At 54.2% G+C, this 57,671-nt stretch carries 49 protein-coding genes and 1 riboswitch (1 of these 50 running past the window's edge); of the genes, 17 read left to right on the forward strand and 32 right to left on the reverse strand.

The genetic code is table 11. The annotated features are described in order from the left end of the window. Window positions 1-300 precede the first annotated feature (300 nt). The 10 genes from QW71_RS40620 to QW71_RS25585 form a co-directional block, all read right to left on the reverse strand. Complete coding sequence (locus tag QW71_RS40620; RefSeq protein ID WP_039305805.1) at window positions 301-624, reverse strand: hypothetical protein; 324 nt, start codon at window positions 622-624, stop codon at window positions 301-303. Between the two features lie 922 nt (window positions 625-1,546). Further along, complete coding sequence (locus QW71_RS38240) at window positions 1,547-3,727, reverse strand: S-layer homology domain-containing protein (protein WP_052770208.1); 2,181 nt, start codon at window positions 3,725-3,727, stop codon at window positions 1,547-1,549. A gap of 192 nt (window positions 3,728-3,919) precedes the next feature. Next, a riboswitch (cobalamin riboswitch) is annotated at window positions 3,920-4,109 on the reverse strand. Window positions 4,110-4,625: 516 nt separating this feature from the next. After that, complete coding sequence (locus tag QW71_RS25545; RefSeq protein WP_039305809.1) at window positions 4,626-4,943, reverse strand: hypothetical protein; 318 nt, start codon at window positions 4,941-4,943, stop codon at window positions 4,626-4,628. Then, complete coding sequence (locus tag QW71_RS41870) at window positions 4,888-7,908, reverse strand: hypothetical protein (protein WP_052770211.1); 3,021 nt, start codon at window positions 7,906-7,908, stop codon at window positions 4,888-4,890. The genes QW71_RS25545 and QW71_RS41870 overlap by 56 nt, the downstream gene beginning before the upstream one ends. Next, window positions 7,905-9,167: a hypothetical protein gene (locus QW71_RS25555; RefSeq protein ID WP_039305811.1), complete on the reverse strand. Its 1,263-nt coding sequence runs from the start codon at window positions 9,165-9,167 to the stop codon at window positions 7,905-7,907. Before QW71_RS25555 ends, QW71_RS41870 begins: the two co-directional genes overlap by 4 nt. Window positions 9,168-9,676: 509 nt before the next feature. Beyond that, window positions 9,677-10,312, reverse strand: a complete 636-nt coding sequence (locus tag QW71_RS25565; protein WP_039305816.1) for a hypothetical protein — start codon at window positions 10,310-10,312, stop codon at window positions 9,677-9,679. Window positions 10,313-10,347: 35 nt separating this feature from the next. Further along, the gene (locus tag QW71_RS25570; RefSeq protein WP_039305819.1) at window positions 10,348-11,619 is read right to left on the reverse strand and encodes a VWA domain-containing protein; all 1,272 of its coding nucleotides are present in this window, start codon (window positions 11,617-11,619) and stop codon (window positions 10,348-10,350) included. A gap of 346 nt (window positions 11,620-11,965) precedes the next feature. Next, window positions 11,966-14,389: a transcription initiation factor TFIID gene (locus QW71_RS25575; protein ID WP_052770214.1), complete on the reverse strand. Its 2,424-nt coding sequence runs from the start codon at window positions 14,387-14,389 to the stop codon at window positions 11,966-11,968. A gap of 4 nt (window positions 14,390-14,393) precedes the next feature. After that, window positions 14,394-17,783, reverse strand: a complete 3,390-nt coding sequence (locus tag QW71_RS25580) for a tubulin-like doman-containing protein (RefSeq protein WP_039305822.1) — start codon at window positions 17,781-17,783, stop codon at window positions 14,394-14,396. 89 nt (window positions 17,784-17,872) lie between these two features. Next, window positions 17,873-19,696, reverse strand: a complete 1,824-nt coding sequence (locus QW71_RS25585) for a VWA domain-containing protein (protein ID WP_083442722.1) — start codon at window positions 19,694-19,696, stop codon at window positions 17,873-17,875. A 242-nt stretch (window positions 19,697-19,938) separates the two neighbouring features. On the opposite strand from QW71_RS25585, the gene QW71_RS40625 reads away from it, so the two are divergent. Genes QW71_RS40625 through QW71_RS25595 form a run of 3 tightly spaced genes read left to right on the forward strand, consistent with a single transcriptional unit; the run spans window position 19,939 to window position 22,866 of the window. Then, on the forward strand, window positions 19,939-20,091 hold the full coding sequence (locus QW71_RS40625; RefSeq protein ID WP_160311844.1) for a hypothetical protein: 153 nt from the start codon (window positions 19,939-19,941) through the stop codon (window positions 20,089-20,091). Next, window positions 20,084-21,007, forward strand: a complete 924-nt coding sequence (locus QW71_RS25590) for a hypothetical protein (RefSeq protein WP_039305825.1) — start codon at window positions 20,084-20,086, stop codon at window positions 21,005-21,007. Before QW71_RS40625 ends, QW71_RS25590 begins: the two co-directional genes overlap by 8 nt. A gap of 56 nt (window positions 21,008-21,063) precedes the next feature. Beyond that, on the forward strand, window positions 21,064-22,866 hold the full coding sequence (locus tag QW71_RS25595; protein WP_039305828.1) for a hypothetical protein: 1,803 nt from the start codon (window positions 21,064-21,066) through the stop codon (window positions 22,864-22,866). Window positions 22,867-22,981: 115 nt separating this feature from the next. On the opposite strand, the gene QW71_RS25600 is transcribed toward QW71_RS25595, so the two are convergent. The 10 genes from QW71_RS25600 to QW71_RS25645 all read right to left on the reverse strand — a co-directional run bounded on the left by QW71_RS25600 (window position 22,982) and on the right by QW71_RS25645 (window position 31,287). Then, on the reverse strand, window positions 22,982-23,314 hold the full coding sequence (locus tag QW71_RS25600; RefSeq protein WP_039305831.1) for a hypothetical protein: 333 nt from the start codon (window positions 23,312-23,314) through the stop codon (window positions 22,982-22,984). A 98-nt stretch (window positions 23,315-23,412) separates the two neighbouring features. Further along, window positions 23,413-24,555: a 3-dehydroquinate synthase gene (gene aroB / locus QW71_RS25605; protein ID WP_039305833.1), complete on the reverse strand. Its 1,143-nt coding sequence runs from the start codon at window positions 24,553-24,555 to the stop codon at window positions 23,413-23,415. A 48-nt stretch (window positions 24,556-24,603) separates the two neighbouring features. Next, window positions 24,604-25,353: a WecB/TagA/CpsF family glycosyltransferase gene (locus tag QW71_RS25610; protein WP_039305838.1), complete on the reverse strand. Its 750-nt coding sequence runs from the start codon at window positions 25,351-25,353 to the stop codon at window positions 24,604-24,606. Then, entirely contained in the window at window positions 25,350-25,556 is a 207-nt protein-coding gene (locus QW71_RS25615) for a hypothetical protein (protein ID WP_039305841.1), read from the reverse strand. The genes QW71_RS25610 and QW71_RS25615 overlap by 4 nt, the downstream gene beginning before the upstream one ends. Before the next feature lie 282 nt (window positions 25,557-25,838). Further along, the gene (locus QW71_RS25620) at window positions 25,839-27,281 is read right to left on the reverse strand and encodes an MFS transporter (RefSeq protein ID WP_047013976.1); all 1,443 of its coding nucleotides are present in this window, start codon (window positions 27,279-27,281) and stop codon (window positions 25,839-25,841) included. Further along, on the reverse strand, window positions 27,278-27,916 hold the full coding sequence (locus QW71_RS25625) for a cysteine hydrolase family protein (RefSeq protein WP_039305844.1): 639 nt from the start codon (window positions 27,914-27,916) through the stop codon (window positions 27,278-27,280). The genes QW71_RS25620 and QW71_RS25625 overlap by 4 nt, the downstream gene beginning before the upstream one ends. A 47-nt stretch (window positions 27,917-27,963) precedes the next feature. After that, the gene (locus tag QW71_RS25630; RefSeq protein ID WP_039305947.1) at window positions 27,964-29,013 is read right to left on the reverse strand and encodes an ABC transporter substrate-binding protein; all 1,050 of its coding nucleotides are present in this window, start codon (window positions 29,011-29,013) and stop codon (window positions 27,964-27,966) included. Window positions 29,014-29,056: 43 nt separating this feature from the next. Continuing rightward, window positions 29,057-29,866, reverse strand: coding sequence for an ABC transporter permease (locus QW71_RS25635; RefSeq protein ID WP_373604790.1), 810 nt, complete (start codon window positions 29,864-29,866; stop codon window positions 29,057-29,059). Window positions 29,867-29,977: 111 nt separating this feature from the next. After that, window positions 29,978-30,763 (reverse strand): ABC transporter ATP-binding protein, encoded by a 786-nt coding sequence (locus QW71_RS25640; RefSeq protein ID WP_039305851.1) that lies wholly within the window; start codon window positions 30,761-30,763, stop codon window positions 29,978-29,980. Between the two features lie 149 nt (window positions 30,764-30,912). Then, window positions 30,913-31,287: a Na-translocating system protein MpsC family protein gene (locus QW71_RS25645; protein ID WP_171720587.1), complete on the reverse strand. Its 375-nt coding sequence runs from the start codon at window positions 31,285-31,287 to the stop codon at window positions 30,913-30,915. A gap of 285 nt (window positions 31,288-31,572) precedes the next feature. Between QW71_RS25645 and QW71_RS25650 the strand changes: the two genes are divergently transcribed. Both QW71_RS25650 and QW71_RS25655 read left to right on the forward strand, forming a co-directional pair. Then, window positions 31,573-32,682, forward strand: a complete 1,110-nt coding sequence (locus QW71_RS25650) for an ATP-binding protein (RefSeq protein WP_039305855.1) — start codon at window positions 31,573-31,575, stop codon at window positions 32,680-32,682. A gap of 35 nt (window positions 32,683-32,717) precedes the next feature. Further along, the gene (locus QW71_RS25655) at window positions 32,718-33,419 is read left to right on the forward strand and encodes a bifunctional 2-polyprenyl-6-hydroxyphenol methylase/3-demethylubiquinol 3-O-methyltransferase UbiG (RefSeq protein ID WP_039305858.1); all 702 of its coding nucleotides are present in this window, start codon (window positions 32,718-32,720) and stop codon (window positions 33,417-33,419) included. A gap of 769 nt (window positions 33,420-34,188) precedes the next feature. Here QW71_RS25655 and QW71_RS25660 read toward each other — a convergent pair. From QW71_RS25660 to QW71_RS25685, 6 genes are all read right to left on the reverse strand, one after another. Continuing rightward, the gene (locus QW71_RS25660) at window positions 34,189-34,695 is read right to left on the reverse strand and encodes a hypothetical protein (protein WP_152679856.1); all 507 of its coding nucleotides are present in this window, start codon (window positions 34,693-34,695) and stop codon (window positions 34,189-34,191) included. 84 nt (window positions 34,696-34,779) lie between these two features. After that, window positions 34,780-35,703, reverse strand: coding sequence for an ADP-ribosylglycohydrolase family protein (locus tag QW71_RS25665; protein WP_039305865.1), 924 nt, complete (start codon window positions 35,701-35,703; stop codon window positions 34,780-34,782). Further along, complete coding sequence (locus tag QW71_RS25670) at window positions 35,700-36,074, reverse strand: hypothetical protein (protein ID WP_039305868.1); 375 nt, start codon at window positions 36,072-36,074, stop codon at window positions 35,700-35,702. Before QW71_RS25670 ends, QW71_RS25665 begins: the two co-directional genes overlap by 4 nt. Next, entirely contained in the window at window positions 36,067-37,065 is a 999-nt protein-coding gene (locus QW71_RS25675; RefSeq protein ID WP_039305871.1) for a Gfo/Idh/MocA family protein, read from the reverse strand. Before QW71_RS25675 ends, QW71_RS25670 begins: the two co-directional genes overlap by 8 nt. A gap of 105 nt (window positions 37,066-37,170) precedes the next feature. Next, window positions 37,171-37,500 (reverse strand): nucleoside triphosphate pyrophosphohydrolase, encoded by a 330-nt coding sequence (locus QW71_RS25680; RefSeq protein WP_152679857.1) that lies wholly within the window; start codon window positions 37,498-37,500, stop codon window positions 37,171-37,173. A 665-nt stretch (window positions 37,501-38,165) separates the two neighbouring features. Next, window positions 38,166-38,882 carry a YceI family protein gene (locus QW71_RS25685; protein ID WP_039305878.1) on the reverse strand — a complete coding sequence of 239 codons (717 nt, stop codon included), beginning with the start codon at window positions 38,880-38,882 and terminating at the stop codon, window positions 38,166-38,168. Between the two features lie 186 nt (window positions 38,883-39,068). On the opposite strand from QW71_RS25685, the gene QW71_RS25690 reads away from it, so the two are divergent. The 4 genes from QW71_RS25690 to QW71_RS25705 all read left to right on the forward strand — a co-directional run bounded on the left by QW71_RS25690 (window position 39,069) and on the right by QW71_RS25705 (window position 42,920). Further along, the gene (locus QW71_RS25690) at window positions 39,069-39,749 is read left to right on the forward strand and encodes a response regulator transcription factor (RefSeq protein ID WP_039305880.1); all 681 of its coding nucleotides are present in this window, start codon (window positions 39,069-39,071) and stop codon (window positions 39,747-39,749) included. Further along, window positions 39,737-41,149, forward strand: a complete 1,413-nt coding sequence (locus tag QW71_RS25695; RefSeq protein ID WP_039305883.1) for an ATP-binding protein — start codon at window positions 39,737-39,739, stop codon at window positions 41,147-41,149. The genes QW71_RS25690 and QW71_RS25695 overlap by 13 nt, the downstream gene beginning before the upstream one ends. Before the next feature lie 97 nt (window positions 41,150-41,246). Continuing rightward, entirely contained in the window at window positions 41,247-41,741 is a 495-nt protein-coding gene (locus QW71_RS25700) for a hypothetical protein (RefSeq protein WP_039305886.1), read from the forward strand. 438 nt (window positions 41,742-42,179) lie between these two features. Continuing rightward, window positions 42,180-42,920, forward strand: coding sequence for a hypothetical protein (locus tag QW71_RS25705; RefSeq protein WP_039305889.1), 741 nt, complete (start codon window positions 42,180-42,182; stop codon window positions 42,918-42,920). An 84-nt stretch (window positions 42,921-43,004) separates the two neighbouring features. On the opposite strand, the gene QW71_RS25710 is transcribed toward QW71_RS25705, so the two are convergent. Beyond that, window positions 43,005-43,907 carry a DUF6612 family protein gene (locus tag QW71_RS25710; protein WP_039305893.1) on the reverse strand — a complete coding sequence of 301 codons (903 nt, stop codon included), beginning with the start codon at window positions 43,905-43,907 and terminating at the stop codon, window positions 43,005-43,007. A gap of 208 nt (window positions 43,908-44,115) precedes the next feature. On the opposite strand from QW71_RS25710, the gene QW71_RS25715 reads away from it, so the two are divergent. Further along, window positions 44,116-45,573, forward strand: coding sequence for an amidase family protein (locus QW71_RS25715; RefSeq protein WP_039305896.1), 1,458 nt, complete (start codon window positions 44,116-44,118; stop codon window positions 45,571-45,573). A gap of 34 nt (window positions 45,574-45,607) precedes the next feature. Here QW71_RS25715 and QW71_RS25720 read toward each other — a convergent pair whose 3' ends face one another. Continuing rightward, on the reverse strand, window positions 45,608-45,976 hold the full coding sequence (locus tag QW71_RS25720) for a YciI family protein (RefSeq protein ID WP_235441551.1): 369 nt from the start codon (window positions 45,974-45,976) through the stop codon (window positions 45,608-45,610). Beyond that, complete coding sequence (locus QW71_RS25725; protein WP_039305899.1) at window positions 45,942-46,499, reverse strand: DUF1273 domain-containing protein; 558 nt, start codon at window positions 46,497-46,499, stop codon at window positions 45,942-45,944. Before QW71_RS25725 ends, QW71_RS25720 begins: the two co-directional genes overlap by 35 nt. A 247-nt stretch (window positions 46,500-46,746) precedes the next feature. Between QW71_RS25725 and QW71_RS25730 the strand changes: the two genes are divergently transcribed. The 5 genes from QW71_RS25730 (at window position 46,747) to QW71_RS42270 (ending at window position 51,921) form a co-directional block, all read left to right on the forward strand. Next, complete coding sequence (locus QW71_RS25730; protein ID WP_039305902.1) at window positions 46,747-47,478, forward strand: hypothetical protein; 732 nt, start codon at window positions 46,747-46,749, stop codon at window positions 47,476-47,478. A 294-nt stretch (window positions 47,479-47,772) separates the two neighbouring features. Then, window positions 47,773-49,437 (forward strand): spore germination protein, encoded by a 1,665-nt coding sequence (locus QW71_RS25735; protein ID WP_039305906.1) that lies wholly within the window; start codon window positions 47,773-47,775, stop codon window positions 49,435-49,437. A gap of 32 nt (window positions 49,438-49,469) precedes the next feature. Further along, window positions 49,470-50,573: a GerAB/ArcD/ProY family transporter gene (locus QW71_RS25740; RefSeq protein WP_039305908.1), complete on the forward strand. Its 1,104-nt coding sequence runs from the start codon at window positions 49,470-49,472 to the stop codon at window positions 50,571-50,573. Next, a complete protein-coding gene (locus tag QW71_RS25745) occupies window positions 50,566-51,768 on the forward strand; it encodes a Ger(x)C family spore germination protein (protein ID WP_039305911.1) in 1,203 nt (400 codons plus the stop codon). Before QW71_RS25740 ends, QW71_RS25745 begins: the two co-directional genes overlap by 8 nt. A 33-nt stretch (window positions 51,769-51,801) precedes the next feature. Further along, window positions 51,802-51,921 carry a Ger(x)C family spore germination C-terminal domain-containing protein gene (locus tag QW71_RS42270; protein WP_373604791.1) on the forward strand — a complete coding sequence of 40 codons (120 nt, stop codon included), beginning with the start codon at window positions 51,802-51,804 and terminating at the stop codon, window positions 51,919-51,921. Between the two features lie 63 nt (window positions 51,922-51,984). On the opposite strand, the gene QW71_RS25750 is transcribed toward QW71_RS42270, so the two are convergent. Beyond that, window positions 51,985-54,015 (reverse strand): beta-galactosidase, encoded by a 2,031-nt coding sequence (locus QW71_RS25750; protein ID WP_039305915.1) that lies wholly within the window; start codon window positions 54,013-54,015, stop codon window positions 51,985-51,987. Window positions 54,016-54,133: 118 nt separating this feature from the next. On the opposite strand from QW71_RS25750, the gene QW71_RS25755 reads away from it, so the two are divergent. Then, window positions 54,134-54,970: a helix-turn-helix transcriptional regulator gene (locus QW71_RS25755; RefSeq protein WP_047013977.1), complete on the forward strand. Its 837-nt coding sequence runs from the start codon at window positions 54,134-54,136 to the stop codon at window positions 54,968-54,970. A 908-nt stretch (window positions 54,971-55,878) separates the two neighbouring features. On the opposite strand, the gene QW71_RS25760 is transcribed toward QW71_RS25755, so the two are convergent. Beyond that, window positions 55,879-56,793 (reverse strand): LysR family transcriptional regulator, encoded by a 915-nt coding sequence (locus QW71_RS25760; protein WP_047013978.1) that lies wholly within the window; start codon window positions 56,791-56,793, stop codon window positions 55,879-55,881. A 153-nt stretch (window positions 56,794-56,946) separates the two neighbouring features. On the opposite strand from QW71_RS25760, the gene QW71_RS25765 reads away from it, so the two are divergent. Beyond that, complete coding sequence (locus QW71_RS25765; RefSeq protein WP_039305919.1) at window positions 56,947-57,180, forward strand: hypothetical protein; 234 nt, start codon at window positions 56,947-56,949, stop codon at window positions 57,178-57,180. Between the two features lie 21 nt (window positions 57,181-57,201). On the opposite strand, the gene QW71_RS37340 is transcribed toward QW71_RS25765, so the two are convergent. Continuing rightward, a protein-coding gene (locus tag QW71_RS37340; protein ID WP_052770224.1) for a beta-galactosidase trimerization domain-containing protein crosses the window boundary here: on the reverse strand, window positions 57,202-57,671 show its final stretch. Its footprint extends 673 nt past the window's final position; the window shows 470 of its 1,143 coding nt (coding positions 674-1,143); its start codon lies off the right edge, out of view — the gene reads right to left on this strand; it ends in the stop codon at window positions 57,202-57,204.

Genomic DNA, 57,671 nt, shown 5'->3' on the forward strand with positions numbered 1-57,671 from the left:
GGCGGCACAGGCCCGCCGCCTGCGGCATCCGGCTGCGCCTTGGAGCAGCCAGTGAGCAGCAGGACGACCAGGAGCAGGAGCAGCGGATAGAGTCTCGCCCTTCCTGATTTCAATAGACTGAACATTACCTCGAGCACCTCCACAAAAGGAAAAAGAACGGGGGCAGTCAGCCTGTTCCCCGTTCCGTCCAAACACCTTATGATTTCTTAGTGTGACTTATACAAACTAATCCTGAGCAAAACACCATCAGCCAGCCCCTTGGCCGCTGAGCATCCAGTCCCGCAACCCGCAGGAGCTTCTCTATCGGCTAAGATCAGCCGCTTTAAATACTGGCTGGCACCACACTCTCAGTTTCATTAGCTCTAGCTTCATTAACTCTAGCTCCACTAGTAATAGCTTCATCAGCTTCATTAGCTCTAACCCCACTAACAATAGCATTATTTGCATCATCAGCTTCATCAGCATTAGCTCTAGCTTCACTAGCAGTAGCTTCATTGGCTCATTAACTCTAGCCTCACTAGTAATAGCTTCATTAGCTTCGTCAGCTCTAGCTTCACTAACAATATCTTCATTAGCTTTATTAGTTCCCACTAGTAATAGCAACATAAGCTTCATTAGCTTCATTGGCTTATTAACTCTAGCTAAACTAGCTCTAGCTTCATCAGCATTTGCTCTAGCCCCACTAACAGTAGCTTCATCAGTAGCATCATCAGTAGTAGCATCAGTAGCATCAGTAGCATCAGTAGCATCAGTAGCGTCAGTAGCATTTTAAATCATCTGCGCATCAGTAGCATCAGTAGCATCAGTAGCATCAGTAGCATCAGTAGCATCAGTAGCATCAGTAGCATCAGTAGCATCAGTAGCATCAGTAGCATCAGTAGCATTTTAAATCATCTGCTCAATCCGGGAAAGCATGCCTTCCCGAGCGAAACTCCGCAAAACATCCCTCCGCCGGAACAGTAATTGGATTTATGACACTTATTTATCCTATGCGGACTTCAATGCCGATCCTAGTTGGATTAATGACACTTAATTCTGCCCCTAGCCGGGTCATTCGCTAACTCAAGCGAGATTAAGTGTTGTTTTTCCAACTACGCCGCCATATCGGGAGATTCACCGGGAATTAAGCGGCATTTATCCACCTGTATATCCCGCCCGCATTTTCGCTTTAGGCTGCTCCATGCAAAATCTTGCAGAAAATACAACTTAACTCCCTTAATCCTTAGGCATTCGGACAGATTGTTGTATGAAATACAACAATCTGTCCCGCTACACCGCTTGTTAGAAGAGAAATGCTGCCTTTTGTACAACAATTTTCGAATATAGGCTATATCCTGGTGAAAATGTTGTATTATGTGCAGGATTTTCAACAAGCCTTCGGATTCCCACCCCAAACGCGGGTTGAAATCGTGAGATTCTTGCCCCAGCAGCCCTACTATTCAAATTTTACTGCTGACTAAGACTAAGTTATATATTCATATTTAAGGTTCAGCTTATCTAGGATCTTTTCTTCATCAAGGCTCTTCTTCCTTGACCCATATCCTTCCTAAGGCAATCTAACCGCTACAGCAGCGGCCATTTCTCTGGTTACAGCTGTGGCAGGGGCGAATTCGCCGCCGGTACCGCTCATAATTCCAAGTCCGGTTACAGTACGTACCGCTGTTAATGCGTAGGCGCTGATCTGGTCTTCATCGGTGAATTTGCCGGTTCCGGCTGCTGCCGAAGCTTCGTCCAGCTTCAAGGCTCTCACGATCATTACAGCCATATCCTGGCGGGTAACGGGGCCGTCCGGTTTGAAGGCTGTACCTGTTACTCCGCTGACAATTCCCAGTTCCTTCGCTTTGTTCACTGCTCCATAATACCACGCATCCGCCTTAACATCACTGAAACTCTGGGCTGACGATGCCGCAGACGGCTCGTTGCCGGTCAATCTAAGCAGCAGTGCCGCAAATTCAGCCCGGCTAATATTCTTCTTCGGCGCGAACACGAGGCTGCTCTCACTGACACCGCCCATCAGCTTGCGGTCATAGGCCGTATACACTGACTCCAGCGCCCAAGGCGAGATTGACTTCACATCAGTAAAAGCAGCACGGTCAGCCGCAGCAGAAGCCACGGTCAGCGGCTGCGAATAGCGGACTACCGCAGGTGTGCTGTCTTTGAGATATCCGGTAACGGTAATCGTATATTTATTCGCTGGCAGGCCGCCGGCAACAACAGCTGAACCCGCAGCATCTGTAACAGCAGTTTTACCGCCGATGGATACCTGAACCCCTGCGGCCGGTGAGGATACCGGGTCGGAAGTGAAGGTCGCTTCATTCCATACCCACTGCTTTTGAGTTACTTTTACAGTGATATCTTGTCCAGGCTGCGGCTGTGCAGGGGAGACCGTCACGGACTCTACCACCTGTGTATTATCCCCGCCATAATAGACAAGCACCCGGTCATTCTCCGCAAGAAGGAAATCACCCATGCCTACACTTGGATAGATCCACGCTCCACCGCGTGCTACAACATACATCCATCCGTCATAGCCGCCAAAAGCACCCGCCGTCACGCCGCCGATTCCCGTCACATAATTGCCAGCTTCATTGACCAGGGCCACCTTCTTCGCCGCTGCTGCCTTCTCCAGTGCTTGAAGTACATTTCCCGCATATACAGTGCCTTCTGCCAGGGTTCCGTTAGGGCCCTCAATGGCAACGGACACACTAACCTGAGGACTCTTCACAGGTGAATTGCTAAGGTCATAGAGCTTGCTGCCTGTGCTGAAAAGCTTGTAAGCCACCAATGCTTCCAGCGCCTGCTCTGTCGAGAGCTGATTGTAGCTTCCCCCCGCTGTATGAGCGAACCCGCCATCTGCTGCACTATAGCTAAGAAGCTTACTGACAAGGTTTACATTGCCTACGGTATACTCCGCCCCTGCCGGGTCAAGGCCAAAGGAGGACAGACCAATAATGGCTTGAGCGACACTCTCGCTGCTGTCACCATAGCCGCCGTTCTTGTCCTGTGCGGTCGCCAGCCAGGCTGCCGCCCGCTGTCCCGCGGTATTGGCTGCCGGATCAGCCTTATGTCCTGCCAGCACAGTAAGCACCATCGCCGTCATGTCCGGGTCACTTGCTCCCGTAGTCAGGGTGAAGCCGCCGTCTGTGTTCTGCTTGGACAGAATCTCAGCCAGCAGTTTCGCCGGTGTCCATTTCGCATTGTCAGGCATAGTATACGTTCCGGAATCAAGCGCCAGCAGTACATAGGCTGCGTTGTTCAGCGTCTGGCCGGTAATTTTATCGTTATTGTAGAGCTTCTCAATCAGGTTGTAGCCGGCGACATCCGCCGGATTCCCGCCAAGCGCCCTAACCGCAAGCGTAATCCGCGCATAATCCGTAGCTCTGGCGTAAACACCCTTTGCTGCGGCTACTTTACTCTCAAGCGCCTTTAAATAACTATCCGGAACCTTGTAGCCCGCCTGCGCGAGGCCGATGGCCTGCCAGTCGGACTGGACTCCGGCCTTCAGCACAAACTCCGAAGTGGCATAGACTGCCTCAGCTACGCTAACTGCTGTGCCTGCCGGTAGAGCCGAGGCCGTATTCGCGGTATTCGCACTCAACTGGGCTGATGCGGTATCACTCTCTGCAAAAGCCTGTCCTGCCGGAGCCACGGATGCTCCCAGAACCGCGAACATCATGACAACGATCAGACCCAGCCGGATAAATTTGGATGATAGATTGTTCTTCATTGCTTGACCTCTTTCTGTGAATAGAATGGTATAGATGAATCCTGCGTCCTCCGCTGATGCGGGTGCAACATAAAGACCGCCCTGTACAGGGCGGCCGGGGAAGGATACAATACATGCGGCTGAAAAGAAGTTTCCCTACACACAGCCCCTGCTTATATTTGCACCTGTTCCGCATTCTTACCCCCGAAGAATAGAAACAACAACGAAAAAGGCAGGTCTCCTGGCTTAAGCTTCATTGCTTCCCCCGCCTTCCCATCCTATTATCAGACAGTGGCTTCTCAGGAGTCGCTCCGCATTTACAGTGGCGGGACCGCACCGGACTTGCACCGGACTTCCCTTTTAAGCAGATTACAATCGTAGAACCGGCATGGCTATCTGCTAAATGACAGCGCCTGTTTCTACGGAAATCCGCACCTTTTTCCAAAGCTTATTAAATTTTAATATTCACAAACAATCATATCTACTATTCCCCTGTATGTCTATAGACAAGCTGTTTCAATTATATGCAGCCCTGCCCCTTCCGCACAAAAAATCCTGAACAACACTCGCCGCATTCTCCCGGCATATCGTGCTGTTCAGGACTTAAATAGTGATTCTTCCGCTTCCGGCAAGAGCCGGCAGCGGGTTGATTGTATTATGTACAACAGAATGGGAATAAAAGGCGACCATAATGCATTCTGCTGTATTTAATACAATTGATTTTGGAATATAGCCCTTATAGGCTCTAAAATCCGGAATCTAATGTACCAAATACAATAGAACACATAATAGTGCTGATTAATCCGGATTTGAGTGTACAAAGTACAATGACCTCTCTGCCAACTTTGGCGGCAGCACCGTTGATGAAATGCCGGACTTCTCTTACATCCGGCTTCGCCCAATTCAGGCTCTCACTCAATCATTCCGCATCCGTGTCCGGGCTGGCGGAAGGAGTGGGGGCGGTGCCGGGTGTAGTCTCCGGAGTAGTGCTCGGAGTAGTGCTCGGGGCACTTCCCAGAATGCTCCCCGGACTAGCCTGTAGCTTCAGCGTATAGATTCCGGCGGTGATCACATCACCCGCGGCCAGCTTCGCGCCCGGCTCCAGCTCCACCGTCACTTCATATAAGCGCGCAGGTGTTCCTGCGCCCGATGAACCCGCCGCCGGGGAGGCTTCGGCTTCATCAGAGCCGTGTTCCTGCGCCCGATGAACCCGCCGCCGGGGAGGCTTCGGCTTCATCAGAGCCGCCGCTATTTCCAGCGGCCGCATCTCCATTCGCGCCGCCGTCAGTCCCCACGGCTCCCTCATCAGAGCCGCCGTCAGTCCCCACGGCTCCCTCATCAGAGCCGCCGTCATTTCCGGCGCCCGCTCCACCAGAGCCGCCGCTATTCCCAGCGGCCGCATCTCCGCCGCCGTCAGTCCCCACGGCTCCCTCACCAGAGCCGCCGTCAGTCCCGGCAGCCAGGCAACTGCTCGCAGTTGCTACAACCTTGTAAGTGTCCGCAACGTTATTACCGGACATCACAATGATCTCCGCCGGCTTGAAGTCGGAGCACTCCGCCGCAGCGGCAAAGCTGAACACCAGCTTGACGCCTGCTTCCCCGCCGCTTTCACCCCCGCCAGCACTCCCGGTGCCTTCCGTTCCGCCGCCTTCAGCTCCGCCAGCGTTCCCGGTACCTTCTGCTCCACCGTTTTCGGTCCCTGTGCCCGTCCCGGCACCTGCCACTCCGCTAGCCAGCCGTACAGAGACAGGGGCTTGCTCTTGCCCATCCGCATTCTTGATATCGCCCCGAATCGGGCTCACAGTCGGCTGCGGCGCAGCGGTATCCGCATCCGGCCGCAGCCAGCTGATAGCGATAATGGCAATGATCAGTACGATCCCAAGCACGCTGCCGGAGATCAGGATCTGAAATCGGCTGCGGCTGACCCACCGCGCCAGCGGCGAAGCCAGCTGGGAGCGGGCTTCATTGTAGACATTCTGCATGGCGGGCGTTGCGGCCGAGCTATAGCTTTTGCGGAAATCGCGGTTCTTGAACGCCTCACGGTCGTTCTTCAGGAAATACTTCAGCACCGCCCGCCGGTAATTCGGCCACAGCTTCTTGCTCGAGATGGTGAACAGCCGGTTATGCTGCGACCAGGCCAGGAAACGGTAGACCGTTTCCTTATCATTGCCCGCTTTGCGCGCCACCAGCTCCAGCAGCGCATCGTAATCAAGCGGACCGCCCTCACGTTCACTGCTGTGGTAGAAGGCCAGCGGCAGCCGTTCGAACGGCTCGATGCTCCGCGGCTCCTTCAGCCAGCGTCCTCCGAGCAGCTGTACATCATCCAGCTCCCGGGGAGACAGACCGGCGAAGATATCCTCGTCCGGCTTCTCCTCCCCGAACCAGCGGTACGCAGCGCGCAGCGCATTCGCTTTACGCTTAGCGATTGCATCCAGCGGCGGCTGCCAGTCCGCCGTATCCCGGTAGCGCAGGAAGGAAATCTCCAGCAGCTGCTCCATCGTCAGCTCGTCCAGCGAGATCCGGTTCAGCAGGAAGCGGTCGGCAACGGTTCCCAGCTCCTGCAGCAGTGACAGCGCTTCAGGATGTACACCGCCGCCTCTGCGGCGTTCTTTCTCCGCCTTCTGTACCGACTCATGAACCGATGCCACCGCCGCCACCGGATCATTGTCCCGCTGCAGCTTCTCCAGCAGATATTCCTTGACGGTATCGCGCACGAAAGCCTGCTGAAGCGCCTCCGGAAGGAAACGGCCCCAATGCGCCACGAACCGCAGAATATCCGCCGATTTCGGCGCGTCTGCCAGCCGGGATTCCATATAAGGCTCCAGCAGCGCTTTGCGGAATATAGGCTGGGCCAGCACTCTTTTGAAGAAGGCCGCACTAAGCTCATCGTTGCCCTCAATAATACCGTAAGCGGCAGCAAGCGCATCCTCACGTCCCGCCGACTGGCAGTTCAGCATCCCGTTGATGAAGTAATCCACAATTTTAACCCGGTAATTATGGCCCGGCAGCGCAAAATACTCCTTGAACCACTCCAGAATCTCCGGCGCCGGTATCCCTTTTTTGCGGATCAGATCATACTCCCGGTCGAACCGCTCCAGGAACATATCATTCAGCCGCATCCGGGATTCCAGCGCCCCCTCCGGCTTCAGATAGGACAGCAGGCCGCCGAGCACAGCGTTCTTGTTCCCTGTATATAAATCTTCATTGCCCTGCTCAATCTCATAAAAGACAGCCAGCTCATTGTAGAGTGCCAGCGACAGCTTGCGGTCCACACTCTCACCAAGCAGCAGGGAGTCGGCGAATCTGGCGAAATCTCTGAGGCTTCCGCCCGCCTGCCCCAGCGTCTTCCAGGCCAGGTCTGCATACGTCTGCCGGGACTCCCCGAAATCGGCATTCAGAATCCGCGCGCCTGCCAGATCAAAAATATAATCCTTCTCAATACTCCGGTCCCCCGGGCGCAGCGAGCCCTTCTCCACAAAGGTCAGGTGAATATATTTGCGGCTCTGCGGCTCTTTGGCATAAGTGATCACTCCCAGCCTGCGGCGGAAGTCATGCGGCAATGAAGCATAGAGGACCTCCGTCAGCTCCACCGCACGCTGCGACAACTCACTGATAGGCACATTCAGCGCCACATAGATCTTCTTCTTGCCGGCTACGGACAGCATGACCGCCTGCAGCAGGGCTTTGAACAGCTCTTCGGTGAACCCGAGGCTGCGAAGCACGGTCAGCGGGTCTGCCGACTCTTCACGGCCCCCCGCTGGAATGAACTCCAGCTCAGGCAGTGTTCCGCCCGGCTCCCCCTCATAACTCCGCGCAAAGCCGGCATGCAGCCATTCCCCGTACCCCTCAACAATCTCCTCCGAGCGGATAGGCGGCACCACGAAATTATGGGCGAAAAAGGCGCTCCGCTGCCCCGTGAAATCCGCCGCCAGATAGCGGCTGAGGCCAATCACTGTCTCATTGCTCTCCGTATGGAACAGGTGCAGCGCGTCAGGATACAGCTCCTCATCCTTCTCACCGCGTGCCGCGAGCTCCGCCGGAGCATCGTAGAGGCAGAAGGGATGCAGAATTTTTTTGACAAAATTATTGTCGAGACTCTCCGATTTCGCTACCGTATCGAATCCCTCTGTCGCCCGGTAAACGCCGCGGCGCTCGCGGGTATACATCTGCTGGGTGATCATGGACCCTGAAAATCTGTTCACGGCCCGTCGCTCCCCTCAATATAGTTCAGCTTGTGCAGCAGCCAGATAAACGGCTCGTCCACACGGATCGGACTGACGACACCCTCCACCTTCTGATTGACCGGATTGCTCCCCAGCGCAGATACCGCGAAGTAACCGGTGTTGGCAAAGTACACATCCATCGTGTCCTTGAACGGACGGTCGACCTTCTCGATAAAGCGGCGGATTTCACCGTCGATGTTGTGGAACTCGTCCAGATTCAGCGTTTTGCGGTGCACATAGTTGTTGAACACGTTGCTGTTGGACTTGATGTAATCGCCGTCCTCATCCTTGAGTGAGTGCAGCATGTCGCTTTTGGCCAGTACAATGGCCGTTGGAATATTGGTTTTGCTCTTCTCCTGATAAGCGATGAAGTCGCCGAACATCGTCAGCACCACATCGCGCGGCTCATCATACTGCGACACCCACTCGCCCGGACGGTCGCCGAAGTTGATGCGGATTTTCTCGCGGATGGAGCGGATCTGCAGCGGATCGACCATGAACAGAATGCCTGCGGAATTCTTGATATGCTGGCCGTGCAGGCCCAGATAGTCCTGATCGACCATCCCTTCACCGGCAACATCGAAGAACACCAGCGTCAGCGGGGGCTTGGATTCATCCTTGAACACGAACTGGAAAATGAACGGCTCCTGCATCTTCTCCTTCTGGGTAGAAGCGAGCAGATCTCCCCGCTCGAACAGCGGCTCTTCGTACAGGGTGCGGAATTTGCGGCTGATCTCGGCATTCAGCGGCATACAGGCCGCGTCAAAATGCCCCGCTGTCGTATGCTGCAGCGTATGGATCAGCGAAGTCATATACACGGACTTCCCTACCTGGGAAGCACCGATAATCGAGATAATATTGCTTGGCACCTTGCCGGCAGTTACAGGCAGCTCGTTATGGCAGGACGGACAGAGCCGTCTGCGGGTCAGCACGCCATAGCGGTCGGTGATTCCGGTCAGCACATGGTCCGTATAATGATGATATTCCTCAGGGATATCCGCCGGATTCAGAATCGCTTCCATATCGTCTACCGTATCCAGGCCGAAGCGCTCACGGTACTTATTCAGCAGATCATCTTCGCCCAGCGCATAATTCTCGTCATCCTCACGGCTGTGCATGGCCCGGAATACCACTTCTTCCGGCTCAAAGCGGGAGAAGCAGTACGGGCAGACGATATCATAATACAGCGGCCTTGCCGGGGGCTGATTCTTCTTCATGAAGCGGCTAAAAAAAGACATTTCTCTTCCTCCTCAACGTTTTGTCCGGCAGCTCAGGTAAATGAGCGGCTGACAAAACTGGCTTCGAAAGCATAATCTCCAAGTTTTGATGCAGCAGCTCAACGAATGAGTCGCTGACAAAACTGGTATCGCACGCAATTGCTTCTATAACTGTGAGCAAACTGTGAGCAGGCTGGCCCAATCGTCCAGCCTGCTTCGTCCTTACATTCTGCAATTCACTAGCATTCCGCCTGTACACGAATCTTGCAGCCCACTATAACTGCACTTTGTACAGCTATATTACCGTTTCCGCCCGCTTGCGTCCAAATAGCTGCAGTTCGTGCAACTATACCGGAGCAGAGAGCATGATTAGAGGCTTTTCCCGGGATATAGATGTACAAAATACAATTAAACATCCCGTACGGCAGAAATCTGCCACTTTAGCTGTATGAAATACAGTTATTCCATATCTGGACGTATCCAGCTGAGCTCCGCGCTCCAACTAATATTCCTTACACCCTGCCAGCCGGTCACTCCGGCACCAGCTCGTAATATAAACCGTACTTGCGGCCGTCCGTGAAAAAGATACGGATGAAGTCGTCTTTGCCGACCTCAATCGGCGGAAGCTGATTTCGTCCGGGGGCGAAATCCTGTACGAACGGGAAAAGCGCCCCGTCCTCCCTGGAGGCCGGATGGCCGTCCCGCTTCTTCACGTAGCAGAGTACTTCCTTCGGTACAGGCACTTCGGCGGTAATTGTCATATGCACAGTTTTCAGCTTGCTGAACAGGCCTTTTTTGTGCTGGACGGAATAATAGATTCTCGCTTTGCCTGCGCTGACCAGTGTCTTGTTGGCACCGTCCCGCTGACGCACCAGCAGCGTCTCCCCGTTCCCGGCCAGCCGGGCATAAATGGTATACGCCACCAGCCCGATCTCATCCAGCCGGTCACGGTAGCCATTATTCGCTTTGTACTCTTCACGTGTGTAGAGCTTCATGCCGGAAGGCGGGTGTTCCCCATCCTCCGGTGCCTCCGCAGAGGCTTTATGAATACATACCGCCTGCACGCCATCCGGCCAGCGCCACCGCAGCGTGCAGAAGCGGTCTTCCACTCTGGATACGACTTCTGTAATAGCCGGTGCTGCAGAATGAACCTCGGCGTACCTCATGGCAATAGGCCCCTTTCATTAGCTAACCATCAGACTCAGAATCCCTTACTGCCGCGGTTCCGGCGCGGCGGAGGGAAGCCGTCCGCAGGTGTGGCCGCAGCTCCGGCGGCTCTCCCCTTGCGGGACAGGCGTCCTTCCCCTACAGGTACTACATACGTAAACAATGTAAGAATAGCAACGAGCACCAGCAGTGCCAGCAGGCGGATCATCGGGTCTGTAACCGTATCCCCGTTTAGACCGAATTCGAGAATCAGTCCGGCAGCGAGCCCGGATAATGCGCCTCCGAAGCTGAAGCTGCGGGCCAGATGGCGGTTATCGAATATAATGCCAAGCCCGAGGCCCAGTGCGGTACCAATCAGGATCAACGCCAGAATCCGCACTACAGCATAATAAGGACTATCTGCTGCCCTATCGCTGCGCTCGGTAAGCAGGGTCCGGTCGCCCAGACGGTCATAGATCTGCTGGAATACCTCGCCCAAACGGTTCGCATCTGTAACATCATAATACTGGCCGCCTGTCACGCTGGCGATATCCTGCAGAAGATTGGAGCCGGACGGATCATCCAGGGCAAGCCCGATGGTATTGACCGCAATGCCGCGGTCCACAAATGCGGTCAGCTCCGTTGAAGTATCAAACTGGCTGAAGCCGTCGGATAACAGAATGACCATCGCTCCGCGGTCCGCCCCGTCTTCATTGATGACATTCATCGCTTCTGTAAGCGCACCGCTGATATTCGTTCCGCCCTCGGTAGTCACCAGGCTGCTGATTACATCCGACACCTTCTGGCGGTTCTCCGCCTTCGAGAGCGGGATCAGCGGCTGGACTACCGAAGCCTCATGGCTGAAGGTGACCACAGCCACCTTGTTGTCTTCATCCAGCTGCTGCACCAGTGCTCTGGCTGCTTCGTAGCGGCTGTTATTGGGGTCGCTTTCCAGCATGCTGCCGGAATCATCGATGACCATGATCACATTCTTGACCGGCTTGATGCCGCCAAAGTTCAGTTCATACACAAACTCGGTCAGCGTACCTATGCCAAACAGCAGCACCACTGCCAGCGGAAGCATTTTCCATGACGTGCCGAGATAACGGAGCTTCCAGGACTGGCCATTCAGCTTGGGCGAGATCGTCTCGGCAAGCACGCTGCCCACCGAGACACAGAGCGCGACAAGGGCAAAATAGATCCCAACCAGTACAATCGGCGGCAGGTCATATGGCCTGCGGTCCAGGAGCAGCTCGCCAAGTACAAAAGCCACACCGCCGCCCAGCAAACTGAAGAGGAGCAGGAGGAGGTTGATTTTACGCTGCATTAATATTCATCCTTTCCGGAAAAACCTTAATAATAATGCGCTTGAAAACCGGCGCTGTGGGGCTGGAGTTTCAACTGCAGAGTGAATAGGCTGCTAATTCTATTCTGATGCATTCTGTACAACAGATTGCCGGAAAAGGAGGCTAAAATTCCATTCTATTGCAGTTCGTGCAGTAGAATGAGAGAACATTATCCTAATTCTCTGAGTTAGCCCGATTCTGTTGCACTAAATACATTAGAACCCTTTTTCCCGACAAATCAGGACCAATCTATTGTACTTTTTGCAGCAGATTAGCTGCAGCGAAGCTGCTGCTGCCCTGTCCCGCCGTATTTCCGCTGTACGAATCTCATCTCATCTCCGGCAATTGCTCCTCAGCAAGACCGTGCAGCGTATAGCCGTTGCCCGCATAAGTCTCATAATATACCTTGCCGTTACGGTAATAGAGCAGGTCCTCCAGATGGAATCCGCCCATCAGATTCAGCTTCTCCACTCCGCTCCTGCGCTGCTCATGCACGAAGCCCAAGCGGTAGATGCGGGTGGTCTCGTCAGCACCGAAGGCGTAGCGCAGGAATTCGGAGGCACTGTCGCCGAAGAAATATTTCTCCTCATGCCGGTGCTCCTGCGTATATTCAAACAGGCGGACATTCATTGCCGCCTCCTCTTCGAGGCTGCGGTAGAGCTGCTTGAACAGCTCCTCCTTGGAGACAATGTCCCGGTTCTCATAGGCCGCCGCGACATTGGCACGCCGCAGCAGCTCTTCCTCGAACGGAAGCGTGAAGGGCCCTGCCGTCAGCAGCTCCCGGCGGCAGATTTCGATCAGCCGCTCAGCCACGGCATCGCGGCCACGGCGCAGCAGCTCCGAGAGGCTGCCCATAAACCGCTCACTGAAGAAGATATCTCCGCCGCGCCGCGTCTCGATATCCTTCATGACCTCTTCCGTCACGCTGCGGTAATATTCCATGATGTTCTGGTCCACGGTGTCCTTGCTGCGGCCAATGCTGGCAAGGGCCAGGCTCTGCAGCTCCTCCTCCAGCGCTTCCATCGCCAGGACCTTGGCTCTGCTGTCCGCATGCAGCTGCTCAAGCGCCGCATCATAGCGCAGGCAGAGGGCAAGCTCGCTTTCGAGCCGCAGAATCTCATATTTCTTACCATATACGGTATCGAATAAATAATGAATGAAATTACGCACAGTCCGTTTATCCAGCAGCGGCACCCGCTGGAACGGCTGACGTTCTACACTCTCCGCATAGAGCCGTTCCAGCTCCTCCTGCGCAGAGAGCAGTGCCGAACGCAGTCCGCCCATATGCTGGCGAAGGGCATGGAGCACACTCCCTCCGCCTTCTGCCAGCTCAGCTGTCCATTCTGCGAGCTGGTAGAAGGTCACCGGCGGAGTTGCCTGCTCCTCGGCGGCCAGAACGCCGGCCCATTCGCGCGCAGGGTCGATCGCCGCAGTCCTTCTTGCGGACACCTCCACAAAGTTGCTGCGGAAATAGGCCTGCCCGCCTTCGCCGAAGAGCAGCTCCTCGGCTTCGCGCAGCGACAGCGCTCTGAGCTCCGAGTAGGACGGGCGTCCATGGCTCATCAGCCCGGTCATCTCCGCGAGGCCGGTGTCATCCGGCAGCAGTTCCGCCGCGCGGGCACGCAGGGAATCCGCTCCAAGGCCCAGCAGCGCCTGCCGCTCCTTAAGGCTCCGGGTAGTGCCTGCACGCATTCTGGCAGCCAGATAATGCAGGGCATGGTAGAGTACCGCCAGCGCAATCTGCCGGTTCGGCCTGCGTACCGCCGAGAAACCGGCCGAAGCATAGCCTTGTCTGCCCGTGCTGCCCCGGATGCCGCTTTTGAAGGTCATATTATTGTAGCCGCCATGCCCGGAAGCATGATCAGCCGCAGGCCGGACACGGTTCTTCAGCAGGCTGATATGGGCAATAATCTCATAATTATCGTCCATCCCGTGAACGGACATCAGTCCGCGCTCGTTCTTGTCGGAGAGCAGATAGACCAGATCGAACAGCGCGGAGGGACCATGGGCCACGGGGATGGACAGCCCTTCCTCCGTAACCAGAAGCGGAGCGCTTAAGGCATAGTCCGCCGCCTGCATCCCGTCCAGCTCACGCAGAAAAGCCAGCCCTACCGAGCTGGAATAGCCAAAGTTATCCCCTTGCTCCCGCTCGTTGATCAGCGCATACAGATCGGTCTGCACCGACTTGAATGACTGGCTGAGGATGGCGCGGGCCAGCAGGGCAACCTCCGGCAGCAGCACATTAAGCGGATCATCGACCCGCGTAACGATGGACAGATGGATGACATCGAACGAAGAATACAGCCGTCCGTAGTCCGCTATGCTGTTGCTTAACTGGCGCAGCGTCCGGTTCATCCCGGCCAGGTACTGGCTGTCCTCATGAAATTCACGGTACAGCTCTCTCCGCACCGTCCGGGGATCACGGCCCGCCGTGTTCGGCAGGGCCATGTGCAACACGCGTTCATGAACGCTGCTGTTACCGCTGCCGATCCATCCCTTGATTCCATCCTTCTCCTGCGTACTGCCGCTGCCGCTGGGAGAACCCGCGTGCAGCGCCATGACACCGCCTGCATTGTCCCATTTGCGCTCGCAGCGTTCCAGCACCGGACCGATGGCCGGGGTCACCTTGTCGCCGAGGAACAGAAACAGAGCAGGGTAATGGATGCTGCTGCGCCCATCCCCCTTGTTATGCTGTGCTTCCTCCTGCGCAGCGTACTGCTCTGCATATTGTAAGGCCTGATCTCTGATCATAGGCTTACTTCAGCTTTCTGCGGATGCTGCCGAGCTTGCCGGTCAGGCTCTTGTAGAAGCCGTACATTTCATCGCCGTTCGCATGCTCTACCCGCTCATATTCCAGGCTGTCGCGCGCCTCCAGGAACGATACATACATCCCTTCCAGCTTATACAGCAGCGGAGTCACGTCCTCCGCCGCCGTCATCTCTCCGGCCCGGCGTGCCGCCTTGCGCAGCAGGACACTGCGGCTTTTCTCATCGAGCGCACGGAAATGGCGGTAGACAGCATACTCCACATAGCTGCGCTCCTTCATCAGGTTCGCGAACGGCTCCCAGGCATCTTCGTCTTCGTCACGGTCATAGACATAGAGCGCACCTTTTTTGGTGATGGTATCGGTGTACAGCGCCTCAATGAACTGGTCGATCCACTTGTCTTCATCCAGATGCTGGTGGACCAGCACTTCGAGTTCCGCTGCCTTGGCCGACAATGCGTCGTATTTCGCCAGCTCTTCACGGACACGGGCAATCAGCTGCGGGGAACGGATCAGGTTCTCCTGGGCCAGCTCACGGTTGATGCTGCCGAAGATGTCCTTAATTCCTTCACGTTCCAGGCCGCCCGCGCGCAGCGCTTTGAGCTCTTCAGCGGCTTTTCTTACTTCGCCCAGATTCGGACGCGACGAGCCAAGCTGCAGATCATAACCGCTTAGCATTTTATCCAGATCAAACGGCTTCGTGAAGATGACCGAGAAGCGGCTGCTCGTATTCTCGTCGATGCCTTTCTCGATAATTACACCAGCCTCCAGGGCACGCAAGAAGTCGGCACGCACTCTGGCATTATAATCACGGACCCGCGCATTCACATAGGTATCGCCCCATGACTTCTCCGGAATCGGGGAAGGCAGGTAGGTCCAGTTATCCTTGTCAGTCATCACCAGATGGCGGCCGATGCCTTCCTTGTCCAGGATGGTCCGTTCATAGTTCTCCTCGAACACCCGCAGCGGCGTATACACAAACAGCGGCACCCCGTTACGTGTATTCAACCAGAAAATCCGGTTCTTAACCTGGCTCTCCTTGATCGTGAACTGCGATTTGCCGAGCGCATTGTTCTGATAATTGCGGATTCCCTTCAGAATACCCGGCGCCTTCACCGGCACGGATACGAAGCCCCAAGACGGGAAGTGCAGACTGCCGGAACTGTTGCTGAGGTGGAAAATCGGCACCGCATCTTCATCCAGACGTCCGGCGATAATCCGCTCAACGAACTTATCCAGCGGCTCCTCGCGCCCGTATTTCATCACCAGGAAATCTTCCATTGAACGGGTAATGAGATCACCGAACTTGTCGCTGAGGAATTCAGAGATCGAACGGACGATATCAATCTCCTGTTCTTTGACCCAGCGTCCGGAATGCTTCAGCATTTCGCGTGTGAAATCACGGATCAGATCGTCGCCGTCCTTCTGGTCCATCACCTTGGAGATGGTTGCCGAAATATCCGGCACATTGACGATATTCCAATAGTAGGTTTTGTTGCCCTTATGATCAGCCTGCTCTTCGCCATTGATCAGAATGTCGCCATTCTTCTCGAAGATTGAGCTGAGCGCTGTCAGAATCTCCGTGAATACGCCGTAGATCCGGCTGTTCTCTTCATTCAGAAGCTCGTACAGATCCTCGTAGAACTGGATCATCTGCTCGGTGCGCTCCACATCGGCATGCAGCCAGTATTCATTGATCTTGGCTTCGATATAGGCGTTCTTCTTCTTCTCCTTGGAGACAAAAGCGCTGCGCGCATCGCCCAGCTTCTCCTCTGCGCTGTCCTGCGCCGTCTCGATATCACGCGGCAGACGGAGCAGGCTCTCCCGCAGCGCTTCAATATACGACTGGATCAGCTTCAGGATACAGAAGCCCTTCTCCGTGTAGAGCAGCCGGGATACATAGAACGGCCCCTGCTCCGGATGCAGGAAGATCCGCTCCAGCTCCTCGCCGAAACGTCCGGTAATTTCGCCCGGCAGCTGCTTCTTCGCTTTGATGTATTCTTCCCGCGCACGGGCGAGGAAGTTCTGTTCCAGCTCCGTATCTATGCTGACCACCTGGTTCTTCACCACATTGGCATGGCTGAGGCGCTCGCTGTTCTGATAGCCGGGCAGCGGCTCCGGCACACGGGACTCGAAGGTCTTGATCATCGTATCGAGATCAATGCCGAGCTTGCGTGCCATCTTCTCCACATCTTCCTGCCCCGGGGCGTGATGGAACATCTTGTCCATCTTGTCGAAGAGGCGGAAGGCCAGATATGTGGTCATTTCCTCAATCGGCAGCACCGCCGAGGAAGCGCCGATAATGTTGTATTCATAATTCGCAGGATACGTCTTGTTCATCTGCGCAATGTTGGTGCGGATGTTGCTGATATAGTCATGGATGGCGAATTCCTCGCCGGAGGCTTTTTCCTCGCTGGCCATGAAGTTGGTAATATTCTCAGCCGTTACATTCATGCAGTAATCATAGGCATTCTCCAGCAGCTTGCCTTCCGTATTCGTCGCCGAGATCAGATGACACAGATTGAACGGCGGCAGCGGCGAATTGACGCTCAGAATATTGCCGTACTGCTGGCGGAACCGTTCTCCCCGGCTGTCCACATTCATCCAGTAATCCAGCTCTTTGAGCGCAGCATAACCGTTCTTGCGGATATACTCGCGGGTGTGCTCGCTGAGGCTCTTGTTCGCCAGATTCACATCCGGGGTGAACAGGTAACCCAGCGTATTCACGCGGTCGATACCGGCAGCGCCATAGTCACGTTCAATAATCCCCCGGACAATGTAGGCAATATCCAGAAAGGCACCGCTGCCTGTTCCGCCGGACAAGCCGGTAAGCAGGAAAACCATCAGCTTCTTGCTGGTGCCAACCGACAGCGTCTTGATCTTCTTATCAATTGCAGCCACGACCTGATTAATCTTGGTGAACAGCAGCAGGCGTCCGGCCTGACGCACCCCGGCGGCTCCGTTCATCCCGTCTGTGATGCTCAGCTCCGGCGACAGCCAGTCTGTAATGTACGAATCGAGAATGCTGCGGTTCTGCAGCAGCCCGCCGATCTCGGCATTGGCCAGCAGCACGAATTCATTCTGCGGGTCGAGGCCGATGCCTTTGTATTTTTTGCCGCGGTCCTGTTCATTGGTCTCGAACGCCAGGAATTCTACATTGTCGGGCTTATCCCGTTTCTTCTTTGACAATGGATCCTCAGGCAGCTTGAAGCGGCGGTTAATCTGGTATTTCAAGCGCAGCAGGGCATCGATGCCCGTGCCGCCAAGTCCGATAATCAGAATCGGGTTGTCTATGGTGTCCACTCTTATTTTGTCGCTGACGATCCCTCCGCCAAGCGATACATCGAGCTGCTGAATATGTTCTCTTACTACCGGTTTCATAGGTTATCCTCCTAAAAGTTATGCGTAGCGCTTCTTCCTGTACGTGCTTCGTTCAAAATTCACTTCGGAAGCTTACACTTAGTCTGATGCTATATTAGGTATTCGAGTAAAATTGTCTTGTCTACCGTCTGCAGGGAGACCGATACGCGGTCACCGCTCTTCATTTCCAGGCCCCGCGAGGTGTCGGCGGCACGCCCTGACCGCTCCACGGAGATTCCTTCTCCTCCGCGCAGCATCAGCCGGTCATTGTTCCCCGGAGTGAAGACCAGCTTCTCGCTCTCCTTCAGTTCAGGCGCCAGCTGCAGCAGCTGATGCAATGTGAATTTACCCCGGAAGCCTGCAAGCTTCTTATACTGCGGATAGGTTTTCTCTCCGGTATTCCCGTCCAGCACTTCCACGACCAGCTGTCCGACAAACCCGCGGTTTGATCTGCCGCGCAGCAGCCAGAATGCGGCGGCCGCAGCCAGCAGGAGTACAATCCCGCCTATAATATAGTAAAGAGTGTTCGAGGACTTCTGATCTGTTACCGGTTCTTCACCAGTGCCTGCCCCCGGAGACGGAGGGCTTGTAGCCACCGTGCCCGTCTTGGCGTTGATTGTCAGCACATCGCTCTCGCGGTAGAAGCTGCTCTCTTCGGCCCGGACCTTAAGTTCATAGGCATGATTGTCTTTTATTTCAAAAGCACCCTTGAACTCAGCGCCAGAATTGTCCATCGGAATCTCCTGCACCGTGCCGGTATCCACATCTGTGGCCAGCAGCACTGCCTTCATCTCCTGGTACAAGCTGCTCTCTGTAACCTCAGCACCGTTGCTGAACAGATGCGAGGAGATATCGACGGTGTCACCTTTGCGGTAGGACTGGGAAGGCAGCGCATCGATCTTAAGCTCCAGATCATAGTTGAATACCAGATTGATATCAATCTTGTCCTTCGCCACACCCTTGACCTGGAGCTTCCAGTCTCCCTGCTCCGGTGAGAGCAGCTTGATCAGCGTGTAGGTAGAAGACTTGGACAGCAGCACAGCATCCGAGGGAATCGCAACTTCCTTCCCGGAAGGATCACTCAGCTTAGCGGTTACAGGCTGCGAGGACATAATTGAAATATTCGCTTCCAGTACACTGCCGTTCGGCACATTGACCGTCACCTCCTGATAGTCGCCGTTTGCCGTAATGGACGGCACCGGCACGACCTTCAGCTTCAAGTGGCTGGCAAAAATCTCGCTGAGAATCTGCGGCAGATCATCCGCGGAATCCGTTGTGAACGCCTTGCCGCCTGTCTGATCGGACAGATTAGACAGAATCTCCTTGTTCAGCTTGCCATCAGCATTCAGCCCGATCGTATACACCGGGTACCCCTTCTGCTTCGCAGTTTCTACAGCGGCCTTCAGTTCCTGATCCGACCGGGCCTGTGTAGCTCCGCTGGCTTCATCTAAGTCATTGTTGCCGTCGGCCAGCATTACGATCATCGGCTCATGGCCAGGATCGCTGCCGTTCTCCAGCACCTTCACAGCTTCTTCCATTCCGACCGCTATATCCGTGTAAGGTCCGCGGTTCAGTCCGTCGATGAAATCCTTCAAGTCCTGTTTGTCCCCGGCAGAGGTGATGCCAAGCAGTGCCTTCTCGCGCTGCACCTTGTCAGTGTAGGCAACGATCCCTACCTTGTCTCCTTGCGTGGACAGCATATCTATAAACATCTTCATCGCTTCATTCGCGATCTTGTTCTTGTCACTCTTGTTCATCGAGTTGCTGACATCAATCAGCAGTACAGCATCAATATGGGACGGCGCGGCAGAAGCAGCACTGGCCGCTGCGCCTCCGAAAGGCAGGACAGCGATGCATAGGATCAGCAGCAATGCAGGCAAAATGCGCTGCAGTCTATTCTTGATCGTTCTGGGGTTACGGTGTGTACGAAGCATAAATAGGGCTCCTCTTGTGTTAAATTCGGCGGATCTGGCAAATCCGGCAGCATAGCTAAATTCTGTAAATAGTATGCCATTATGATATAATTAAACCTTGTAAACATCAACATAGTGACCGCTGGACCGGCACTCCCGTCTGGTAGAATCGCCATCTTGAAGCGGATGGATTATTCTAAGTATACGCCGTGTTCCTGAATATTTGATTAAAAGACCGTAACCAGAGAGAAAGGAAGAGTTCCATGATTACATACGTCATACTCGGAATAACGTTCCTCTATGCCGTTATTCAGATCTCCTTATACGCTTCACGCCAGCGGAAGCCGCTTACCCGTGAGGACATTGACGAGCGGCTCCTTGCTGCACTGAACGGAGGCGCTCCTACCCGTGAGTAAGAAGAAACCTGTTACCTTCCGGCCGTTCAAGGCTCCCCGCTATTCTTATGAGAAGCTCCGCATCTGCCGCCGCTGCGGGCGTTACACCGCCCTGGGCGAGGAACGCTGCACCCGCTGCGGCCGTGCCTCACTGACTCCCGTGGAGAAGCAGGCGGTATCCATTGCCGGGCGCAAGATGCATACCCGGCTGCTGCTTATTCTTCTGCTCACCCTGGCCTCTGTCTATTTCGGCCAAAGCCTGCAGCAGATGGCGCTAAGCGGTGCCGGCGGCATCGTGATAGCCGGACTGGTCTACTATACGCAGCGGAAAGTACGGCAGAACGAAAATTTGTATGCCCTTAATGAGCTGCTGGGCCGTAACATCCTCAGAATTAAGGAAGATCTGGAGCTTAACCGCCAGGAGGCTGTATCCGTCCTCCGCGAGAATGATGTCCTCGCTTATGAGAAGCTCCGCGAGATCTCCATTCTGCTGCGCGGAGACCGGATCTCCCGCCAGCGCGTCGCCCTGCTGCACGGCTTCCAACTGCGCAAGGACATGGTTCTGGAGCTGGAACAGCTGCTGCTGAAGGACTTCGAGCCGCTGCTCGCTGAATATATCGGTGAAATCGCCAAGGTCCGGCCCGATTTGATTAAAGACCGCACCCTTCGCTATGTTAAGAACTACGAAGTGCAGATTCTCGAAATGGACAAAGGGCTGGCTATTCTGACTGTCGTTGCCGGGGCCGCCGTTCGCCTGAAGCGTTATGCGCTGCTCTATTCCGGACTGATCGGAAGATATGTACAGGAGCTGCCCAAAGACCGCTTCCTGCGCTTATCCCGGCTAATTGCTGCGAACCCCTATGAGCCGTGGAACGGCCTGGATGCCAAGGTGGCGGAAATCCGCGAGCTCAAGTACCGGTGGGACCCTGAAGTATAAGGATGATAGCTGGCAGCACGCGCAATCCTTATATCCGAATAAAGGGGCTATACTATATGACGATCAAACAAGCATTAACCCTGCGGAATATTATGATCATTCTGTGTATCTTCATGCTGGTTCTGCTGGGACAGAAGGCTCTGGGGATAAAGGACAAGATTCAGACCGTGCGTGAGGCTGAGCGGCTGTATGCTGCAGGAGAGCTTATCGCTGCCGAGAACCAGTACCGGCTGGCAGCGGCAAACACGGCAATCTTATACAAGGAAGAGCAGATTAACACACGGCTTAAAGAGCTCGCTCCCATAACGGCTATACGCAGCAGCCTAAGGGGACTGGTATTAACCCTGGAAGACCAGTTGACGGTCAAGGATTTCACCGGATATATGGAGAGTTATGCCTCCCTGCTCAGCCTGAAGAGCAAGTATATGGCTACGGGAGGAACTTATGAAGTCTATTATCGCCAGCTGTCCGCTGATTCAGGCATTTCGGAGAAGATGACGGCAGGGTTCCGGCAGTTCAAGGAACAGTTTCTTGCCGGGCTCACGGAGAGCCAGAAGAACGCAGCGAATAACACGACCGGTACCGGAAGCGCAGAGAGCGCCAAATGGAGCCTGCTGCAAATCCCCGATGCCTATTACGGCGGGGCCGGGGCCAAGGAAGAATTACTGGCTGCGAAATTCGAGGCTCATGACACCGCCAGGCTGAAAGCTCTGGCGGCAGCCGGAAGCTTCCAGCCTATGCTGGACAGCGCCTTATCAATGGAAGAGGCTTATCAAAGCCATAGTTATACAGCAGACTGGATTGAGGATCAGGTTCAGGAAAGTACCATACTTATTCTGAGCAAGGACCTGGACGGCGATCGTACCGCCGCCTTCGCCGGACACGCTGTTGCCTACCGCAAGTACGCTGAGTCAGCTGGCCTGAAATCCTCCAAAATGTTGAAGCTAATCGACAGCAACAGCACCAAGCTGCTCCGCGAGGCAGCACGCCAGGTCCGCGGCGGACAATATGCCGAAGCCATCCGGCTCTACGGGGATCTGAATCCGCTGCAGGACACCTCCGAGGCGGTTGCCGCTGCGACACTCGCCTGGAATACCGCTGAACCGGTGCGGCTGCTGCCCGGCGGAGATGTGCAGGGCAGCTATACCCTTACGGCCTCCGTCACCGGACGCTACGGCGCTAAGGTGGCTGTGGCCGGAGTGGACGCCAGCGGCAGGCTGGTCTACGCCGATATGAGCGATGACGGAACACTCTCCACCCGCACCGGCGGCACCGTTCCGGATGCGGCCGCGCTGATAGAGCTTACTTTTGACGAGTCACTGTCTGTCTATTCAGAAGTACCTGTAGTTACAGCTATAGGCAGCCGTGAGGACGGGCGCCGTACGTTTACAGCCTACACCATTAGGCCCGAGGGGATCTCGCAGCTGTTCAGCTTTGCCGGCGGCGGCTATGAGCTGATGGCAGAAGACGGCTCCATCCGCGTATCGGATACAGACCTCGCCGACGGTCAAGACGGGCAGACGGCCATTTTCCGCCAGGTGAACGGCGCGTATGAGTTCTCGGAAATATACCGGGAGGTTACGTATACCCCTATAGACGCTACACAGCTGGAACTTCATCCTTATGAGAAGGTAGTGCTGTCCTGCGATCTTTATATCGACTCTGCTGGAAGAACAGTCGCCAGCTCGAACGGGCGTTATCTGATCCTTCAAGGCGAAACCGGCGGGGTTACCGGATTAGCTGTCGTCAGCGGCCAGTTCGATAACGGCTATGACCATGCGCAGACGGATGCCGGCGAGCAGTATGTACCTGTCTTTATTGTAGATTCGATTGAGAGCTTAAGCATTCAGATGCCCTGATCCGGCGGATGTTCCCGTCATGCCAGAAGACGCAAGAGATGAACGGTGATTCTGCCGTTTGTCTCTTGCGTCTTCTTTTTGGGACCCTAATTCCCAAGTCTAACTGCTGACTGGCTTAAGCACGCCCGGCCTTGGCGGTTTGCAGTTTTCTTTTGCGGCCAAATAAGCGTAAATATCGTTTGCGGGTATACAGCACATCCGCCGATGCCGTCAGGGTATCCTTCACCTCAGTGAGCACCGCCTGCGTTTCCTTCACAGCCTGCTTCATCCGCCCAAGCTCTGACTTCACACCTTCCGATCTCGACTTCGCTTCATCCAGCGTCTCCTGCACATTCGTTTTGAACTCATCCACTGGTGCTTTCAGCCCGTCCACCGATTGCTTCACACCGTCCAGCGACTGTTTCAGCCCGTTAATGCTGTTCTTGAATTCCTTCAGCGGGTTGCCCATATCGATGCCTCCTAAGTTCCCTTTATCTACATTTACCCAGAATGGAGGGGGCAGCTTCCCGATCGGTTAAAATAAAGCACAGCACTCTTTAATATGCATCAGTTGCCGCGCATTTCCTCCAGCATCACCATGATATCCGTCTCTTCAACCGGAACCGAATAGGAGCCGTCCGCGAAACGTTTCATCTCCCCGATGCCGTCCTGGAAGACGAAGCGTATGCGGCCGCCGCGCACTTTTTTGTCCGTGTACATCTTGTCCATCAGTGCCCTGTTAGAAATATAATCCGGGATTTCCGTCGGCAAGCCTGCCTTCTTCAGTAATGAGACTACACGATCAGCCTGTTCAGCGGTCATATATCCATACTTCACACCCAGCTTGGCCTGAATGACAAGCCCGACTGCAACGGCCTCACCATGCAGCAGCTGGTAGCCGCTGAGCGCCTCAAGCGCCCGGCCTGCCGTATGCCCCAGATTCAGAATCTGCCGCAGGTTGCTCTCATGCTCATCCTGTTCCACCACTTCGTATTTGATCCGGCAATTCGTCAGCGCGATATGCCCGCACACGTCCGAGTCCAGGATAAGCCCGCCCTGTTCTGAGATGATCCTGCCGATATTCTCCTCCAGGTAACGGAAGAATGTCTCATCCGCCAGGCAGGCATGCTTGATCGTCTCCGCCAGACCGCTGCGGAACTCACGGGCCGGAAGTGTGCGCCATGCTGCCAGGTCTATGTACACTTTGCGGGGCTGGTGGAACACGCCGATCAGGTTCGTGGCGACAGGTGTATTCACGCCTGTTTTGCCGCCAACGGATGCATCTGCCGCTGCCAGCAGAGTGGTTGCATAATTCAGGGCAGGAACCCCGCGGCCAAAGGTGCCGGCCAGAAATCCAGCCAGATCCGTTACGGCTCCGCCGCCCACGGCAATAATGCAGCAATCCCGCCCGTAGGCCTGGCTTAACAGCTGGTCTTCCAGCAGTGCCTTGGTTTCACGGGTTTTGGAGCTCTCTCCGGCCGGAAAAGAAAACAAATCCGCCTGGAAGCCGCTTCGCCGCAGCAGCTCCAGTAAGGGACGGCCATACAGCGGCTCGACCGTAGAATCGGTAATAATGGCGAACTTGCTTACATCCGGCAGAAGTCCCTGCTGCAGATCGCGGATCAGGGAACCGAACAGACCCTCGCCAATCTCAATAGTGTAAGAATGATCGACTACTTTTTTGAGTACCACTTCAAAGCTCTTAGACATGGACTCTGCCCCTTTCCTGTTCAACACTCTTTAATTGAATCGTCTCCTTCATTTGCGGATCATCGTCCGGTAGACGAATTTGGGCAGGGCGGATTGTCTGCGCCAGCGTGATTTCTGGCCTTTGGCAACGGGTGCGAACAAGAGCCTGTGGGCCCACTCCAGATTCAGTTTTTTCCAGATGGCCGGTGCCGGCTTCACTTTGCCCGAGATTACGTCCAGACTGCCGCCAACGCCAAACACAACCTTAACCCCGCTGAGCGCCTCCTTATGCTTATACAGCCATTTGTCCGAATAAGGAGCGCCCATCGCAAGAATGAGAATATCCGGCTTGGCCTGCTGAATACCGGCGATAACTCCTGGCTCCTCGGCTGCCGTAAAGAATCCGTGATGCCTTCCGGCAATCTTCACCTGCGGATAGCGCAGGGCGATACTCTCCACCGCTTGTCCGCTGGTCACTTCATCCGTTCCGAGGAAATAGAAACTCCAGCCCCGCTCATTCCCCTTCGCAAGCAGGCTCAGCAGCAGATCGTAGCCGGTCACCCGCTCCGGAATGGGATTCCCCTGTCTTCGTGCCGCCATTACAATCCCGATCCCGTCTGGCACGATTAGATCCGCCGAGCAGATGATCTCGCGGAGCTGCCCGTCCGATTGACTGGCCAATGTAATCTCCGGGTTCGCTGTAATCAGGTGAAACAGCCCTCCCTGTCCGCCCCCGATGTGCCTGTCCAATAGCGAGGTTGTCTGTTCAAGCGTCAGCTTGGAGAATGGAACTCCGAGAATAGAAACCTTGTCCTTCATCGTTTCACCTGTCCTTCCCAATCCTGCAGAATGGCCCACTGCACCCGTGGCTCCCCTAGAACCGAATGCATTGAGCCGATATAAACCAGCTTGTTATGTATCCCTGTTGCCAGATAATGAGCTACTACTTCTCTGGTTGAGGCGGTTACCGGACACTGATTGAGCGAGCCGCAGTCCACCCGAACGCCCTCAATATCCGCCATCCTCCAAGCCAATGCCGTTCATTGTTAACTTTTCTGTAAAGTAGGCTATGAATCTCATAAGATATCCATATATTTACACGAACAAGTACACCATACCAACATCGGTATTTCTTTTCAATGCTGAAAATTACTTTAGCCGGTTATGGCTTCTCCGCACCCGCGGACGCAAAGCTCCGGATGCTCCCGCCATGTCATTTGCCGATGGAACAAACCATCTTAAGAAGCTGGGCTTCCTTCTTGTTTCAGCACGAGAGCCTCCGCCCGGCGGGCAGAGGCTCCTTCTTATTTATAGGGTATATGCAGTTGTTCCGCCCCTTTGCGCTTGCTGCTGTGACGGAAGGAATACAGCTGCCAGACTGAAGAAAGGCCTACGGCGGCTGCACAGACTACGAACACAGCCAGATAGCTTCCGTTCGGACTACCTCTGCCGCCAATCATCAATCCGCCTGCCGCCGTGCCGAACATCATGCCAATGTTGCGCGACAAGGCAAGCAGGCTGCTGACCCGGCCAAGCTGCGATTTCGCCGCCAGTCCCATAACAATACTTGTGTTAGGTGAAGTAATCATCCCCATTGCGCAGCCGAGCAACATAACCGGCAGCACCATTGCACTTGTCCTCAGCACAGGTGAGCCGAAGCCCAGCGCCAGCAGCGTGACACTCATCAGCAGCAGTCCGGCCGTAAGGATACCGAGCGGCCCTTTGCGGTCCGCGATGCTCCCGCTGACAGGAGCGGTCACCACCAGCGCCAGCGGGTATCCAATCATGATCAGCCCCACCCAGGCAGGCTCGGCCCCGGATATACGCAGTAGCGAGGGCAAAGCCAGCTGTGCGGCGAAGGCTGCCATATACGTGATAACCGTAATGGCGATGCCGGCGGCAAAGCTCCGGTCAGTGAACAGGCTGACACCGCTGTCCGCTGGCGGGAATTCACCAAGCGGCCCCCTCTTATCCCTGCTGCGGGAGAAGCGGGCATGTGCCGTATAAGCGGCCGCCATTCCCGCTGAAGCCGCAAGCAGCAGCAGCACGGGCAGAGACAGGAATGTGGAGCGGCTGCCAAGATCGAAGGCTATCATCAGCGAGGAGAGACAGGCCGCAAACCAGGCAGCTCCGGCGAGATCCAGCCTGCCTCCGGCCGTTTCCGTATCCCGGGGAATCAGCCTGTGCGCAAGCACGCCTACGCCCGCCGCCACTACGGCCAGCAGCCAGAAGTTGCTCTCCCAGGTGAACCACTGGATCAGGAAGCCGCCAAGACCGGGGCCTGCCATGGAGCCGGCAGCGACGAAGGTGCTCATCAGCCCAAGTGCCCTGCCCCGCTGCTCGGCCGGAAATACAGAGACAATGAGGGCCATATTGGTCGCCTGATACATGGAGGCACCGGCTCCCTGCATGACTCTGAAGCCAAGCAGCATGGCTCCGTTCTGGGCAAGCGCACAGCCCAGGGCTCCCGCCGCGAAAGCGAACAGGCCCAGATTATGCACCTTACGGCGGCCAAACCTGTCTCCCAGCCGTCCCATTACAGGCAGCAGCACCGAGATAACCAGCAGATAGATACTGACGATCCACTGGGCAGAGGCCACCGGGAACCGCAGATCAGCCGCAATATCGATGAGCGAAATATTGAACATACCGGCAGACAGATTGGACAGAAAGGCCCCGAGGCAGATGACCACCTTGACCGCCGTATGGTTCACGGCTTGTCCTGAAGACCGTACCGGTGAATTCATAACATCCGCTGCAGGGCGGGCTGATTCCACATCTTCCAGCTTTCTTCAATGTCTGCGGCTGAAGCTACCACGCCGAAGTAACCTTTCATATTCTCCAGCGTCATCTCATGAGCGGCCCGGGAATAGGAAGCACAGGCATCCTGCACCATCACAATCTGATAATCCAGCATGAAGCCGTCCCTTGCCGTCGACTCCACGCACACATTGGTGCTCACTCCTGTCATAATCAGGGTTTCAATCCGCTGCGAACGGAGCACAGAATCGAGGCGGGTATTGATAAAGGCGCTATACCGGTGTTTATTGACAATAATCTCCTCAGGAAGCGGGGCCACCTCGTAGAATTCAGCCCCCCAGCTTCCTCTGCGGCAGACCCCCAGCGAACCGCGCCCGGAGCGGGAAGTCCAGACGGGCGAATCGGTCGCCTTTTCATGGAAGGTCTGGATATAGATCACCGGCACGCCCTGTGTCCTCGCTGCCGCGATCAGCCCATGCAGCTGCGGCATCATCTCGCGTACGGCTGACACATCATTTCCGCCAGCGGCAAGTGCGCCTTCCCCGTGGCAGTAATCGTTCTGTACATCTACTATAATAAGTGCGGTTTTATCAGGCATAATTAGATCGGCAGTTAATTCCATCATCTTCACCTCTTTAGTTTTTGAAGGCTTATGGCACGACGCTTAGCTTATTTCACTGCTATGTTGTTCACAAACTGCATATCGACCAAATCCTCGTAGGTGTATTCGCCTTTGTAGATCCCGGTCTTAATCATCACGTTCATGTCCTTATCCAGCGCCTCCTCGGAAATCACACCATCCGGACTCCAGAGCTGGTCGGCATACGCCCGGTCAAGCGCGGCTTGTGCCGCATCATCGGAGAGTGTAGGGAATTCAGCCTTCAGGACGCTCATCGCCAGAGCTTTATCCTCCTGGATGGCTTTCAACGCCTTCACGACAGCGTTAACCGCCTTCTGCACCGTTTCCGGGTCTTTCTCCAGTGTCGACTTCTTCACGCTCAGCACGGAATAGGCATAGTCTCCCATATCATGGAACTTGTAAAAGGGTTCATCCCAGACCCCCTTGGCGATCCCGTCACTGATCTGCGGCTCCGCACCATTCGCAATATCCGCTGCCCCCTGCTGAACCATCGCCACCACGGTGGAGCCGTCCGCCGGTTCAAGCAGCCGCACATCCTTCTGCGGATCAAGCCCCAGCTCCAGGAGCAGATATTGGGTCAGCAGGTTCGGGGTTCCGCCATGCCGTCCGGCATTCAATTTCTTGTCCTGCAGGAAGGCTTTCAATTCTTCATCAGAACTGCCCGCAGGAGCTGTCCCTTTCTTGGCCATCAGATAGACATTCGCGCGGTTAACCACATTGCTGACCGAAACAATCGGGTCTGAGTTGCCGATATTCGCCAGTGCATTGGACTCTGGACCGCCGATGACGCCCCAGGCATCCCCGCTGACCACAGAGGTCACATGGGTGCCGCCCGCAGCCTGAAGCATTTCAACCTCAAGCCCTTCATCCGCAAAATATCCCTCGCGCTGCGCCACGTACAGCGGCAGATAACCCGTATAATGCAGCGGCTCGGCAATGACCAGCTTCTTGAGTTTCCCCGCTTCGTTGCCGGCAGCTGCGGCTTCAACTTCAGCATTACTTTTACCGCTGCAGCCCGAGAGCAGGATCATTACAGAGGCAAGCAGGACGGCCGATAGCTTCACTTTGGTTACATTCATCATTGATTTCTCCCCTTTTATCTTAAATAGGACGAGTCGTGGCTCAAGCCTTCTTCATCCCGTATCCCTTGGACAGCCATTTCTCCAGCAGGACCACTCCCGCATACATCACCATCGACAGAACGGACAAGACTACAACTCCCACCCAGACGAGATTGATATCAAGGATCGTACCGGCGTAGATCACCATGCGGCCAATCCCGTGGCTGGAAGCGATGAATTCCCCGACAATCGCACCGGCCAGCGAGAGGGCAATATTAATCCGCAGACTGCTGATCATCCAGGGCATCGCCCAGGGGATGACCACCTTGGTAAACACCTGATGGCGTTTCGCGCCCAGCGAATACATCAGCTTTTCCATATCCTTGTCCACACTCTGCACGCCGCTGTGCGCCGATAAGGCCGCAACGACTACCGTCATGGCAAAAGCGAGCGCCACCTTGGAGAAGAATCCGATGCCCAGCAGAATCACCAGCACAGGAGCAAGCGCCAGCTTCGGCATAGCATTGAGCAGGATCAGGAACGGTTCACTGATTCCGGCGAATCTGCGTGACCACCAGAAGGATAAACCGAGCAGTGATCCGATCAGAGTTCCGCCGATGAAGCCCAGAATCGTCGAGCTGGAGGTATAAGCGATATCCTCCAGCAGAGTACCCTGCGTCACCTGTGTCCATGTTGTGCTGAGAATCCGTACCGGGCTGCTCCAATAGTATGAATCCATCCAGCCGATCCGCGTAAACAGCTCCCAGCAGAGTACGATCAGCAGCCCGACCGTCAGCCGCCCGATTCCGACAATCCGCTGTGTCCGGCGCCTTGCACCCTCTTCATCCACGATGACGGGTTCCTTCTGCATTTTCTCAGGCTTCACCGAATGGATTGGGGCCGGCTCCAGCTTGTGAATCACATACCCTTTCTTTTGCACACTCTCCATGGTTGTTCTCTCCTTCTACAAGTTTTGTAAGTTCTACGAGATATGGGCTGCCGGCTCCTCGCCTCCGCCTGACAGCAGGTCCAGCAGATGGGCTTTGAGCTCCATAAATGACGCAGATACCGTATCCTCCTTATGTCTCGGGCGCGGCATATCCACAGAAATCTTGGAGATGATTCTGCCCGGCCGCCCGGAGAAGACATAGATGTCGTCAGACAGGTAGATGGCTTCATCAATATCGTGGGTGACGAATAACACCGTCTTGCGGAAATTCTCCCAGATCTCCAGCAGCCAGTTCTGCATGGTCAGCCGGGTCTGGGCATCCAGTGCGCCAAAGGGCTCGTCCAGCAAAATAATATCCCGGTCGTACAGCAGTGTGCGGAGCAGCGCTGCCCGCTGGCGCATGCCTCCGGACAATTCTGCCGGATAATGGCCGCCGAAGCCCTTCAGTCCATAGCGGTCCATCAGCGGCTGGGCCCGGGCTACCGCTTCCTTACGCGGCACCCCGCGGATCTCCATGCCCAGAATAATATTATCCAGGATCGTTCTCCAGGGGAGCAGCATGTCCTTCTGCAGCATATATCCGACATATCCGGTCTTTAAGGCGATATCCTCACCGTCTGCAAGCACGCGGCCGGTGGACGGCGGAATCAGACCTGCTATGATATTGAACAATGTGGATTTGCCGCAGCCGCTGGGGCCGATTATACTGACAAATCTGCCTTGCTCTATAGAGAGATTCGTCTCCTGCATGGCGATAATCTCCTGGCCGTCACGGCGGAACCACTTGCTTACACCGGCAATCTCAATCTTTGCTTTCATAGAATCAGCTCCTTATTAGGTTTAATAGCATCGGCAGCTTGGGTAGACTCGGAGGTAAAAAAAACGAATAAACAAAAAGCCGCCAGTTTTAGACACAGCCCCAGAGGGCAGATGTCCGAAAACTGACGGCAGGTCGGCTCTCCGGAAGATCAGAGTTCCAACGTAACGTTCAGGTAATGCTCGAGGTCCTTCTCCAAAATTATGATCGTACCGGAATACTCGGTCTCCACATCATAATCTTTAAGAACGGCCTTGATATTCACTTGAAATTCATCCAGAAATGCCTGCTTGATTTCACACTTGAAAACTTCATGCAGCACCAGATTAATCTGGCGGCTTGCCGTGGCATCATGGGTATCCAGCACCTTCAGTACGGGCACCCGGCTGTTAATGGATAAAATAATAATCTTGTTCCCCACGAAGTCGACCTTCTGCTGCTTGACGCCGGCGTTAAACAGCTTCTTGTTGATTTCGTTATAAATCCTTAAAATATCCTGTTTCCATTGTCCGGCGGAAGCGATCATTGCGATCACACCTTCATAGCTATTAATAATGTTACATTATGTCACAAGAACGTCAACAACTGCATCATTGTCCACCGCTTATACATCATTATAGATAAAAAGGTAGAGTTGTCAATAAATTTACGGGAGATAAATTAACACATTAATTAGTTTTTCGGAGTATATGTGAAGTTAGTTTACACATTAAAAGCTATCATCCTAAATATTTACAAAATAATACTAATGAATTATAATTATTACGTAACTACGTAATTACATAATATTGAAAGCAGGTGATTTTCTGTCATGACCCGTGACTTAAGCAGCGAACTGGATACGCTGAAGCAGCAGGTGGCCGAGCTTAAGGCGGCCGTCCAGCATTGGAATACTGAGCGGAAGAGCTTGGCAGGCTATGCTGATCCGCCGGAATCTGTGAATTCAGCTGCAGAAGCGGAGCAGCCCGGCGCGGGACCCGGATCTGTATTTTATTCCGGCCATGCCCGTCTTAACGGACAAAGCTACCGCTGGGAACCCCAGGAGCGTCCGATGGAACAGCTACTCGAAGTCAACAACGAGAAATCAGCCAAAGTACTGGCGGCATTAAGCAACCGGCAACGGCTGGACATTCTGAAATCCGTCATTCAGGAGCCGCTTACGGGCATTGAGCTGGTGGAGCGTCTGGGTATGGGCACTACCGGCCAGCTGTACCATCACCTCAAAGCATTGACTGGCGCAGATTTATTAGTGCAGGAGAGCGGAGGCCGTTATGCCTTCCCTTCTCACCGCCTCCTCCCCTTCCTCCTGCTGCTGGCTTCGGTTAGTACTCTGGAGGATACAAGCGACTATATGGACACGATGAGAACGAGAAATAACGCGGGGATTTATCTGGGTCCTGCACAAAATTTCGATGTCCATCACCTGCTGTGGGCCGTTATCGAGAATCCGGTGATGGAGCATGCGGCCGGATATTGCAGCGAAATCGGGATATTCCTGCATGATGACGGGAGTGTCACCGTAATGGACAATGGACGGGGGATTCCGGTAGCGTCTCTGCCAAATTCCAATATGCCGGCTGTTCAATCCATTCTGACCGATATTCATAGATTTAATGGAGACGGAGCCTTTAAGGTGCCTGGTGCTGAGCAGGGAATCAGCATTGCCGTGGTCAACGCCCTCTCCGGCAGACTTACCGTTGATATCCGGCGCGGCGGCAGAATGTACCGCCAGGAGTATAGGCATGGTGTGCCACAGTCCGGACTGATGACGGTTGGAATCGCGAAGGATACGGGGACAAGTGTGACTTTTAAGCCGGATCAGGAATTTCTGGGCACAGGCTTTGAACAGGCACGGCTGAATGAACACAGTCATGAGCTGATGAAGGCTTATCCGGGGCTCTCCATCTTCGTTAACAACTAAACCGGGCGAATGAAATGAAAGGAGACTGCTGCTAAATGTCGCATGAAACGATCTATAGTCATGAGGATACGCTGAAGATGCTTGACTCTCTTTTCCGGGAAGAAGGGCATTGGTGGGATCAGTTCTATGAAAACCGGGATAAAGAGATTCCTTTCTTCAAGGATCGTCCGGATGAGAATTTGGTTGAATACGTATGCAAGCGGCATATTACACCCGGCAAGGTGCTGGAATTAGGCTGCGGGGGCGGCAGAAATGCGGTTTATCTGGCTCAGCAGGGCTACGCCGTGGATGCCATTGACATCTCTCAGGCAGCGGTAGATTGGGGAAGGGAACGCGCCCGCAAACATCAGGTGGAGGTGAATTTCGCCCGCAGCAATATTTTTGACCTGAGCCTGGAGCCAGGCAGCTACGACCTCATCTATGACAGCGGATGTTTCCATCACATCTACCCCCACCGCAGAGCAACCTTTCTTGAATTGGTGAACAGGACGCTCAAGCCTGGCGGGTGTTTCGGACTGGTCTGCTTCGCGGCCGGCGCCATGGGTGCAGAGATCACCGATTGGGAGGTGTACCGGCAGCGGAGCCTCCGGGGCGGATTAGGCTTCAGCGAGGATAAGCTCAAGAGCTTCTTCAGCGGTTTGGAGCTCATAGAGTTCAGACGCATGCGCCAGATGGATCAGGAAGATACGCTGTTTGGGGAAGCTTTTCTGTGGACCACCTTGTTCCGCAAAAATTAACGGAGTACTTGTCCTTTTCCACATCCATCCCATGCCAGGTTTGGTGCAAGCAAGTGTACGGCTTATCTACCCTATCGTTGGTGCATTGTACTCGGTTTTTCGCATACATTCGGCTCGTCTACCCTATCGTTGGCACGTTGTATTCGGTTTTTCACATACATTCTGCTTATTAACCCTATCGCTGGCGTATTGTACTCGGTTTTTCGCATACATTCGGCTCGTCTACCCTATCGTTGGTGTATTATACTCGGTTTTTCGCATACATTCGGCTCATCAACCCTATCATTGGCACATTGTATTCGGTTTTTCGCATACATTCGGCTCATCTACCCTATCATTGGCACATTATATTCGGTTTTTCGCATACATTCTGCTTATTAACCCCATCGCTGGCGTTTGGCACATTGTATTCGGTTTTTCGCATACATTCGGCTCATCAACCCTATCATTGGCACATTGTATTCGGTTTTTCGCATACATTCGGCTCATCTACCCTATCATTGGCACATTATATTCGGTTTTTCGCATACATTCTGCTTATTAACCCCATCGCTGGCGTATTGTATTCGGTTTTTCGCATACATTCGGCTCATCAACCCTATCGTTGGCACATTGTATTCGGTTTTTCGCATACATTTGGCTCATCAGCCCTATCGTTGGCACATTGTACTCGGTTTTTAACATACATTCGGCTCATCGCTACCTATCGGTTCCAGCCCCCGCCCGAAAGGATCGCCGGTCGAATGTCCGCCGCAGCACTCCGCTAATGCTAACCGGAATTCGACCGGGACCGTATATCGGCTCTCTGTCTCAGGGCTGCCACAATCCACACCACAAGGATAACCAGGGCGATCCCGCCAGCTAAGATATAAGCATTATAGAACAGGTTGTTGGTATATTGATTAATCCAGCCGAAGCGGAATACGACGGAGTCCTCATCTCTGGTAAAACCCCTCAGATGCACTCTCAACGCATCGACATATCCGGTTTCCAGCCAGATAGCGAGCGGCAGCACAATAAGCGCAGAGACGGCAATCAATAGACTTGGTATGCTGAATACGGATTTCAACCGGAATAATCGGTAGAGCACCATGCCCGCACTGCACAAAAGAATAATGCCAAACAGCCATCCTGCCGCAAGCATGATAATTCCCGGATTACCGTTGCCGGATATCGTCCCATCTGCTTCATAGGTGAATGTGCCCCAGTCCGTCAATACTGCAAAGATAATGCTAATCGACAGCCATATCAGCAGTTTCCGCCAACCCTTGCCCATATCCATTCTCCCCTTTCCATAATTAAAAAAGGCTGAGTGCCCGTTATAGATGCGCTCAGCCTGCCTCATGCAGCCTATTTCCTTCTATTCCACCCGTTCTGTAAACAACCGCCCGGCGTAGTCACTGATCAGCTCACGCATGGCCAGCTTACTCTGCCATTCTGCAGGTATGCCATCCAGCCCGTAATACGCTCCGGCGATCTGGCCGTAGACCGCCCCTGTGGTATCGGCGTCATTGCCCAGATTCACAGCGAGCAGCGCGCCCTCCGCAAAGCTGGAGGATTTGTGAAAAGCCCACAGTGCCGCCTCCAGCGACTCTACTACATACCCCGAGCCTTGGATATCAGGCGGCTCCTTGATCCGGTAGGAGCCGTACTTAATATTCAGCATATGCGGCGTCAGGCTGTCTTCATTCAGCCATTCACGGTAAGCCTCCGGGGCCAGCATGTCCTGCTTGCTCCACCCGTGCAGTCCGGCAAGGATGTACGCCGCGAGCAGACGGCAGGCATCCAGACATTCAACAGCGCCATGCGTCGTTCTTGAACTGAGCGCCGCATAGCGGATAGCTTCTGCAGGGTTCTCTGCATAGTACATGACCACCGGCGCAAGCCGCATAATGGAGCCGTTCCCGGCAGAATGAGGATCATCCGATCCGCTGAACCCTTCGCCGCCGGCTTCGAAATGATGCAGCGCCGCGCGTGTCGCATTGCCGATATCGAAACATTCGCCTGTACTGCTAAGCTTGCCTTCGCGGTACCACTTCACATAACGCTGCATCTGATCTACAGGATCGAAGGCTTGCTTCGTAAGCAGACTCTCCGCAAGGCAGAGCGCCATTGACGTGTCATCGGTCCACTGTCCCGGCTGGAGACCAAATACCCCGCCGCCGACAATATCCGTAAGCGGCTCAAAGGTTCCGGGTGCTTTGAACTCAGCGGTCGTTCCCAGCGCATCTCCAGCGGCCAGACCCTGCAGGCAGCCCTGATAGCGGTCAGCATTCAATGTCATTTGGTTTCCCCCTTTTTCCTCCTTCTTACGCTTGCAGCTATACTATTACTGATCAGAGCGATTACGGAGTACATGATGCCATAGAACAACGCACCGCTTCCGTCAAACAACACATAGATGGATAACACGAACAGCGGCAACGGCAGCAGGCATACCAGCAGGTTGAAACCCAGCTTAAGTCCCGAATCCGCAGCAAGGATCAGCACGGCTGTTGGATTCACCAGAACCAGCAGCAGCAGCCAGCTGCCGAAATCCTCCATTACCCCGGAACCGCCGCTTTGAAAATACGGGATCACCAGAAACAATACAAGATAGATTACAGTGTGAAGCAGAAGCTTGCGGGATAAGGGCGTCAGATTCAGTTTATTCACCGGGATACTTTAGCCCCCATTGTTCACGCACGCCGTCCAGCAGCTTAAGAATCGCAACGGACTCATCCAGCGTCATTACCGGGCTTTCCGTCAGCCCTGCCTGCAGACAACGCCCCACTTCCTCAGCTTCAAAAGAATACCCGATCGAAGTACGGTCATCCTCAAATGTCTCTGCCAGCTCACCGCCGATATACAGCTCAGCCGATTTCGGATTCACCAGCGTGCCTTTGACCACGATAAAGCCTTCAGTTCCATAGATATAGGCTTCTTCATGCAGCTTCAGGCGAATCCCTCCGTTCAGGGAAGCCGACTTGCCTCCGCCATAAGACAGCAGCAAGGAGAAGTGCTCGTCCACACCAGTCTCGCCGATATGTACAGTGCTGGAGACGGCTTCCGGATGAGGTCCGAACACCATCGACGCGAAGGAGATGGGATAGATGCCGACATCCAGCAGGGCTCCGCCGCCAAGGGCCGGGTTCAGCAGACGCCCCTCCGGATTCCAGCCCGCGCGGAATCCAAGATCCGCTTTGACCAGCCGCACTTCGCCGATGCGCTCCGCTGCGAGCCATTCTCTAACCTTGGCATTGGCCGGAATATAGCGGCTCCACATAGCCTCCATCAGGAACAGCTTCTGCTGGCGGGCATACGCCACGATTTCTTCCAGCTCTGCACTGTTCACGGTAAAAGGCTTCTCACAGAGCACGGCTTTGCCGGCGCGCAATGCGAGCAGCGCATTCTCTTTGTGGAACGGATGCGGTGTTCCAATATAAATCGCATCCACTTCAGGATCGCAGACCAATTCCTCGTAGGTGGCATATGCCACGGGGATGCCGTGATTTCGGGCAAACTCATCTGCGCTTTCCTGCGTGCGCGATCCAACCGCATAAGCCACACCATTGCCGGCATGGGCCAAATCTGTAGCGAACTGATGGGCGATCCAGCCTGTGCTGAGAATGCCCCATTTTATCGTGTAAGCGTTATCTTCTGTCATTAGTTAAATCCTCCTCTTAAATGAAACTTAGTCCCTATGATTCTATCAAAATGTGCCTGGTGTGTACATGATGCCCGCTTCCCGCCACCTGCCGGGTCTATACGGTCAGCCCCTGCTCTCCACCTGCAGCAGCAGAATCCGTTCCTTGAATCCGCCGCGGCGCTCCGCTTTTTCAGCACGGATCTGTTCCAGAATACCGCTGTCCCCGCCATGGGTTACCGCCAAGGCCCGGATGACTTCCAGCAGATCCGCCAGCTCCTCCAGTGCCTGCCCGTCATTGTCCTCCCGTAGATACTCTGCCAGCTCCTCATGCAGCTTCGCACGCAGCTCCCGTATATATTCCTCCTCGTCCATGATTCTTGTCCTGCAGGTTTGCCCGTTCGCCGCAATCAGCGCCGGTATTCCGTCACGCACCAGTTTGGGATAATCAGCCAATTTCATTGTCTCCTTCGGGATGTATTGAATTTATATACATATTTATGTACGATCTCCGGATGAATCCAATCACAAATCATAATCCATTGGATCAACCATAATCCATTGAAGCTAGCTCATACTTCAGAAGTGAAGCAATATCACTATTAGTCACTCCATTTCCCCTTTGTTCTGGCGGGCAATGCCGCCTTCGGAATGGAGAGGGAACAGTTTGTTCTGAACCCGCAAGAAGGTATAGAGGTCCCCCTCTAGTACACCATCAAATGTTTAACAAATCAACTCATCCGCCGGTGAAAAGGACTGAGAATCCTCTATTGCAGCAAATCAGATGTATTCGCTGGCCAACCGGACTCAGAATCCGTTAATTGACGGTTCAGCCCCCGTACCGGACATAAACAAACAAGATAAGTGATTCTCAGTCCGCTTGAGCTTCAATAAGAGGTTTTTGGAAGAAATAACGGTTTCTCAGTCCGGTTCATTCTATATAAAGGAACTATATAGATTGAACCGGGAAAATTCCACTGTGGGGATTAGCCGTGGCTGCAGAGAATGTTTGACTTCCGGCCACTGTTAGGTTTGTATATATATCCGAACCAAAAACTCTCCCCGCCAGCCGCGAATCCGCAGTGACGGGGAGAGTCTCTTATAAACAATCTAATCCTATATTATTTGCTCAGCACAAGCTCCAGACGCACCTCAAGGTTATTCTCGGTATCCAGCACTATCGAATGCGGATTGCTCATGCCGAAATCTTCAAAGGTAACCATGGTTGTTCCAGACAGCATAAGCTGTCCGCCGCTGTATACGGCTTGCGAGTCAAACGTAACGTCCTTCTCTATCCCCTTGACTGTCAGCGTACCTTGGAGCTCAACCGGCACCGCTTTGCCCTCTGTCCATTCCGCCGGAAGCTCCGAGAAGGAACTCACGGTAAATGTGGACTCCGGGAACTCCGTTACTGCCAGGAAGTCTGCACCCTTGACATGCTCGTCCCGCTGGCCGGTTCCAGAATCCAGCGCACTCATCTCTACGGTTCCTTCGCCCGTCATCGAGCTGGCATCCTCCAGGTTCACATTCCAGGTTCCGGTAACGGAAGGGTCTACGAAGTTAACAGTTTCTTTGGAAGTTGTCACTGACCAGTAGACTTTGGACGTATCCGCAATGCTCCAGGCACCGTTCAGCTGCTCTGCCGTAACTGCAGCACCAGTCGCTGCCGCCGCGTTCGCAGTTCCCGCCTCCTGGGTTTCAGTTCCCTGATTCTGCGCAGGAATAACAGATTCGATCTCAACATTATTGCCCAGGCTATTGTTAAGTAACATAAATGCTGTGATGGCTCCTGCGATAACGACTACGGCTGCGGCTAAGGCGATTGTTTTCTTCTTCATCTTATTCCCTCCATCCAATTCTCTGTATGCCTATCAGGCTTGGTTCCCATTCTAACAAAGCAATATGTCGGGAAGAAGTCAAAGCACAGCAGCCCGCGATATGGTAGAATTGTCGTAATTTTAACTAACACATAGCCGTTGCCTGGATAATTATTCCCCGCCGGGCCTGAGAAGGAGGCTGAATAGATGAAATCCATTCTGATTGTTGAGGATGAGGAGGCGATTGCCCGGGTGCTCAGTGCTTATCTGCGAAAAGCGGGCTTCCACGTCACCCGTGCCGCCGACGGCCGGAGTGCCCTGGAAGCCTTCGAGGTGGCGCCGCCCTCGCTGATCCTGCTCGATATTATGCTGCCGAATATGGACGGCTTCGAGCTGCTGGGACTGATCCGCGAGAAAAGCAGCTGTCCTGTCATTATGCTCACGGCCAGGGACGGCATCAATGACCGGCTGGCGGGACTGGACGGCGGGGCCGATGACTATATGTCGAAGCCGTTCATCCCCGAGGAGGTTGTCGCCCGCGTAAACGCGGTGCTGCGCCGCCCCTCGCAGTGGTCGGACGGCAGCCGCAAGCGTCATTTCGGCAGCCTGTTCATTGATTACTCTGCGCGCAGTGTGTTCCTGAACGGGGCTGAGGTCAGCCTTAGTCCGCGCGATATGTCCGTGCTGCTGTTCCTGGCCGAACGCCCGAATCAGATCTGCACCCGGGACCAGCTGCTGGAGCATGTGTGGGAAATGGATTACGAGGGAAGCGACCGGGCCGTTGACCTCTCCATTAAAAGACTTCGCCAGGCGCTCTCGCACTGGCCGGACAGCGAAGGAGAGATCCGTACCCTGAGAGGAACAGGTTATCAATTATGGACAACATGAATAACAGAACAAAGAAACCCACATCGATCCTCTCCTACTGGACCGTCCGCTACCTGCTGATTATCAGTATCGGGCTGCTGGTGACGGCGCTGGTAACCTTCTGGTGGATCCAGCAGGAGGCGATGAACAACCGGATGCAGACCACCGGCCTGCTGGCCCAGGAGATTGCCGACCGCAGTGTCGGCACGGACGGACAGCTCGCCATCACCCAGGGCCTCGACAAGCTGGTCGAGGACCGCAAGCGGTTCTTCAAGGTAACCATGGAGATGTGCGTCATCATTACCGGACCGGCGGGCGAGCTGCTGTATTCCCAGCCTCCGCTGACGGATGAAGAAATGCGGCATAAGCTGAATGATACGCTGACCGATTCGCGCAGCCCGGAATTCAAGGCCGCCGCTGCGCAGATCCAGGGAGATCAGGGAACGCTCGGGCAGGTAATTGTCCTGCAGTCCAAACGTTCCCTGCGTCATATCCCGCAGGAAGAGATCACCTTCTTCTCCATCATCATTGTCTTCCTGATTATCTTAAGCTGGCTGACGATCTACCTTTTGTCGATCAAGCTGGCCAAGCCGATTCAGCGGGTCGCTGCCGCTGCTGCACAGATTAGCGGCGGCCAGTATAACATCGTGCTGGAGACCGGAGCCAAAGAGCGGGAAATCCATGAACTGCTGGTATCCTTCCAGGAGATGGCGGGCAAGCTGCAGCAGTTCGAGCAGTCCCGGGCTGTTATGCTGGCCGGGGTGTCCCATGAACTGAAGACCCCGGTCACCTCTATTAAAGGACTGCTTCATGCGGTCCGCGAGGGTGTGGTCGAGGGGGATGAGGCCGGGGAGTTCCTGGGTATTGCCTTACTCGAAGCCGAGCGGCTGCAGCGTATGGTCGCGGATCTGCTCGACTATAACGCGCTGACAGCGGGCATTGTCGCTGTCCGTCATGATAGGCTGGAGGCCGCTCCGCTGCTGGAGGAAATCCTCTATCAATGGAAGCTGACCCAAGGGGAGGATGTCTGCGAGCCCATCCTTCATCTGCCGGAGAGCCGGCTGTTTCTGCGGGGAGATCCGCTGCGTATCCAGCAGATTATCGTCAATCTGCTGAACAACAGCGTGCAGGCGAAGGCACAGGACCGCAAGCTTCAATTAACGCTGGAGCTTGCGGCCACGCCGCAGGGCAGCGCCGAAATCACGGTGACAGATAACGGAACGGGTATTCATCCGGAGAGCCGGGAGCTGATCTTCGAAGCCTTCTTCCGCAGCACCGCCAAGCAGAGCGTGCTGCGCGGACTCGGGCTTGGCCTGACCTTCAGCAGGCTGCTCGCCGAAGGCATGGGCGGCAGCCTTGAGCTGGGCAGCGCCCCGCCGCAGGGCTGCTCGTTCGTGCTGCGGCTGCCGCTTGCCGGTTGAGCCGCTTAAGGGCCGGAACAGTTCCGGCAGGCTATATAGTCCACTGCCCACCGGCATGGTATAATCAACTGACGAAAATGCGAACCGGAGGCTGCATATGCTTACTTTTGAACAGAAATTAGCTATTCTTGATTCCTACCCCCAGCTGGAACGGCGGAATGTCTCGCTTGGGCGGGTGAACTACCACTTCGAGGAGAGCCGGCATGACAAGAAGACCGTCGCTTCCCATATCCACCCGAACGGCAACGGCTTCGTATATGCCGGCCTGCTGCGGGGCTATGAGAGTGATGACAAAGGTCTGGTGAACATCAGAGATTATTCGGAAGCTGAACTGCGGGAACTGGTGGATGCTTCGATTGCGTCTCTATCCATGTTCATCCCCGATGCCCCGGCTCCGGCCAAAAGAAAGAAAAAAGCGCAGACTGGTGCTGAATCTCTATGGAAGAATGAGGATGGCCACACGCTGAGTCTAAGATTCGAGGAAGATCTGTGGTACCTGTATGCAGGTCTCCAGCTGGAGATGGCCTTCGAAACCATAGAAGAAGCCGAGGAGTATTTGGCGGAAGAGGGATTTGTCCGGGAACAGGAGTAACTTCCTGATTACCCGCCAGCTTCCCTGTAAGGTACATTCAACGCAAAGCCTGTAAACCGCATTTTATCTGCGGAATACAGGCTTTTTAAAATCCTGCCCATAATACAACATTTCCATCATAATCCCGGCTATAATCGGAAATTGTTGTACAAAAGGCAGCATTCCTCTTCCCACATAGCGGTGAAGCGGGACAATTCTTGTATTTCATACAACAATCTGTCCGAACACCCAGGTATTTAGGAAGCTAAGTTGTACTACGTACAACAATTAAGCCCATTAAGCCTAAACCCTATGAAACATAAAAATTCCAGGTTCTCCCGGCAACGAATCCGGTATGGGCGGTTTATGTCTTTGGCAAATTTATAGTATTTATAGGGCAACCCCCTTATACTATAGCCAATGCTATGATTTCCATATTTTTCTTAAGGAGGATGAGCAATGAACAATCCGGAAGGCGGAGCGCCCTTTACGAATCCTGGAGGGCCAAATTCAGATAACGGGCAACCGCAGGCCCAGCGCAGAGTATCCGGGCAATGGGACAATCTGCTCCAAGATGAACGCGTCAGGCAGGCTAAGCAGGTCAGTAAACAGTACTGGGGATTTTTCTTGAGTGCTCTAACCCGTCCTTACAGTATCATGAAAGAGGTCCAGGCCGCCCAATTGTTGAACAGTCTGATTACAATGGGACTGACGGCAATACTGTCAGCACTATATTTTCTCACCTGGTTCATTAAATGGGATATCTCGCCAATCATAGGACCCGGATTACTGAATCCGCTTCTATTAACGGCTGCAGGAATTGCCGTTGGCTGCGGGACTACTTATGCCGCACTCCGGCTGGAAAAAGTCAGCTTCGATCTCAAACTGCTGATCGCCAGATTCGGCACCTTGCTTGTTCCGGCTGTAGCACTGCTGGTTCTGGCTATCCTGTCGCTGATCCTCAGCCTGTATTCCTTCTCGGTTCTCCTGCTTATTCTGTCATTTCTCTTCGTCTTTGTCAGCATCAACACCGTGGCGTTTCAGTATCCGCTTAACACCTCCAACCGCGGAATCGATACCCTGTACCTGATTGCCACTGCAAACGTTGCAACCGGATATATATTCTACAAGCTGATAATGTCGGTATTGGCCGGAGCGGCCTACGGACTGTTCAACAGTATGTCCCCCTTTGGCCTGTAATCATGTAATCAGCATTTCCCCTGACCAAACAGGAGGACCCGATGTACGGGTCCTCCTGTTTGGCATGATTTAAGTTGGGGCCGGTTACTGGGTTGCCGGCATTTGAACCTCTTGCGCCTCCAGAGCTTCCTGCGGAACCTTGATCTCCGTGATCTTGTTATGATCGCTAATGGTCGCCTTCATCTTCATATCCATCGAGACGGTCTGTTCACCGCTGCTCATATCCATGACCAGATTTACATCCGATGAAGTCGGGAAATAAGTCTTCTTGTCCACGGTGTAAGCGATGGTCATGCTCTTGATATTCATCTGCTCCATCATCGCAGTCATCTGGCTGTCTACACTGCCGCTCTGGTTCAGATAGCTCTTCGCCAGATTCTTCACTTCTTCGCCCGATACTTCTGCTGTTATCAGATAATTGTCACCTTCCTCGGTGATCTTCGTCTGGTCAGCAATTTGGTTGAACTGCTCCAGCTGCTTCTCAGGATTTGCAGACTGCTGCATGGCAGCGGTCAACTGGTCAGTCATCGCAGCCGGCATTTTAACCCACTGCCCGTTCGTCAGCGAGAAGAAACCGTCTGCGGTTACGTACTGCTCCATCTTCTGTTCTCCCTGGCCTGCCAGAGTCATAACGATCTCCTGATGCATTTCCAGCGGATCTTTAGTATATTCAGCGTTCACTGCCATCTCAACGGCCTGTTCCTGATTGGTTTCGCCCTGCTTGACCACCATATTCTGCTGAATTTGCGAGTTCATGGCGAAGCTCTTCAATTCCGATTGTGCAGCAGCCGTCTTCTGCAGCAGTTCCTCCAGAGCCGGAACGCCGGCGGATGTCTGTTCGGCTGGGGCTGTAGTGGCGGTAGTACCGGCAGCTGCTGCCGGGGCTTCAGAAGCATCAGCAGCCGGCTGAGCCGGCTCATTATTGCCGCATGCGGTTAAGGCAGCAGACAGAATAACCCCCATGAATAATGCAGTCCATTTTCTCAAGTTGTAATCCTCCTAATCGTTATTGGCAAGATGTGTGAGTGCATGTCAACTATTAACCAAAGGAGATACGCCTCTAACATTTCTTTAAGAACTAACATGAACTGTAAGAGTAACCCGGACAGCAAAAACAACACTATGAAGACAGGGAAAACTATGGTTAGATGAAGGAGAAAACCTAAAACCTAGAGGGAAAGAAGCGTGAACCCGCATGAGTTTTGAAATCGTAGAGGCTACCCTACCGGAGATTCAGGCCGCTCTGGATTCCGGAGAAATCACTTCCAGACAATTAGTCCTTATGTATCTTGAACGCATTGCAGATCATGACAAAAACGGCCTGACGATCAATTCCGTGCTGGAGATCAATCCGGATGCGCTGTTCATCGCTGAATCCCTGGACGTGGAACGACAGCTTCAGGGGCCCCGGGGACCGCTGCACGGTATACCGGTATTGCTGAAGGACAATATCAACACAGGGGATAAAATGCATACCAGTGCGGGTTCGCTGGCTTTGGCGGATTCTTTTGCCCAGGAGGATGCCTTCATTGTTACCAGGCTGCGCGAAGCCGGGGCGATTATTATGGGCAAGGCCAACATGACGGAATTCGCCAATTTCATGACGAACGGCATGCCCTCAGGCTTCAGCTCCCGGGGCGGTCAGGTGCTTAACCCTTACAATATCTCCACGCCGACAGGCGGCTCCAGCGCCGGATCTGCAGTGGCGGTTGCCTGCAATTTCTGCGCCGTGTCCGTAGGAACGGAAACCTCGGGCTCGATCCTCAATCCCGGCAACCTTGGATCGGTCATCGGCATCAAACCTACTGTGGGAATGATCAGCCGCTCCGGCATTCTTCCGCTCTCCAATACGCAGGATACCGCCGGACCTATGGCAAGAACTGTCCGCGATGCTGTACTTCTGCTGAATGCCCTGCTTGGACAGGACAACAGCGATGCCTCAATGGGTACGAATACAGGCAGACTGCATGCGGATTATACGGTCTTCCTCGACGCAGACGGCTTGAAGGGTGCGCGCATCGGGATTCCGCGGGATTATTATTTCGAGGAGCTTACAGACGAACAGCTCGCGCTGTTCAATGCCTCAGTGGACAGAATGCGCGAGCTCGGGGCGATCATAATTGATCCGGCAGAGATTACAACTGCACGGGAGATCAGCTATTCCTCTGTGGTGCTGAATGAGTTCAAAACCTCACTTAACGCCTATTTGGCAAAACTGGGCCCGGGCGCTCCCATGCGAACCCTGAAGGATATCATTGATTTCAATCATGCCCATCCGGTAGAAACACTGAAGTTCGGGCAAGCCACCCTGCTGGATGCCGAATATACCACCTCCGGTACCCTCACGGAGCCGCAGTATCTGCGCGACCGTGCGACGGATCTGCGGCTCTGCAAGGAACTGGGTATCGACGCCACTATGCGGGAGCATCAGCTGGATGCCCTCTTATTCCCGGCTGACTTCGGCGCACGAATCACGTCAAGAGCCGGTTACCCGTCTATCGTAGTACCGTCAGGCTACACCTCAGCCGGCGCCCCCTTTGGAGTCACCTTCTCGGCACGGGCCTATGAGGAACCAGTGCTCATCCGGCTGGCTTATGCCTACGAGCAGAATTACAAGGTCCGCAAGGCGCCTTCGCTGCAGAGCTTCATCTAAATTCCCTTAAAGCCCCCTGTAAGCTGTAAGCCGCCTAATCGGCGGCTATGCCCATGTGCCTGTTGCCTTCATGGGACAGGCCCCAGGTGCGTAGTTCATAGCTGCGGATACCCGATAGTACATAGGGGTCCCGCCCGGCAATCTCTGCTGCCTCTTCACGGGAACCGGCGCGGATAATGACCATTCCGCCGGGACTGTCACTGAAGGGACCGCACAGCACCAGCTGTCCGCTGCGCTCCAGCTCCTGCAGATGTCTGACATGCGCCCGGATGATATCCATATCTCTGCGGTCCTGTGCAGTCGGGCTCAGCAATATTACATAACAAATATCCTCTTCAGCCTGCTTTTCACTCAATCTGCTCTCCTCCTCATTCGTAATCGCGCTGGCTCTCTTCGTCGGCAATGTTCTGAATCTCCTCTGCATGCATCAGATAGAGCTCATACTCATCTTCAGCGTGCAGCTTCATTGCCCGTTCTTTGGTGAACTTCGCACTGCCTTCCGCAGCATCCTCATCGTAGAACAGCAGAATCCCGTCGCTTTTGCGGAACAGCAGATCATCTCTTGCCCTGAACTGCCAGCTGCCGTCATAGGGTGCATTGCTCACAGCTCCGTAGTAGTCTGCTCCGGCAATAATACGGCGGTATTCATTCTGCTTCTCTTCCTTCCACTTCTCTTCCGGGGCAGCATGGGCTGTAATGATCCCCAGCTTCAGTCCGGGGTATTGCCGTTTCAGCTCAAGCACAACCTCGCAGGCCCATAGATCGACGCCGTATTGGCCGGGAGTGATAACCCACTCCACCCCCTCCTCTATCAGCGGAGCGAGCCGGTTGGCGAGCGCTTTTTTGATATAGGGAATACCCTGATGCTTGCTGTCGTAAATCCCGAGCTCATGCGCACGGTAGCCTGTTACCAGTAAGGTTTTCATGTGCCGCCTCTTTCCTGAACGCTTCATTCCTGTTCCCTGTCAAGTCCACTCTATTATGCATTATATAACATTTCACCAAGCGATACTTCCGGGATTGCTCCACCTAACTTTAAGCTTGCTTTCAGGAGCATCTGATATGTTGTCCTCCAGGACAGTGTTAAACCTAAGCCAAGGCTTCTTATGCCAGCTTTATACAAGGACCGGCGATGAAGTTTAGCCTTACCACACTTTTAGGAGGACAATGGATATGAAAAAACATGTGCCCTATATGCTGGCCGGCAGCCTGCTTGCTGCGATCCTGCTTGCCGGCTGCAGCTCGGATACAGCTCCGGCGGCAGCAACCTCAGGCGATGCTCAGACAGCCCAGACCCAGAGCGGCAGCAAGGCGGCTCAACCGGACGGGACTGCCAGGGCAGGCCAGAACCGGATGGACCGGGCCGGGATGAATATCGGCAAAATCAAGAGCATCAGCGGAAATACCATCACGCTCTACACCGCTGATATGCCGGCACGGCAGCAGAACGGCGGAGAGGGAACTGCGCCGGAAGGCGGGGCAGCGGCTCCCGGCAACGCGGCAGGCGGCGCCCCGGCGGTGGGGCAAGGTACTCCCCCTGAAGGCGGACAGCCCACAGACGGGGGAGGTAAAGACGCTGCGCAGGGCGGCGGACGTCAAGGCGGCGGCATGATGCAGAACTTCTCCGAAGAGACCACCGATATCACAACCGGAAGTGATACCCAGTACGTATCGGTCACCTTCAACAACGGCGCTCAGACGGAGACTGCACTTTCCCTGTCCGATCTGAAAGCCGATGACATCATCCAATATACACTGAAGACGGATACCACCGAGGCTGAGAAAATCACGCTCAGTACAGGCGGCTTCGGCGGTGGTGGAATGGGCGGCGGCGGACGGGGTCAGGGTCAAGGAAAGGCACTGGCAGGCGATGCTGAGGCAAGCGGCACGGCTACCGGCAAGTGACAGTAAGAGCCCGCCTCCAGTAGTCCGGTGACCCGGTGACCCGGTGTTCGGTAATTCCGGAGTCCGTCAGCCATCTCCCGATTCATACGGACTGTATGGCGTCCGTTACCTGGCGGAGAGGCGGCACCCGTCATTCCATTAAATTCTTATCGATAAATAAAAACCGGATGCGCTTCCACAAGAGCGCATCCGGTTTTTATTTATATTTTTTAGAGAAAATGACTAAATCTAAGCAATCTTTGGAAAACTTCATTAACACGGATTCTTAATTTCTGCGGCTGGGGGGTGATCAGATTGCTTGCTACCATTGTATCCTATATACCCGGCTGGGCAATCTTTGGTCAGGCGGGTGTTGCGCTGCTCGTTCCGCTTGTCCTCGGATACCTGTACAAAGCTTTGTACCTGCTGGTAGGGAGCGGGCGGGGGCAGGCTGGCTACGGCACCAAGACCGTTCCCCGGTCACAAGCACAGTCTGCAGCTGGGGCAAAGTCCGGCACACCGGCTTCAATCCCCTTCAGCGGCAACTATACTACCGACCTGCTCGCGGTGAAGAAGGCTATCGGTGCCAACAGTGACCTGCATATCCGGGAATTCACGATCGCGAATGGCGGAGGCCGGGGAGCGCTGATCTACGTAGACGGCATGCAGAATGACAGGATTCTTAATATGCGGATTATGCAGTTCCTGATGTACGAGATACCCGCCGGCCCGGTGTCTTCTGCAGAGATTGCCAACCAGCTGCTGCCCTTCAGCCAGCTTAATGAAGCGGACAGTGTGGAGAGCTTCAATAAATCTGTCCTCTTCGGCCACACGGCCCTGCTGATTGAAGGATTGCCCGGCGGTCTGCTGATTGAGCTGCCCGGAGGAGCCAACCGCACGATTGGGGAGCCGGTCTCTGAGGCTCTGCTGCGCGGGCCTAGACTGGGTTTCTCTGAAGTATTAAGCGAGAACACCTCCATGCTCCGGCGCCAGGGCTTCAGTGACCAGCTCGAGATGAAGACCTACCGGGCAGGCAACACCATTCAGCGGGATATAGTCCTGGCCTATATGAAGGATATCGTCAATCCCGAGCTGCTGGAGGAGGTTACGAACCGCATCCGCAAAATCGATATCGATTTCCTCGCCGAATCCGGCTATATCGAGCAGCTGATTGAAGACAACTATCTCAGCCCCTTCCAGCAGGTCCAGGATACTGAACGGCCGGACAGGGTCATTAGCGCCCTCTTGGAGGGACGGATTGCGATTCTGCTGGACGGAACACCGTTCGCACTGATTGTACCGGTTACCTTCAGTATGCTGCTGCAATCGCCGGAGGATTATTATGAGCGGTGGCTTCCCGGCACACTGCTGCGGCTGCTCCGTTTTGCATCGGCCTTCCTGGCGCTGATGGCCCCGTCCCTGTATATCTCGTTCATCTCCTTTCATCCGGGGCTGATACCGACGGAGCTGGCGATCAGCATCATTAAGACCCGGCAGGGTGTGCCTTTTCCTTCATTAATTGAAGTGCTGATTCTGGAAGTCGCCATCGAGATTCTGCGGGAAGCCGGCATCCGGCTGCCGAAGCCGATCGGCCCGGCCATGGGTATCGTCGGCGGTCTGATCATCGGGGATGCTGCAGTTCAGGCGGGCATCGTCAGCCCTTTTCTGGTCATAGTGGTTGCTGTCACGGCTATCTCGTCTTTCGCTATTCCCATGTACAGTGCGGGAATCACACTCCGGCTGCTGCGCTTCGCCGGCATGCTGTTCGCAGCAGTGCTCGGAATGTACGGCACCATTCTATTCTTCCTGCTAATCTGCTGTCATCTCACCAAGCTCAAAAGCTTCGGTGTACCTTATCTGACGCCGGTATCCCCTTTCCGGCTGAGTGATTGGAAAGATCTGTTCCTGCGTGCTCCGATGGCTCTGATGAAACGCAGACCGGTGATGATGAAAACCAAACAGGATAAACGAAAATCATAACCGCGCCTGCGCGCAAGGAGGAAGAGGACTTAATGTTCGTACGCACCGATGATAAAATCACGGCTACACAAGCGGCCGTTTTCTTGAACAACACTATTCTGGGTGCTGGTATTCTTACATTGCCGCGGAGTGTAAGCCAGACCGTCAGGACCCCGGATTCCTGGCTATCCGTCCTGCTCGGCGGAGCCATTGTTATGCTGGTTGTAACCCTGATGGTGAAGATCAGCCAGCAATTCCCGGGCAAAACCGTATTCCAATATGCCGGACTGATTACCGGCCGGGTGATCGGCGGAGCACTATGCCTGCTTCTGATTCTCTATTTCATCGTTATTGCCGGCTTTGAGATCCGCACGCTGGCCGAGGTCACCTTGTTTTTTCTGCTGGAGGGAACCCCCATCTGGGCAGTCATCCTTCCTTTTCTCTGGCTCAGCACCTATCTGGTCTACGGAGGCATTAACTCTATTGCCCGGGCCTTTACGATTGTGTTCCCGATTAGCATTATGATACTGCTCATTTCCTTTATACTCAGCGTACGGCTGTTTGATATCAACCATCTGCGTCCCGTACTGGGCAACGGATTGCCTCCTGTATTCGCAGGGTTGAAATCCACTGTGCTCGTATTCACCGGTATAGAAGTTACGATGACACTTGTAGCATTCATGGAGAAGCCCAAACTGGCGGTCAAAGCCCTGCTTGGAGGCCTCGCGGTCTCGCTGGGGCTCTATTTCCTGACCGTGGTCATGGTTATCGGGGGCATTTCCGTTAATTCCGCCATCACCAGTACCTGGCCTACCATCGATCTGATGCGCAGCTTCGAGGTGCCCGGTTTTTTCTTCGAGCGTATGGAATTCCCGTTCATGGTCATCTGGCTGATGCAGATGTTCTGCAACTTCAGCAGCTTCTTTTTCCAGTCCACGCTTGGCCTTTCACAGATCTTCAAGATTAAGGTTCATCCGATTATTTATGCTATGGTTCCCGTTCTGTTCCTATCGGCGATGCTGCCCAAATCCATGACCGACCTGTTCGCACTCGGGGATGCCATCGGCAAAATGGGGATTGTTCTGTTCCTGCTGCTGCCTGTACTGCTCTCGGTTATCTGGCTCATCCGTGTGAAGGGGCTGAAGCAGCATGTGTAGACGGAGATTCTTCCTTATGCTGTGCTGTCTGATGCTTCTCGCCACTCAGACCTCCTGCTGGAGCAGCAAGGAGATTGAAGATCTGGCGTTATATTCCGGCCTGGCGCTGGATACCGGGGAGCCCACCGTGACGGAGCAGGCGCTGGAGGATCAGGGGGCGACTTATCCCAAACGGAATACAATCACAGCCACCATACAGCTCGTTCCGGCAAATTCCGTAGGAGGGACAGGTCGTCAGAGCAGCAGTAGTAGTAGTAGCAGTGATGCTCCCTATCTGAATGTAACGGGCACAGGAGATTCTTTGCTGGAAATATTCCGCCAGTACTCGCTCCGCCTGGACCGGCCGATTATCGGGCATCACCTTAAGGTTATTGTGGTCACGACCGAGCTGCTTAAGCAGCAGAAAATAAATCAGTTAATGGACTTTGTGCTTCGTGATAATGACATCCGCCCCAGTACGATGGTGTTCTTAAGTCAAGGCCAGGCAGTGGAGACGCTGGTTTCCAAACAAAAAAATCAAATTCCCTCATTTCATATCAGGGATATGATTCATAATCAGAGACGGACAAGCAAGGTGCTGGACCCGGTCATTTTATCCAAAATGGATGCCCTGATGTATTCCAAACGAAGCTTTGCGCTGCAGAACCTGGTGACAGCCAATGGCGAAGTAGAATTCTCGGGTGCCGGTATTATTAAAGGAGATACAGGTTACTGGGTAGGAATGCTGAATCAGGAGGATACCGAATGTCTGTCCTGGCTCACCAACGAGGGCAAGACCGGGGTCATCAAAACCTACGACTGGAACAATCAGCCGATGACCTATGAAATGAAGGCCATGAAAAGTAAAATCACTGCCAACACCGACGGCGGCAATCTGGCCTTTGACGTTAAAGTCACAACGGAAGGAAGGCTCAGCGAAACCTGGAACGCCGAGGAATACCCTTCCGCCACACAGCACGCACAAAAAGCAGAAAAGCTGTTCAGGGAAAAGCTGGAGCAAATGATGCAGGCGCTGATGCAGAAGCTGCAGTCCGACTACAAGGCCGATGTCGCCGGATTCGGTGAAAGGCTCAGTATCCAAAAGCCGGCATTATGGAGAAAGTCAGAGGATCACTGGGATGATGTATTCAGCCGGACCCCCATTCATATTAATGTTGAGCTGAAGATTACGGAATTCGGCTCCTTTACCGATTAAGATGGCAAAAACGCCCCCCCCCCCAGGCTCAGTATCCAAAAGCCGGCATTATGGAGAAAGTCAGAGGATCACTGGGATGATGTATTCAGCCGGACCCCCATTCATATTAATGTTGAGCTGAAGATTACGGAATTCGGCTCCTTTACCGATTAAGATGGCAAAAACGCCGCCGCCCTAAGCGCACGGGCGGCGGCGTTGCAATATGCATTCTTGAATTTACTGTTTATCCGACAGAATCATTACTCCGCGGCCCGGAACTACAGTGGAACCGCTGCATTTCTTGCCTGTCAGCAGATCTGTCCGCTCGCCGGTGCCGATATCTGCACTAAGCTCCTCTGCGGAATGATTCAGCAGGAACAGGTAGGATACGCCTTCCTTCACCCGCTGAACGGATTCTATGCCTTCCGGCGCGCTCACCAGCGGGGCAATGCCGTTCTCTGCGCTCACCGTAGCCAGGAATGCGCGCAGGAATGCAGCATCGGGACTGGTGGCTACATAATAGGCTTTGCCTTCGCCGAAGCGGTTCACCGTCAGTGCCGGCATCCCCTTATAGAAGTCAGTGCCGTACTGTGCAAGCACTTCCGCACCCTCGGAATGAATCAGATCGCAGAGCAGACCACAGGAATAGGAACGGTTAAGCTGACCCCATTCCTGGTTCATCACGATTTCATTGCGCATATCCGGCAGCAGGGCATCAATCTCTTCTGCCCAGATACCCAGAACCTTGCGCAGCTCGCCAGGGTAGCCTCCAACGGTAACCAGATCGTTCTCGTTAACGATACCGCTGAAATAGGTTGTAATGAACGTTCCGCCCGCTTGAACGAAAGCTTCAACCTTCGCCGCAAATCCCGGCTTGATCATATACAGGACCGGTGCAATTACAACCTTGTACTTCGTTAAGTCCTCTTCTACGCCAATCATATCCGCTTCAATATTCTGCTGATACAGTGCATCATAATAGCTGTGAATTTCCTTCACATAATCCAGTGCCACGGTCGGGCCGCTGGAGAGATCAAGCGCCCAGCGGTTCTCCCAGTCATAAATAATCCCGATCTGTGCTGCACTGCGTGCATCCAGCAGCTCATCGCCCAGCTGCTCCAGCTCCCGGCCAAGCTCGGCACATTCACGGAATACCCGGGTATGCTCATGTCCCACATGCTCAATGACCGCACCGTGATACTTCTCGCACGCACCGATAGACCGGCGCAGCTGGAAGAACAGCACCGTGTCCGCGCCGCGCGCCACCGCCTGATAGCTCCACAGGCGCATCACGCCCGGACGCCTCACGGAATTGTAAGGCATCCAGTTCTGCTGGCTTGGCGTCTGCTCCATCAGCATGAACGGCTGGCCGTTCTTCAGCCCGCGCATAAGGTCATGCGTCATAGCTGTATGGCTGACCGGTGTATCCAGCGCCGGATAGTTGTCCCAGGAGATAACATCCATATATTTGGCCCATTCGAAATAGTCCAGCTCCGGATAGAAGCCCATCAGGTTAGTCGTAATGGGAATATTCTTGCTGTGTTCCCTGATTGCCGCATGCTCAAGCTTATAGCACTCCAGCAGGCTGTGGGACATGAATCTGCGGTAATCCAGCGAAATCCCCTGGAAGTTGGTCCGGTTGCCGTTCCACTCTTCACTGAGCTCGTTCGGGACTACAATCTCTTCCCAGTCATAGAAGGTATGGCCCCAGAACCGGGTATTCCAGGCTTTGTTCAGCGCATCAAGCGATCCGTAACGCTCCTTCAGCCAGATGCGGAAGGCCGCTTCAGACTGCTCGGAATAATCATATCCGCCGTATTCATTGGAGATATGCCAGATCAGCAGCGCCGGATGATCCTTGTAGCGTTCCGCCAGCCTGCCGGCCAGCCGTGCAGCATATCCGCGGTACACCGGGCTGTTCGGATTGGAGTTGTGGCGTCCGCCGAATTTGCGCTTTCTGCCCTGGACATCCACCCGTGTAACCTCAGGATAGCGGTGGGCCATCCAGGCCGGATGCGCACCGGTCGCGGTAGCCAGGCACACATAGGTTCCATTCTTATATAGACGGTCGATTAATGCATCCAGACCGCTGAAATCGTACGTATCCTCAGACGGCTGAAGCGTTGCCCAGTTGAACACATTAATCGTAGCAACATCGATTCCGGCAAGCTTGAACATCCGTTCATCCTCTGCCCATACCGGGGCATCCCACTGCTCAGGGTTATAATCTCCACCATACCAAACCTTGGGTAATTTCTCGTTGATCACATTTCGCACATCCTTTATAGTATAAGTATATTCTTATTCTAATCACTAATCTTACCGCTTTAAATATAAAATAAAAAACAACACATATAATAATATGGAACAACAGGAGTTGACATTTATGCTAGAAGGTACCGTGCGCAGAATCGTGTTCGCCCAGGAGAGCGGGCAGCAGCTTCCGATCACCCTGGATAGTATGGGCTATAATCCCGATCAGGAGAAAGTCTCCCGCCCCCAAGGCTATCATACCTACCACTGGCTGCAAACCGCGTACGGTGAAGGCATCATTCATTTCGACAACAAAAAAATAACACTCGCCGAAGGCAGCGGCATTCTCCTTATGCCAGGTATGCCGCACGGCTATGAATCCCTCTCTTCCGAGGTATGGTGCACCTATTATCTCACCTTCGGCGGGACTTCAGCCCGGCATATTCTGGATTCGCTCGCGATGAATACCAATCTCCTCTACCGCTGGGAGAATGAATCGCCGCTCCGCCATATGCTGAAGGAAATGCTGGACCGCCATGACACTTCCGGAGACATGTTCAACCTGGGTGAATCGACCGACGCCTACCGTTTCCTGCTGACGCTGAACAAGTACGGGCAGCTGCACAATAACACAGCGATCTCCCGCAATGTGGACAAGCTGCAGCCGCTGCTGAAATGGATGGACAGCCACTACGGCGATCCGGAGGTCGGTCTCTATGATCTCGCGGCCCAGCTAGATGTATCGGGGCGTTATCTGAACAGCCTGTTTCTGCAGACGTTCGGCCTCTCCCCTTATGCCTATTTCGTCCGGCTGCGTATCCGCAAGAGCAAGGAACTGCTTGTCACAAAGCCCGCTCTTACGGTAAAAGCGATCTCACAGCGCGTCGGCTTCCGCGATGTCAGCCACTTCGTGGCTACTTTCCGCAAGCAGTCGGCGATTACGCCGGAGCAGTTCAGGAAGCTGCATTAATTCTCCCGCCCAATCCGGGACAAGCACTTTGGTTATATGATTTATCTGGCCTGATTTCGGTACCGCATCCCTTCCAGACTGACAGCCCCCAGATTTTCAGTTTCTCCTTACTCTCATAGCGAAAAAAGCTTCTGTCCGGCTTTATACGTCCACGTATCTCCGGCTTCGTCGTATGTCCAGTTCTCTATCTTCCCCATATCCCGCGTCGCAAGTTCAAGTTCAGTGATAGTTGTATTCTGTACAATTAAAAACAGCGAAAAGGTATGCTTGTCTCTTATAACTGTAGTCTGTACAACTATATTTGCCCGATTGGTGAAAATGAAGGTTCAAATGGCCGTTTAATTGTACGAAATACAACTAAACGGATAATCGGTTGTAAATCAGACGATTTAGTTGTACGAAGTGCAATTAAGCATATCTCACCCCATACCGTAATCGGGTCACTGTAAACGATTGGGCGGGACGAATAGGTGCGCCGGGTATAGGCGTAGATGATGACTTTGGTGAGCCTTTCAGGAGGGTAGCTGTCGCGGCCGCCACCGGGAATAGGCAACGTCAAAGAGGGTGTCGTTCAGCCGGTTGACGGCTGCACTCACTATACGAACGAGGTGGTTCAAAGGTGAGTCCCCTGAAAGCTTTCCGTAGGAAAGCTCATTTCGAAAGCATTCGCAGGCTCCGGATTGTCTCCGCTAAGTGAAATGAAAAAAAATCTGGAGAGCACAGCGCCCCAAACAACGGTCCGTTCGCACAGCGTCCATCCAAGTGCTCACGTTGATCCTGCTTAAAAACAGAGGGCTATCCCAAGCAGCCAATATATGGCTTTTGGGACAGCCCCAAGAAAGATAAAGGAACACCTTGCCCACAATCTCCAGAAGGATGGACCAGGTACATGCGGTATGCTTCGTCTGTCACTTAACAGCTCTGCCGCTGTCCGCCGTCATATCTGCCCCGCTCACCGCTTCAGGCAGCCCTGCCTTAAGCTCTTCTATAAACTCGCGGAAGGCGCTCGTCATATAGAGGTCGCGCCGCCGGATGAACACTGTCGGAACCTCCGCATACTTCTCCGGGAACGGATAAATCCGGATTCCTTCCGTTACATTCATCCGGGTGAAATAGGATAAAGGCAGAACCGCATAGCCAATTCCCGCTTTCACGCAGCCGAGGAGTCCCTCCATCGTCCCGAATTCCATCACCTTGCCCAGTCGGCCGCCCTCTTCGGCGAGCCATTTCTCCAGCCTACTCCGGTACAGGCACTCTGAATTCAGCATCAGCAGTGTCTTGTCATGTACGGAGCGGATGCCCTGATACTCCATCGTATCCGGAATCACAAGGCCGATCCGCTCATGGATGAGCAGCTCCTGGACAATCTCCGGATGCTCCACCGGGCCGTCCAGAAAGGCTCCGTGCACGGTATGCTGCAGGACAGAATCAATAAGCTCCCCCGCCCGTCCAACCTGCAGATGAACTTCAACATCAGGGTAACAGACCCGGTAAGCGGACAGAATGGCAGGCAGCCGGACGGCAGCCGTCGTATCCGAGCCGACCGTAATCGAGCCTTTGGGAACCGGCGAATCCAGAACCGCCTGTTTGGCTTCGTCCAGTAGCTTAAGAATCCTGACCGTATATTCCATGAACGTCTGTCCCGCTGAAGTCAGCGTGATCCCCCGGCTATGCCGGTAAAAGAGCGGAGTCTTCAGCTCCTGCTCCAATTGCTGAATTCTGGCCGTCACATTCGACTGCACATAGTTCAGGCTTTGGGCTGCTTTAGAGATACTACCTTCTTCAGCAACCGCTTGAAATACTTTAAGAAGACCCATATCCATACCGCATCTCTCCCCCGGATCACCCATCAGCCGCAGTGATGGCCACCATCATTTCCCTTCATTATACATGATCTGCTGCGCAGATTATGATGGAAATATAAAAGAAACATGCTGCCTCAGCCGAATGGCACACACGAATAAGGAGTGATAACCATGGGAAATAAACAATGGAATTTCAAGGTCCCCGGTAACCCGGAGGGTAAAGAAATAGTTATAGCTTCGGATCAAATCACAACGGTCTATGATCTGCTGGACATGCTCCGGCAAGAAGAACCTCAGACTCCGCAGAAGGACCAGCCTGAGGGATTGAATCCTCCACAACCCAGAGCCGCGGTCATTCCCTTCATCTCGCGCATGCTGGATAAGAGACGTCATCCTTCCGCCTGAGTATCAGCTCCCCGCCAAGCTTCAGCCTTCAGTCTCCAGAATCCCTACACCATACGCCGCAAGCTCTACCGGGCCAGTCATCAGGGTACCGGTAAGAGCGCTGCGGTAAAGCTTGTCTAGCCCTACCGTCTGAGACGTCCGGCTGAGATTCAGCAGAAACAGCAGCTCTCCCTTGTCTCCTGCACGTGTGAAGGCCTGCACGCCGTCCGGCAATTGGGGGAACAGGGTAAGTCCCGCATCCTGAGCGATATCCCCCAGAAGCTTCAACCAGTATTTCTCCTCGGCATGAGTGCCGATATAATATACCCTGCCCGCCCCGAAGCGGTTCACTGTTACCGCAGGAGCACCGGCAAAGAAATCATCTGCATACCAGGCGATAGGCTCGGCCCCCTCCGGCCGCAGAATGTCGCACCACTGGCTGCATTCATACCGGGTTCCGTCAGAGCCGCGAAGCAAGTGGACCTCGCCTCCGACCGGATCGTATTCCTCCA

Origin of the sequence: Paenibacillus sp. IHB B 3415 (assembly GCF_000802655.2) — a bacterium.
In the GTDB taxonomy this organism is placed as follows: Bacteria; Bacillota; Bacilli; order Paenibacillales; family Paenibacillaceae; genus Paenibacillus_AQ; species Paenibacillus_AQ phytohabitans.

Coding starts and splice junctions, on each gene's coding strand:
- QW71_RS25640 (WP_039305851.1), bottom strand. CDS start 30,763: ATGAAAGCAAAGATTGAGATTGCCGGTGTAAGCAAGTGGTTCCGCCGT.
- QW71_RS40620 (WP_039305805.1), bottom strand. CDS start 624: ATGAAGCTAATGAAGCTTATGTTGCTATTACTAGTGGGAACTAATAAA.
- QW71_RS25650 (WP_039305855.1), top strand. CDS start 31,573: ATGACCCGTGACTTAAGCAGCGAACTGGATACGCTGAAGCAGCAGGTG.
- QW71_RS25745 (WP_039305911.1), top strand. CDS start 50,566: ATGTGTAGACGGAGATTCTTCCTTATGCTGTGCTGTCTGATGCTTCTC.
- QW71_RS25635 (WP_373604790.1), bottom strand. CDS start 29,866: ATGCAGAAGGAACCCGTCATCGTGGATGAAGAGGGTGCAAGGCGCCGG.
- QW71_RS38240 (WP_052770208.1), bottom strand. CDS start 3,727: ATGAAGAACAATCTATCATCCAAATTTATCCGGCTGGGTCTGATCGTT.
- QW71_RS25740 (WP_039305908.1), top strand. CDS start 49,470: ATGTTCGTACGCACCGATGATAAAATCACGGCTACACAAGCGGCCGTT.
- QW71_RS25675 (WP_039305871.1), bottom strand. CDS start 37,065: ATGACAGAAGATAACGCTTACACGATAAAATGGGGCATTCTCAGCACA.
- QW71_RS25660 (WP_152679856.1), bottom strand. CDS start 34,695: ATGGGCAAGGGTTGGCGGAAACTGCTGATATGGCTGTCGATTAGCATT.
- QW71_RS25630 (WP_039305947.1), bottom strand. CDS start 29,013: ATGAATGTAACCAAAGTGAAGCTATCGGCCGTCCTGCTTGCCTCTGTA.
- QW71_RS25585 (WP_083442722.1), bottom strand. CDS start 19,696: ATGCTTCGTACACACCGTAACCCCAGAACGATCAAGAATAGACTGCAG.
- QW71_RS25595 (WP_039305828.1), top strand. CDS start 21,064: ATGACGATCAAACAAGCATTAACCCTGCGGAATATTATGATCATTCTG.
- QW71_RS25690 (WP_039305880.1), top strand. CDS start 39,069: ATGAAATCCATTCTGATTGTTGAGGATGAGGAGGCGATTGCCCGGGTG.
- QW71_RS25655 (WP_039305858.1), top strand. CDS start 32,718: ATGTCGCATGAAACGATCTATAGTCATGAGGATACGCTGAAGATGCTT.
- QW71_RS25615 (WP_039305841.1), bottom strand. CDS start 25,556: ATGGCGGATATTGAGGGCGTTCGGGTGGACTGCGGCTCGCTCAATCAG.
- QW71_RS25695 (WP_039305883.1), top strand. CDS start 39,737: ATGGACAACATGAATAACAGAACAAAGAAACCCACATCGATCCTCTCC.
- QW71_RS25545 (WP_039305809.1), bottom strand. CDS start 4,943: ATGAAGCCGAAGCCTCCCCGGCGGCGGGTTCATCGGGCGCAGGAACAC.
- QW71_RS25600 (WP_039305831.1), bottom strand. CDS start 23,314: ATGGGCAACCCGCTGAAGGAATTCAAGAACAGCATTAACGGGCTGAAA.
- QW71_RS25620 (WP_047013976.1), bottom strand. CDS start 27,281: ATGAATTCACCGGTACGGTCTTCAGGACAAGCCGTGAACCATACGGCG.
- QW71_RS25610 (WP_039305838.1), bottom strand. CDS start 25,353: ATGAAGGACAAGGTTTCTATTCTCGGAGTTCCATTCTCCAAGCTGACG.
- QW71_RS25575 (WP_052770214.1), bottom strand. CDS start 14,389: ATGATCAGAGATCAGGCCTTACAATATGCAGAGCAGTACGCTGCGCAG.
- QW71_RS25700 (WP_039305886.1), top strand. CDS start 41,247: ATGCTTACTTTTGAACAGAAATTAGCTATTCTTGATTCCTACCCCCAG.
- QW71_RS25565 (WP_039305816.1), bottom strand. CDS start 10,312: ATGAGGTACGCCGAGGTTCATTCTGCAGCACCGGCTATTACAGAAGTC.
- QW71_RS25765 (WP_039305919.1), top strand. CDS start 56,947: ATGGGAAATAAACAATGGAATTTCAAGGTCCCCGGTAACCCGGAGGGT.
- QW71_RS25730 (WP_039305902.1), top strand. CDS start 46,747: ATGAAAAAACATGTGCCCTATATGCTGGCCGGCAGCCTGCTTGCTGCG.
- QW71_RS25580 (WP_039305822.1), bottom strand. CDS start 17,783: ATGAAACCGGTAGTAAGAGAACATATTCAGCAGCTCGATGTATCGCTT.
- QW71_RS25570 (WP_039305819.1), bottom strand. CDS start 11,619: ATGCAGCGTAAAATCAACCTCCTCCTGCTCCTCTTCAGTTTGCTGGGC.
- QW71_RS25760 (WP_047013978.1), bottom strand. CDS start 56,793: ATGGATATGGGTCTTCTTAAAGTATTTCAAGCGGTTGCTGAAGAAGGT.
- QW71_RS40625 (WP_160311844.1), top strand. CDS start 19,939: ATGATTACATACGTCATACTCGGAATAACGTTCCTCTATGCCGTTATT.
- QW71_RS25725 (WP_039305899.1), bottom strand. CDS start 46,499: ATGAAAACCTTACTGGTAACAGGCTACCGTGCGCATGAGCTCGGGATT.
- aroB (WP_039305833.1), bottom strand. CDS start 24,555: ATGTCTAAGAGCTTTGAAGTGGTACTCAAAAAAGTAGTCGATCATTCT.
- QW71_RS25715 (WP_039305896.1), top strand. CDS start 44,116: ATGAGTTTTGAAATCGTAGAGGCTACCCTACCGGAGATTCAGGCCGCT.
- QW71_RS25555 (WP_039305811.1), bottom strand. CDS start 9,167: ATGTCTTTTTTTAGCCGCTTCATGAAGAAGAATCAGCCCCCGGCAAGG.
- QW71_RS25755 (WP_047013977.1), top strand. CDS start 54,134: ATGCTAGAAGGTACCGTGCGCAGAATCGTGTTCGCCCAGGAGAGCGGG.
- QW71_RS25665 (WP_039305865.1), bottom strand. CDS start 35,703: ATGACATTGAATGCTGACCGCTATCAGGGCTGCCTGCAGGGTCTGGCC.
- QW71_RS25625 (WP_039305844.1), bottom strand. CDS start 27,916: ATGGAATTAACTGCCGATCTAATTATGCCTGATAAAACCGCACTTATT.
- QW71_RS25645 (WP_171720587.1), bottom strand. CDS start 31,287: ATGATCGCTTCCGCCGGACAATGGAAACAGGATATTTTAAGGATTTAT.
- QW71_RS25685 (WP_039305878.1), bottom strand. CDS start 38,882: ATGAAGAAGAAAACAATCGCCTTAGCCGCAGCCGTAGTCGTTATCGCA.
- QW71_RS25705 (WP_039305889.1), top strand. CDS start 42,180: ATGAACAATCCGGAAGGCGGAGCGCCCTTTACGAATCCTGGAGGGCCA.